General features: G+C 69.9%; 61 protein-coding genes (2 of these 61 running past the window's edge). 20 read left to right on the top strand and 41 right to left on the bottom strand.

The features are described 5' to 3' along the window. Positions 1-1,025: the 5' portion of a glutamate-1-semialdehyde 2,1-aminomutase gene (gene hemL, locus HOV91_RS01160; RefSeq protein WP_438822620.1), read on the bottom strand. It extends 295 nt beyond the left edge of the window; only the first 1,025 of its 1,320 coding nucleotides appear in the window; its start codon is at positions 1,023-1,025; the stop codon falls past the left edge of the window. A gap of 192 nt (positions 1,026-1,217) precedes the next feature. On the opposite strand from hemL, the gene HOV91_RS01155 reads away from it, so the two are divergent. Continuing rightward, positions 1,218-1,604, top strand: coding sequence for a hypothetical protein (locus HOV91_RS01155; protein ID WP_217439164.1), 387 nt, complete (start codon positions 1,218-1,220; stop codon positions 1,602-1,604). 21 nt (positions 1,605-1,625) lie between these two features. Here the strand turns inward: HOV91_RS01155 and HOV91_RS01150 are convergent, their stop codons facing one another. The 6 genes from HOV91_RS01150 to hemB all read right to left on the bottom strand — a co-directional run bounded on the left by HOV91_RS01150 (position 1,626) and on the right by hemB (position 4,857). Continuing rightward, positions 1,626-1,847, bottom strand: coding sequence for a hypothetical protein (locus HOV91_RS01150; RefSeq protein ID WP_174183490.1), 222 nt, complete (start codon positions 1,845-1,847; stop codon positions 1,626-1,628). 169 nt (positions 1,848-2,016) lie between these two features. Continuing rightward, the gene (locus HOV91_RS01145; RefSeq protein WP_174183489.1) at positions 2,017-2,247 is read right to left on the bottom strand and encodes a hypothetical protein; all 231 of its coding nucleotides are present in this window, start codon (positions 2,245-2,247) and stop codon (positions 2,017-2,019) included. A gap of 57 nt (positions 2,248-2,304) precedes the next feature. Next, positions 2,305-2,565 (bottom strand): hypothetical protein, encoded by a 261-nt coding sequence (locus HOV91_RS01140; protein WP_174183488.1) that lies wholly within the window; start codon positions 2,563-2,565, stop codon positions 2,305-2,307. Further along, positions 2,562-3,035 carry a transport-regulating membrane protein Mce1N gene (gene mce1N, locus HOV91_RS01135; RefSeq protein ID WP_174183487.1) on the bottom strand — a complete coding sequence of 158 codons (474 nt, stop codon included), beginning with the start codon at positions 3,033-3,035 and terminating at the stop codon, positions 2,562-2,564. The genes HOV91_RS01140 and mce1N overlap by 4 nt, the downstream gene beginning before the upstream one ends. A gap of 323 nt (positions 3,036-3,358) precedes the next feature. Then, positions 3,359-3,874 carry a hypothetical protein gene (locus HOV91_RS01130; RefSeq protein ID WP_174183548.1) on the bottom strand — a complete coding sequence of 172 codons (516 nt, stop codon included), beginning with the start codon at positions 3,872-3,874 and terminating at the stop codon, positions 3,359-3,361. A gap of 5 nt (positions 3,875-3,879) precedes the next feature. Then, positions 3,880-4,857: a porphobilinogen synthase gene (gene hemB / locus HOV91_RS01125; protein WP_174183486.1), complete on the bottom strand. Its 978-nt coding sequence runs from the start codon at positions 4,855-4,857 to the stop codon at positions 3,880-3,882. Between the two features lie 205 nt (positions 4,858-5,062). Between hemB and HOV91_RS01120 the strand changes: the two genes are divergently transcribed. The 3 genes from HOV91_RS01120 (at position 5,063) to HOV91_RS01110 (ending at position 7,098) form a co-directional block, all read left to right on the top strand. Beyond that, complete coding sequence (locus tag HOV91_RS01120; protein WP_174183485.1) at positions 5,063-5,848, top strand: hypothetical protein; 786 nt, start codon at positions 5,063-5,065, stop codon at positions 5,846-5,848. Between the two features lie 45 nt (positions 5,849-5,893). Beyond that, a complete protein-coding gene (locus HOV91_RS01115; RefSeq protein ID WP_174183484.1) occupies positions 5,894-6,703 on the top strand; it encodes a tetratricopeptide repeat protein in 810 nt (269 codons plus the stop codon). A 122-nt stretch (positions 6,704-6,825) separates the two neighbouring features. Then, entirely contained in the window at positions 6,826-7,098 is a 273-nt protein-coding gene (locus HOV91_RS01110; protein WP_043733208.1) for a hypothetical protein, read from the top strand. 7 nt (positions 7,099-7,105) lie between these two features. Here the strand turns inward: HOV91_RS01110 and HOV91_RS01105 are convergent, their stop codons facing one another. From HOV91_RS01105 to HOV91_RS01085, 5 genes are all read right to left on the bottom strand, one after another. Next, on the bottom strand, positions 7,106-8,665 hold the full coding sequence (locus tag HOV91_RS01105; protein WP_174183483.1) for a bifunctional uroporphyrinogen-III C-methyltransferase/uroporphyrinogen-III synthase: 1,560 nt from the start codon (positions 8,663-8,665) through the stop codon (positions 7,106-7,108). Positions 8,666-8,726: 61 nt separating this feature from the next. Beyond that, positions 8,727-9,782: a hydroxymethylbilane synthase gene (gene hemC, locus HOV91_RS01100; RefSeq protein ID WP_246349640.1), complete on the bottom strand. Its 1,056-nt coding sequence runs from the start codon at positions 9,780-9,782 to the stop codon at positions 8,727-8,729. Beyond that, positions 9,779-11,221, bottom strand: a complete 1,443-nt coding sequence (locus HOV91_RS01095; RefSeq protein WP_174183482.1) for a glutamyl-tRNA reductase — start codon at positions 11,219-11,221, stop codon at positions 9,779-9,781. The genes hemC and HOV91_RS01095 overlap by 4 nt, the downstream gene beginning before the upstream one ends. Then, the gene (locus HOV91_RS01090; RefSeq protein WP_312884417.1) at positions 11,218-12,048 is read right to left on the bottom strand and encodes a redox-sensing transcriptional repressor Rex; all 831 of its coding nucleotides are present in this window, start codon (positions 12,046-12,048) and stop codon (positions 11,218-11,220) included. The genes HOV91_RS01095 and HOV91_RS01090 overlap by 4 nt, the downstream gene beginning before the upstream one ends. A 240-nt stretch (positions 12,049-12,288) precedes the next feature. Next, complete coding sequence (locus HOV91_RS01085; protein ID WP_174183480.1) at positions 12,289-12,549, bottom strand: glutaredoxin family protein; 261 nt, start codon at positions 12,547-12,549, stop codon at positions 12,289-12,291. Between the two features lie 222 nt (positions 12,550-12,771). Here HOV91_RS01085 and HOV91_RS01080 point away from each other — a divergent pair, with 222 nt between their 5' ends. After that, positions 12,772-13,719 carry an HAD family hydrolase gene (locus tag HOV91_RS01080; RefSeq protein WP_246349669.1) on the top strand — a complete coding sequence of 316 codons (948 nt, stop codon included), beginning with the start codon at positions 12,772-12,774 and terminating at the stop codon, positions 13,717-13,719. Positions 13,720-13,726: 7 nt separating this feature from the next. On the opposite strand, the gene HOV91_RS01075 is transcribed toward HOV91_RS01080, so the two are convergent. From HOV91_RS01075 to HOV91_RS01035, 9 genes are all read right to left on the bottom strand, one after another. Next, positions 13,727-14,734, bottom strand: coding sequence for a lysophospholipid acyltransferase family protein (locus HOV91_RS01075; RefSeq protein ID WP_174183478.1), 1,008 nt, complete (start codon positions 14,732-14,734; stop codon positions 13,727-13,729). Continuing rightward, a complete protein-coding gene (locus HOV91_RS01070) occupies positions 14,731-15,804 on the bottom strand; it encodes an NAD-dependent epimerase/dehydratase family protein (protein ID WP_438822619.1) in 1,074 nt (357 codons plus the stop codon). The genes HOV91_RS01075 and HOV91_RS01070 overlap by 4 nt, the downstream gene beginning before the upstream one ends. Before the next feature lie 211 nt (positions 15,805-16,015). Then, positions 16,016-16,117, bottom strand: coding sequence for a 30S ribosomal protein bS22 (locus HOV91_RS01065; RefSeq protein ID WP_003402602.1), 102 nt, complete (start codon positions 16,115-16,117; stop codon positions 16,016-16,018). A 228-nt stretch (positions 16,118-16,345) separates the two neighbouring features. Further along, a complete protein-coding gene (locus HOV91_RS39655; RefSeq protein ID WP_425297819.1) occupies positions 16,346-16,648 on the bottom strand; it encodes a helix-turn-helix domain-containing protein in 303 nt (100 codons plus the stop codon). A gap of 145 nt (positions 16,649-16,793) precedes the next feature. Next, the gene (proC, locus tag HOV91_RS01055; protein WP_174183476.1) at positions 16,794-17,612 is read right to left on the bottom strand and encodes a pyrroline-5-carboxylate reductase; all 819 of its coding nucleotides are present in this window, start codon (positions 17,610-17,612) and stop codon (positions 16,794-16,796) included. 32 nt (positions 17,613-17,644) lie between these two features. Further along, positions 17,645-18,529: a thioesterase family protein gene (locus tag HOV91_RS01050; protein ID WP_174183475.1), complete on the bottom strand. Its 885-nt coding sequence runs from the start codon at positions 18,527-18,529 to the stop codon at positions 17,645-17,647. Positions 18,530-18,668: 139 nt separating this feature from the next. Next, positions 18,669-19,553, bottom strand: coding sequence for a sugar phosphate isomerase/epimerase family protein (locus HOV91_RS01045; RefSeq protein ID WP_312884420.1), 885 nt, complete (start codon positions 19,551-19,553; stop codon positions 18,669-18,671). A 127-nt stretch (positions 19,554-19,680) separates the two neighbouring features. Beyond that, on the bottom strand, positions 19,681-21,264 hold the full coding sequence (locus HOV91_RS01040) for an Rv0497 family membrane protein (protein ID WP_174183303.1): 1,584 nt from the start codon (positions 21,262-21,264) through the stop codon (positions 19,681-19,683). Next, entirely contained in the window at positions 21,261-22,295 is a 1,035-nt protein-coding gene (locus HOV91_RS01035; protein WP_174183474.1) for a Ppx/GppA family phosphatase, read from the bottom strand. The genes HOV91_RS01040 and HOV91_RS01035 overlap by 4 nt, the downstream gene beginning before the upstream one ends. Before the next feature lie 65 nt (positions 22,296-22,360). Here HOV91_RS01035 and HOV91_RS01030 point away from each other — a divergent pair, with 65 nt between their 5' ends. Next, positions 22,361-23,233, top strand: a complete 873-nt coding sequence (locus HOV91_RS01030) for a DUF3109 family protein (protein ID WP_312884416.1) — start codon at positions 22,361-22,363, stop codon at positions 23,231-23,233. A gap of 109 nt (positions 23,234-23,342) precedes the next feature. Continuing rightward, the gene (locus tag HOV91_RS01025) at positions 23,343-23,672 is read left to right on the top strand and encodes a hypothetical protein (protein ID WP_174183473.1); all 330 of its coding nucleotides are present in this window, start codon (positions 23,343-23,345) and stop codon (positions 23,670-23,672) included. Between the two features lie 72 nt (positions 23,673-23,744). On the opposite strand, the gene HOV91_RS01020 is transcribed toward HOV91_RS01025, so the two are convergent. The 3 genes from HOV91_RS01020 to HOV91_RS01010 all read right to left on the bottom strand — a co-directional run bounded on the left by HOV91_RS01020 (position 23,745) and on the right by HOV91_RS01010 (position 26,215). Continuing rightward, positions 23,745-24,434 carry a winged helix-turn-helix domain-containing protein gene (locus HOV91_RS01020; RefSeq protein WP_174183472.1) on the bottom strand — a complete coding sequence of 230 codons (690 nt, stop codon included), beginning with the start codon at positions 24,432-24,434 and terminating at the stop codon, positions 23,745-23,747. Then, positions 24,431-25,666, bottom strand: a complete 1,236-nt coding sequence (locus tag HOV91_RS01015; RefSeq protein ID WP_174183471.1) for a sensor histidine kinase — start codon at positions 25,664-25,666, stop codon at positions 24,431-24,433. Before HOV91_RS01015 ends, HOV91_RS01020 begins: the two co-directional genes overlap by 4 nt. A gap of 141 nt (positions 25,667-25,807) precedes the next feature. Next, on the bottom strand, positions 25,808-26,215 hold the full coding sequence (locus tag HOV91_RS01010) for a winged helix-turn-helix transcriptional regulator (protein WP_174183470.1): 408 nt from the start codon (positions 26,213-26,215) through the stop codon (positions 25,808-25,810). Positions 26,216-26,306: 91 nt separating this feature from the next. Here HOV91_RS01010 and HOV91_RS01005 point away from each other — a divergent pair, with 91 nt between their 5' ends. Next, positions 26,307-26,966 carry an NADPH-dependent F420 reductase gene (locus tag HOV91_RS01005; protein ID WP_174183469.1) on the top strand — a complete coding sequence of 220 codons (660 nt, stop codon included), beginning with the start codon at positions 26,307-26,309 and terminating at the stop codon, positions 26,964-26,966. A 10-nt stretch (positions 26,967-26,976) separates the two neighbouring features. Here HOV91_RS01005 and HOV91_RS01000 read toward each other — a convergent pair whose 3' ends face one another. The 8 genes from HOV91_RS01000 to HOV91_RS00965 all read right to left on the bottom strand — a co-directional run bounded on the left by HOV91_RS01000 (position 26,977) and on the right by HOV91_RS00965 (position 35,915). Continuing rightward, positions 26,977-28,266 carry an RNA polymerase sigma factor gene (locus HOV91_RS01000; protein ID WP_174183468.1) on the bottom strand — a complete coding sequence of 430 codons (1,290 nt, stop codon included), beginning with the start codon at positions 28,264-28,266 and terminating at the stop codon, positions 26,977-26,979. Positions 28,267-28,281: 15 nt separating this feature from the next. After that, a complete protein-coding gene (locus HOV91_RS00995) occupies positions 28,282-28,701 on the bottom strand; it encodes a YciI family protein (protein WP_174183467.1) in 420 nt (139 codons plus the stop codon). 188 nt (positions 28,702-28,889) lie between these two features. After that, entirely contained in the window at positions 28,890-30,947 is a 2,058-nt protein-coding gene (locus HOV91_RS00990; RefSeq protein ID WP_174183466.1) for a CocE/NonD family hydrolase, read from the bottom strand. Positions 30,948-31,279: 332 nt separating this feature from the next. Then, a complete protein-coding gene (locus tag HOV91_RS00985; protein WP_174183465.1) occupies positions 31,280-32,017 on the bottom strand; it encodes a phosphoglyceromutase in 738 nt (245 codons plus the stop codon). A gap of 82 nt (positions 32,018-32,099) precedes the next feature. Beyond that, entirely contained in the window at positions 32,100-33,002 is a 903-nt protein-coding gene (locus tag HOV91_RS00980; RefSeq protein WP_174183464.1) for an ROK family protein, read from the bottom strand. A 68-nt stretch (positions 33,003-33,070) separates the two neighbouring features. After that, positions 33,071-33,565 carry a type III secretion system chaperone family protein gene (locus HOV91_RS00975; protein ID WP_174183544.1) on the bottom strand — a complete coding sequence of 165 codons (495 nt, stop codon included), beginning with the start codon at positions 33,563-33,565 and terminating at the stop codon, positions 33,071-33,073. Positions 33,566-33,570: 5 nt separating this feature from the next. Beyond that, the gene (gene mshA, locus HOV91_RS00970) at positions 33,571-35,016 is read right to left on the bottom strand and encodes a D-inositol-3-phosphate glycosyltransferase (protein ID WP_174183463.1); all 1,446 of its coding nucleotides are present in this window, start codon (positions 35,014-35,016) and stop codon (positions 33,571-33,573) included. A 77-nt stretch (positions 35,017-35,093) separates the two neighbouring features. Beyond that, positions 35,094-35,915 carry an alpha/beta fold hydrolase gene (locus HOV91_RS00965; protein ID WP_174183462.1) on the bottom strand — a complete coding sequence of 274 codons (822 nt, stop codon included), beginning with the start codon at positions 35,913-35,915 and terminating at the stop codon, positions 35,094-35,096. A 73-nt stretch (positions 35,916-35,988) separates the two neighbouring features. Between HOV91_RS00965 and HOV91_RS00960 the strand changes: the two genes are divergently transcribed. Beyond that, positions 35,989-36,723: an SDR family NAD(P)-dependent oxidoreductase gene (locus tag HOV91_RS00960; RefSeq protein ID WP_174183461.1), complete on the top strand. Its 735-nt coding sequence runs from the start codon at positions 35,989-35,991 to the stop codon at positions 36,721-36,723. Between the two features lie 137 nt (positions 36,724-36,860). Then, positions 36,861-37,319 carry a large conductance mechanosensitive channel protein MscL gene (gene mscL / locus HOV91_RS00955; RefSeq protein WP_174183543.1) on the top strand — a complete coding sequence of 153 codons (459 nt, stop codon included), beginning with the start codon at positions 36,861-36,863 and terminating at the stop codon, positions 37,317-37,319. 6 nt (positions 37,320-37,325) lie between these two features. Here mscL and HOV91_RS00950 read toward each other — a convergent pair whose 3' ends face one another. Together HOV91_RS00950 and HOV91_RS00945 are read right to left on the bottom strand one after the other, a co-directional pair. Continuing rightward, positions 37,326-38,549 carry a L,D-transpeptidase gene (locus HOV91_RS00950; protein WP_174183542.1) on the bottom strand — a complete coding sequence of 408 codons (1,224 nt, stop codon included), beginning with the start codon at positions 38,547-38,549 and terminating at the stop codon, positions 37,326-37,328. Positions 38,550-38,632: 83 nt separating this feature from the next. Further along, positions 38,633-39,727, bottom strand: coding sequence for a UDP-N-acetylmuramate dehydrogenase (locus tag HOV91_RS00945; protein WP_438822618.1), 1,095 nt, complete (start codon positions 39,725-39,727; stop codon positions 38,633-38,635). Positions 39,728-39,924: 197 nt separating this feature from the next. Here HOV91_RS00945 and HOV91_RS00940 point away from each other — a divergent pair, with 197 nt between their 5' ends. The 3 genes from HOV91_RS00940 to HOV91_RS00930 all read left to right on the top strand — a co-directional run bounded on the left by HOV91_RS00940 (position 39,925) and on the right by HOV91_RS00930 (position 41,829). Further along, positions 39,925-40,410 carry a DUF2505 domain-containing protein gene (locus tag HOV91_RS00940; RefSeq protein ID WP_174183460.1) on the top strand — a complete coding sequence of 162 codons (486 nt, stop codon included), beginning with the start codon at positions 39,925-39,927 and terminating at the stop codon, positions 40,408-40,410. Between the two features lie 121 nt (positions 40,411-40,531). Beyond that, the gene (locus HOV91_RS00935) at positions 40,532-41,053 is read left to right on the top strand and encodes a DUF2505 domain-containing protein (RefSeq protein WP_174183459.1); all 522 of its coding nucleotides are present in this window, start codon (positions 40,532-40,534) and stop codon (positions 41,051-41,053) included. Continuing rightward, positions 41,023-41,829, top strand: a complete 807-nt coding sequence (locus tag HOV91_RS00930) for a class I SAM-dependent methyltransferase (protein WP_312884415.1) — start codon at positions 41,023-41,025, stop codon at positions 41,827-41,829. Before HOV91_RS00935 ends, HOV91_RS00930 begins: the two co-directional genes overlap by 31 nt. 27 nt (positions 41,830-41,856) lie before the next feature. Here the strand turns inward: HOV91_RS00930 and HOV91_RS00925 are convergent, their stop codons facing one another. Next, entirely contained in the window at positions 41,857-42,465 is a 609-nt protein-coding gene (locus tag HOV91_RS00925; RefSeq protein WP_174183458.1) for a type IV toxin-antitoxin system AbiEi family antitoxin domain-containing protein, read from the bottom strand. A gap of 99 nt (positions 42,466-42,564) precedes the next feature. On the opposite strand from HOV91_RS00925, the gene HOV91_RS00920 reads away from it, so the two are divergent. Next, complete coding sequence (locus HOV91_RS00920) at positions 42,565-43,287, top strand: LmeA family phospholipid-binding protein (RefSeq protein WP_174183457.1); 723 nt, start codon at positions 42,565-42,567, stop codon at positions 43,285-43,287. Between the two features lie 85 nt (positions 43,288-43,372). Here the strand turns inward: HOV91_RS00920 and deoC are convergent, their stop codons facing one another. Further along, on the bottom strand, positions 43,373-44,041 hold the full coding sequence (gene deoC / locus HOV91_RS00915) for a deoxyribose-phosphate aldolase (RefSeq protein ID WP_174183456.1): 669 nt from the start codon (positions 44,039-44,041) through the stop codon (positions 43,373-43,375). A gap of 159 nt (positions 44,042-44,200) precedes the next feature. On the opposite strand from deoC, the gene HOV91_RS00910 reads away from it, so the two are divergent. Together HOV91_RS00910 and purU are read left to right on the top strand one after the other, a co-directional pair. Continuing rightward, complete coding sequence (locus tag HOV91_RS00910; RefSeq protein ID WP_174183455.1) at positions 44,201-44,761, top strand: GNAT family N-acetyltransferase; 561 nt, start codon at positions 44,201-44,203, stop codon at positions 44,759-44,761. Between the two features lie 227 nt (positions 44,762-44,988). After that, the gene (purU, locus tag HOV91_RS00905; protein WP_174183454.1) at positions 44,989-45,879 is read left to right on the top strand and encodes a formyltetrahydrofolate deformylase; all 891 of its coding nucleotides are present in this window, start codon (positions 44,989-44,991) and stop codon (positions 45,877-45,879) included. A gap of 27 nt (positions 45,880-45,906) precedes the next feature. Here the strand turns inward: purU and HOV91_RS00900 are convergent, their stop codons facing one another. The 5 genes from HOV91_RS00900 to HOV91_RS00880 all read right to left on the bottom strand — a co-directional run bounded on the left by HOV91_RS00900 (position 45,907) and on the right by HOV91_RS00880 (position 50,045). Further along, positions 45,907-46,950 (bottom strand): alpha/beta fold hydrolase, encoded by a 1,044-nt coding sequence (locus tag HOV91_RS00900; protein ID WP_174183453.1) that lies wholly within the window; start codon positions 46,948-46,950, stop codon positions 45,907-45,909. A 92-nt stretch (positions 46,951-47,042) separates the two neighbouring features. Next, complete coding sequence (locus HOV91_RS00895) at positions 47,043-47,333, bottom strand: DUF2516 family protein (protein WP_280474403.1); 291 nt, start codon at positions 47,331-47,333, stop codon at positions 47,043-47,045. Between the two features lie 79 nt (positions 47,334-47,412). Next, positions 47,413-48,102: a heparin-binding hemagglutinin gene (locus HOV91_RS00890; protein WP_174183451.1), complete on the bottom strand. Its 690-nt coding sequence runs from the start codon at positions 48,100-48,102 to the stop codon at positions 47,413-47,415. Continuing rightward, positions 48,099-48,605, bottom strand: a complete 507-nt coding sequence (locus HOV91_RS00885; protein ID WP_174183450.1) for a helix-turn-helix domain-containing protein — start codon at positions 48,603-48,605, stop codon at positions 48,099-48,101. Before HOV91_RS00885 ends, HOV91_RS00890 begins: the two co-directional genes overlap by 4 nt. Positions 48,606-48,710: 105 nt before the next feature. Continuing rightward, complete coding sequence (locus HOV91_RS00880; RefSeq protein ID WP_174183449.1) at positions 48,711-50,045, bottom strand: DUF445 domain-containing protein; 1,335 nt, start codon at positions 50,043-50,045, stop codon at positions 48,711-48,713. 219 nt (positions 50,046-50,264) lie between these two features. Here HOV91_RS00880 and HOV91_RS00875 point away from each other — a divergent pair, with 219 nt between their 5' ends. The 4 genes from HOV91_RS00875 to HOV91_RS00860 all read left to right on the top strand — a co-directional run. Continuing rightward, positions 50,265-50,948 carry a TetR/AcrR family transcriptional regulator gene (locus HOV91_RS00875; protein ID WP_174183539.1) on the top strand — a complete coding sequence of 228 codons (684 nt, stop codon included), beginning with the start codon at positions 50,265-50,267 and terminating at the stop codon, positions 50,946-50,948. A 221-nt stretch (positions 50,949-51,169) separates the two neighbouring features. Continuing rightward, on the top strand, positions 51,170-52,582 hold the full coding sequence (locus HOV91_RS00870) for an ABC1 kinase family protein (RefSeq protein ID WP_174183448.1): 1,413 nt from the start codon (positions 51,170-51,172) through the stop codon (positions 52,580-52,582). A 36-nt stretch (positions 52,583-52,618) separates the two neighbouring features. Next, positions 52,619-53,869 carry a saccharopine dehydrogenase family protein gene (locus HOV91_RS00865; RefSeq protein WP_174183447.1) on the top strand — a complete coding sequence of 417 codons (1,251 nt, stop codon included), beginning with the start codon at positions 52,619-52,621 and terminating at the stop codon, positions 53,867-53,869. An 8-nt stretch (positions 53,870-53,877) separates the two neighbouring features. After that, positions 53,878-54,477: the 5' portion of a class I SAM-dependent methyltransferase gene (locus HOV91_RS00860; RefSeq protein WP_217439161.1), read on the top strand. It continues 54 nt past the right edge of the window; 600 of the gene's 654 nt are visible here — the first part of the coding sequence; it begins with the start codon at positions 53,878-53,880; its stop codon lies beyond the right edge, outside the window.

The following is a 54,477-nucleotide window of genomic DNA, read 5'->3' as shown; positions in this document are numbered from 1 at the left end:
GCCGAGGAGAACAGATCCCCGAGCCGCTGCGCGTTGCGGTCGAGGGCGGCATAGACCGCGTCGTCGGCCGCGCGCAGCGTGGCCAGCCCCGCGGCCACCGCCACCGGGTTACCGGACAGCGTGCCCGCCTGGTAGACCGGCCCGAGCGGCGCGAGGTGGTTCATGATCTCGGCGCGTCCGCCGAACGCGGCGGCGGGCAGGCCGCCGCTCATCACTTTGCCGAAGGTGTAGAGATCGCCCGCGACGCCTTCGCGGCCGAACCAGCCCGCACCGCTGACCCGGAAGCCGGTCATCACCTCGTCCATGACGAGCAGCGCGCCGTGTTCGGCGGTGAGCGCGCGCAGGCCCGCGTTGAATCCGGGCAGCGGCGCGACCGCGCCCATGTTGCCCGCGGCCGCCTCGGTGATCACGCAGGCGATCGCGCCGGGATTCGCGGCGAACGCGGCGGCGACGGCGTCGAGGTCGTTGTAGGGCAGCACGATGGTGTCGGCCGCCTGCGCGCCCGTCACGCCGGGCGAGGTGGGCAGTCCGAGCGTGGCGACGCCGGAGCCCGCGTCGGCCAGCAGGGCGTCGACGTGACCGTGATAGCACCCGGCGAACTTGATGATCTTGGTGCGGCCGGTGTAGCCGCGGGCCAGCCGGACCGCGCTCATCGTGGCCTCGGTGCCGGAGTTCACCAGCCGTACCCGCTCCACCGGCGCGACCCGCCGCACGATCGCCTCGGCGAGCTCGATCTCGGCCTCGGTCGGCGCGCCGAAGGACAGACCGTCGCCCGCCGCGCGGCGCACCGCCTCGACAACCGCGGGGTGCGCGTGACCGAGGATCATCGGGCCCCAGGAGCAAACCAGGTCGACGTACTCGTTGCCGTCGGCGTCCACGAGCGTGCAGCCGTCGGCCGAGGCGATGAATCTCGGTGTGCCGCCGACGGATCGGAAAGCCCGCACCGGGGAGTTGACGCCACCCGGAATCACCGAACTCGCCCGGTCGAAGAGTCGAGCGGAAACCGGCACAGCGGCACTGGTCACGCGCGGAGAAGAACTCACGCGTTCCAGTCTCTCAGCACCGGAAAATCGGTTCGACGACAGGGTGTAGTGCAGTGATGCAGGCCGCAGCCGCCCGGCAACACGCCGAGGTGAGCTTCGCGCGAATTTCGATCGCTGAATGGTTGCCGGTGCGTAGTCTCAGCTCACATTCGTCCATCGTTCGGGAGGGTCTGCATGCGGATTGCCATCGTCAGCGTGGGTGTGCTCACCGTCGTCGCGGGGGCCACCGTCGCCCTCGGCGCCGGGTCGGCCGCCGCGCAGCCGTTCGATCAACTCGATCAGGCGCGGCTGGCCATCCCGCTGGACCACTCCGCGACCACCGCGCTCGCTGGCGGACCGATTCCCGCCCTGGTCACCATGGTCGTCCCGCCCAACCGGATCGGCGCCGGGCTGAAGAGCGACTCCGCGATCTACCGCGACGAGCGCGGACAGGTGCACGCCACGCTGCGCCAAGTGGTGCTGGAGGCGGCCAGCCGTCCGGACGGGACGGTCACCGTCTATCTGAATGCGCCCGGCGCCCGCAACGGCCGCGTGCTGGACATCTATCAGCACTGGAACTGAGCGGGCGCCGCGCCGCCGCCGTCAGGCGTACATGCAGGGGACCTGCGCCGACATGGTGTGCAGGAAGCACATGAACCCGTTGTAGGGGCCCGCGGAACCGGAATCCGGCACGAGGATCGGCGCGTCGACGGGGCTGGCGTCCTCCAGCGGCAGGCCCGGGCTCGCGCCGGCGGGTGCGGCCCCGATCCCGAGGGCGGCGGCCACGGCAAACGCGGCACAGATCTTCACGGCGAACCGGTTCATCAAACACTTTCCTTCATCGACACGCGTTTCAACTACGGCCGAAATACTAACGGCCACAGGGCCATTCCAGCCAAAGCGCGCGGTCGACGGACATCGGCCGCCGGACGGCGCGCGGTTGCACGGTAACTGGTCGGCGCGCCGTACGCAGGGGTTCGCAGGCAATCCGTGGCTACGTGATGCCCAGGCAAAATTTGGCGAACCCGGTGGTGACCAGGCACGCCAGCGGCGTGGGCAGCGCGTGCAGCAACGGCGCGGGCGGCGTGGCGGCGAATACCGGTGTCGCCGGAACGGAATCTGCCGCAACGGCTTCGGCGGACGCGGTGGCGGGCGCGAGCGCGGCCGCGCCGACCACACCGGCCGCCACCGCGCCGAAAAGTGTTCGCTGGACAGTTGGTTTCATGCGATCGGCGTTCCCGCGATTCGCCGGATCAAACGGCTCCGAGCGGGCTCGCGCCGTTCAGCCTTCGGCCCGTGCGCCACGGAGACCGCGCACGAGCCGGGCCGAGGCGTCGATGGCCAGCACCCCGCCCACCGCGACGAGCACCGCGGCCAGCAGCCACCAAGGCGCCACGTAGCGAGTGGCGGTGAAACCCGGGGCGTCGCCCATCGGCGGGAAATCGGTCGCGCGCACACCGGCGCTCGCGCTGAGCACGGCCCCCACGAGCGCGAGAACGAACAGGTCCACTTCCACGAGCACCGCGACTATCCAGCGTCTCAACGGTCCACTCCGTCCGCACTGCGCTCGACGGCCTCGGTCAACGCCGTGCGCAGCGCCCGATGGTCTCTGGCCCATGCCTGCACCAGGCTGCCGTCGGCCAGCCGCAGCCCGATGCCGGTGCGGCGGCGCGGTACGCCGGTCAGCTCACCGAGCGCCCGCGCCGACTCCCAGTCTTCGTCGTCCCAGGAGTCCTCGTCGCGTTCGGGAAGGACCTCGGCGATCGAGCTCAGCGGCAGCGACTCGGTGCCCGAACGCAGCGTCTCCGTCGTCAGCTCGACGCTGACGTGCCGCTTGCCGGCGAGCACCTGCAGCGCGACGAAACCCGCGATCAGCGCGGAGCAGAACAGCAGGGCGAACCAGTGCACGGCGCCACCGGTGACGAGTTCGAGAACGAGAACGGCCGAGCACAGGATCGGTCCGTAGGCGACCGTGCGCCAGCGGGCGCCCGGTTCGGTGAACAGGACGGTCACGCCGGCCCCCTGGCGAGAGCGGGCGGCAACACGACGAGAAGCGAGATCAGCGAGTCAAGCCGGGCAGCAACAGCACGGCGACGGTCAGCACGGCGAACAGAATCAGCAGGCTCAAGACGGCCAGATCCCGCCGAATGCTGTGCGGCTGCTGGATCACCACTCGCATCGATGCCTCCGATCCTCCGGACCCATTCGCCGAGTTCCCGCACGTAAAGCGCGACAACGCACGACGAACGACTACCGGTTCCCACGTCCACTGTGACAACCCTCACCATACATGCCGGACTGTCTCGGACAAACTGGGAACGTGTTCCATCCGCGGCTCAGCGCCTGCCCGGCTGGAAGTATGTGGTGGCCTCCGGCCGATGGGACAGGTAGATGGCGCCGACCGCGAGGACGGCCTGCACGATCGAGGCGCCCCCCGCGATCAGCGAAGCCGTTCCGGTCACCGCGTCGATGGCGAACAGCGCCCCGACGCCGAGCACCAGTACCCACGCGCCGAGCACCGTGAGCACGGTGCGCGCCCACGGTTTGCCGCGCCCGAACTGGTACACCACGACCAGCGCGAGCGCCGCCACACCCAGCCCGATCAGCACGACGACCACATAGACCAGCGAGACCATCAGCTCCGCACTGGCCATGGTGACCTTCGGGTCCTGCACTCTGGCCTGCTCGAACACCTCTTCGGCGAAGGCGCGCCGCCGATCCAGCGCGGCGACGATCGAGGCGATCAACTGCACGACGCCGAATCCGACCACACCCCACCACAGCTGCCGCGCGGTACCGACGTCCTCCGGCATCGGAGGACGAACCGGGCCCGCGGCGAACGGTCCCGCCATCTTCGTCACGACAGCCAGTGCGCGGCCTCGGTGGCCCAGTAGGTGAGCACGATGTCCGCGCCGGCCCGGCGGATACCCAGCAGCGACTCGAGAATGGCGCCGCGGCGATCGATCCAGCCGCGCTCGGCGGCGGCGGTGATCATCGCGTACTCACCGGAGATCTGGTAGGCCGCGACCGGGACCGTCGAACGATCGGCGACCTCGCGCAGGATATCCAGGTACGACATGGCCGGCTTGACCATCACGATGTCCGCGCCCTCGGCCAGGTCCAGCTCCAGCTCGCGGATCGCCTCCCGGCGATTGGCCGGGTCCTGCTGGTAGGTGCGCCGGTCGCCTTCCAGCGAGGAACCGACGGCCTCCCGGAACGGCCCGTAGAACGCCGAGGCGTACTTCGCGGAGTAGGCCAGGATGCCGGTGTCGATGCGACCGGCCGCGTCCAGGCCCTGCCGGATCGCGCCGACCTGGCCGTCCATCATGCCGCTGGTGCCGAGCAGGTCGGCGCCCGCCTCGGCCTGCGCCAGCGCCATCTCGACATAGCGCCGCAGCGTCGCGTCGTTGTCGACCGCGCCGTCGGCGGCGAGCACACCGCAGTGGCCGTGGTCGGTGAACTCGTCCAGGCAGGTGTCGGCCATGACCACGGTCGAGTCACCGACCTCTTCGGCGAGCGCCCGCAGGCCGCGGTTGAGGATGCCCTGCGGATCGCTCGCGGCGCTGCCGACGGCGTCTTTGTCCTGCGGACGCGGCACGCCGAACAGCATGATGCCGCCGACGCCCGCCGTGACCGCTTCGACAGCCGCCTTGCGCAGCGAGTCCAGCGAGTGCTGCGCAACCCCTGGCATCGAGCTGATGGGGCGCGGCTCCGCCACGCCGTCGGCCACGAACATGGGCAGCACCAATTGCCGTGGTTCCAGTGTGGTTTCGGCCACGAGACGACGCAAAGCCGGGGTACGGCGCAACCGCCGCGGGCGGTCCATTCCGGTCATGAATCGCACGATACGCCCGGTGCGGACGGCTGTCGCGAGCGCCCGGGGGTGCGGCGGAGCCCTCGCCCCGGCCCTCTGGGACAGCTACCGCCCGCAACCCCCGATCGGACATGTCATCCGACTGATAACGGTGTGTGAAATCACACGTGGCACCCCGCGGGAAGGCGCATACTCCGACTAGGGGCGAGACCCGCTGGGGGACAGCATGACCGATCCACACGTCGATATCTCGCTGGCCAGAGCCGCCGACTTCGAGTCGTGGGTGGCGGTACTGCTGGCCGACTGGTGGCCGGCACTGACCGGCGGCACGCTCCCGCCCGCGACCGCGCTACGCGCCTGGCGCGCCGCCGACGCCACCGGGCGGAATTTCAGCGTGGAGTTCGTCGCGCGGCAATCGGCCGAACCCGAGGTGATGCCGATCGCGCACGTCGCCTTCGCCACGCTCGGCATCCGCCCCGACGAGCCCGAATGGCTGCGCAGCCGAGGGACGCACCTGGTCGGCGGCACCGAGGACGCCATCGTGCAACTGCGGTTCTCCGACACCGCCCGCACCGTCCTCGTCCGCCTGCAGAGCAGGCCGTGCCAGGTGAACGAAGAGGCGGGCAGACACCTGCGCGCCTGGGCCGACGTCAGCGTGCCGTTCCCGAACACCACCTCGGGGCCGCTGGACGTGCGGGTGGCCCGCAACAGCGCACGGCATCTGCTCGCCGCGCACAGCGCACGGCATGCCACCCCGGCCGATCCTTTGCAGCTCGGGCCGCCGCAGCGGGTCACCGACATCGGCTGGGCCTTCATCTTCCCGTGGTCCACCACGTCGTGGTATCTCGACGGCTCCGTTCCCACCCTCCCGCCGGGCAGCCGCGGGCCGATCGTGGTCGTCAAGGACACCGGGCACACCTGGCTGCTGGACAGCCTCCGCAACTACGACGCGCAGCTGACCGACTACGCGCACGAGTACGGCTACCGTGCTCCGGTCGAGCAGGCGCGATGATGGGTGGCGTGATTTCCGCGGTGACTCGCGCGGCGGGGTGCTGACATGACCGAGCCGCCGAGCGAGGTCGAACTGCTCGCCATGCAGCGGCGCGCCGAAGCGCTGTGGGACGCGGGCGACGCGGCGGGCGCCGAGCACTGGTTGCGCCGGGCCGCCGCGGGCGGCAGCGTGCCCGCGATGGGGATGCTCGGGGCGCTGCTGGGGGCCGACGGCCGGATCGGCGAGGGAATCCGCTGGTTGGAGACCGCCGCCGCGCGCGGCAACGAGCCCGCGGCTGTGCAGCTCGGCCTGCTGCACGTGGAGCGCGGAAATCTCGACGAGGCGGAGCGCTGGCTGCGGCCCGCCGCCGAGCAAGGGTTGCCCGAAGCCCTCTGCAACATGGGCGTTCTGGCCAATCGGCGCGGCCGCGACGAGGAGGCCGAGCAGTGGTACGAGCGCGCGGTCCGCGCCGGAAACCCCACGGCCATGCGCAGTCTCGGCCTGCACCTGGCGCGGCGCGGCGCATTCGACCGCGCGATCGAGCTGCTCACCGAGGCCGCGCGCCGCGGAAGAACGGACGCGATGGCGGTGCTCGGCGCGCTGCATCTGGACCGCGGCGAGCAAGCCGAGGGCGAACGGTGGCTGCGCGCGGGCGCCGAAGCCGGCGACCCGGATTCGATGTTCCACCTCGCGCTGCTGCTGCGCGCCACGAACACGCCCTACCTGGCAGGCGATTTTGCCGACCCCGAGGTGCTGCGGACGGCCGCCGCCATCGCGACCGGCCGCACGCCCGCGCAGCGGGAGGCCAGGCAGTGGCTCGAACGGGCCGCCGCGCTGGGGCATCCGCAGTCGCTGCGGCTACTGCACGATCTGTGAGCCGAGGTCGGCGAGGCAGGTGAAAACCTTTGTGGCCAGCCTTATTTGTCGGACCTCCCAGGTAGAATCGAAGATACGTTCGAGGGGGCTCGCCGCCCCCGATCGCCACGGGAGGGATGCCAATGCGCACACCGCAAACCGTTCTCATCGATCGCCCCTACGCCCCGCTGCAGAAGCGTCCGCTGCCCGCGGGCCGTCCACGGGCGTGGTACGTCCTGCACAACCGGCGGCTCAAGGCGATGCGCCTGGCGATCGCACTGCTCGACTCGGGCGTCTACGCACCGAGCTACGCCACGAACAAGCGGATCAGGCACACCGCCGAGGTGATCGGCATCCGGCCGCCCTCCGACGCCACCTGCACCATGGTCCGCACCCTGATGCGCAAGCGGTACTGAGAGCCGATTACCTGCGGCGGCTCTTCTTGCGCGGAGGTGGCAGGAGTCCTTCGGCGCGCAGGCGGGCCGCGTGCTCGGCCAGTGCCTCGACCAGCGGACCGACCTGCGCCACATCGGGCTGCACGTCCACGCGCAGGCCGAATTCGATGGCGGTCTCGGCGGTCTTGGGGCCGATGCAGGCCACGATGGTGCGCGCGTGCGGCTTGCCCGCGATGCCCACCAGGTTGCGCACCGTGGAGGACGAGGTGAACAGGACCGCGTCGAAGCCGCCGGTCTTGATCATCTCGCGGGTCTCCGCGGGCGGCGGCGAGGCACGCACCGTGCGGTAGGCCGTGACGTCGTCGATCTCCCAGCCACGGTCGCGCAGGCCCTCGGCCAGCGTCTCGGTGGCGATGTCGGCACGCGGCAGCAGCACCCGGTTCACCGGGTCGAACACGTCGTCGTAGGGCGGGAAGTCGGCCAGCAGGCCTTCGGAGGACTGCTCACCGCTGGGCACCAGTTCGGGGTTGATGCCGAACGAGCGCACCTTCTCCGCGGTGGCCTCGCCGACGCAGGCGATCTTCACGCCGGAGAACGCCCGCGCGTCCAAGCCGAACTCGGCGAACTTCTCCCACACCGCGCGCACCGCGTTGGTGGAGGTGAACACCACCCACTGGTAACGCCCGTCGACCAGACCCTTGACCGCGCGCTCCATCTGCGCGGGGCTGCGGGGCGGCTCGACCGCGATGGTCGGCACCTCCATCGGGATGGCGCCGTGCGTGACCAGTCGCTCGCTCATCTCGGCGGCCTGGTCCTTGGTGCGCGGCACCAGCACGGTCCAGCCGTACAGCGCGCGCGACTCCCACCAGGACATCTTCGAGCGCTGCGCGACCACCTTGCCGATGGTCACCACCAGCGGGCCGACCAACTCGGAGGCCGCGCTGTTCAGCGTGGCCAGGGTGGCCTCGATGGTGCGCTGCTGACGGGTGGTGCCGCGCACCGTCACCGCGACCGGGGTCTGCGGCGCCATGCCGTGCTCCACCAGGGCGCTCGCGGTCTCGGCGAGATGCCCCGAGGTGGCGTGCAGCACGAGCGGACCGGGCGCCGCGGCCAGCGCGGCCCAGTCGACCTCGCCGCGCACGTCCGCCTCGGTGTGCCCGGAACCCAGCGCGATGCCCGCGTAGCTGGGCACCGCGGAACCGTTGGGCAGACCGGGCAGCACCTCGAAGACCATGTGCGATCGGGTGACGGCGTTGACCTCGGCAATCACCGAGTCGGTGGTCAGCGGGTCGCCCGCGACCACGCGCACCACGTCGTGCCCGGCTCGCGCCTCGGCGATCAGCGTCTTGGCCACCTCGGCGGGCTCGCCGAGCGCGGGCCGCACATCGACGGGGCGTTCGCCGTCGGGTCCCGGCTCGACCGCGGTGCCGATCAGGGCGAGCACGCCCTTGTCGACGTCCGGATCGGTGAATGCCAGCGTCGCCCGGCCGATCACCTCGCGTGCCCGTACGGTGAGCAGCGCCGGGTCACCCGGACCCGATCCGACGAAAAGGACGCGACCGGGGTGCTTCTTCGTGGCTCGGCTCATGCCTGCACCTCGCTTGCGCTCGGCTCCGGCATACCCGAGGGCACGGTGCCTGTGCTTCCGCTCATCGGCTGTTCTCCATTGGGCTGGGGTTGGGCAAGTCTGTGGCGGGCGAACTCACCGCCCGGGTAGGGGAACCGTCGTCCGGTTCGGCGGCGAGCAGATCACGCGCACCCATGTCGAGCAACTCGCGGGCAAGCGCACGACCGAGTCGTTCGGCGTCGGCCGGGGCGCCGACCACCGACGCTCGCAGCACGTCGGATCCGTCGACGGCCGCGGCGCACGCGCGCAGCGACAGCTCGTCCACGATCCGGCCGTCGTCGTCGAGCGATTCGACCACCTCGGCGAGCGCGCCGATCGGCGCGGTGCAGCCCGCCTCCAGTTCGGCCAGCAGCGATCGTTCGGCGAGCACCGACGCGCGAGTGGCCGCGTCGTCCAGGCCGGACAGGATCTCCACCAGCGCGGCGTGATCGCTGCGGCATTCCACGGCGAGCGCGCCCTGGGCGGGAGCCGAGAGCATCTGCACCGGCTCCAGCGACTCGGTGACCGCGTCCAAGCGGCCGATGCGGGCCAAGCCGGCTCTGGCCACCACCACGGCGTCCAGTTCACCCTCGCTGACCTTGCGCAACCGGGTGTCCAGGTTGCCGCGCAACGGGACGACGTCCAAGCCGAGCCCGAGCGCCCGCAACTGGGCGGCGCGACGCGGGGCGGAGGTGCCGACCTTCGAACCCGCGGGCAGTTCGCCGAGCACCAGCCCGTCGCGGGCGACCAGCGCGTCGCGCGGGTCCTCTCTCGGCGGGATGGCGGCGATGGTGAAGCGCGGGTCCTGCGCGGTGGGCAGATCCTTGTAGGAGTGCACGGCGATGTCGATCTCGCCCGCGGCCAGCTCGTCGCGCAGCGCGGAGGTGAACACGCCCACGCCGATCTGCTGCACCGGGTCCGAGGACAGGTCACCGGCGGTCTTGATCACGACCAGCTCGGCAGGCTGCCCGGCCGCGATCAACGTGTCGCGCACCGTGCCCGCCTGGGTGAGCGCGAGCAGGCTCCCCCGGGTGCCGATCCGCCACGGCGCACGAGTGCCGTCCGTGGTCGGGTTGCCTTCTCGATGCACCATGGTCATGCCGTCTGCCCCTGTTCCTCGCCGCGATGACCCGCGGTGAAATCGTCGGCCAGCGCGATCTCCCCGTCGGCCAATGTGATCTCGGCGCGATCGCCCGCGAGCGCGGTGATCTCCATCGGCGCGGCGACCGCTTGGGCCGCGCCGGGCTTGAGTTCGAACAATTCGCGCAGCGCCTCGGCGTAGCTGTCGCCGCCCGGCGTGGACGCGAGCTGCTTGACCCGCACCGTCGGCGCGTGCAGCAGCTTGTCGACCACCCGGCGCACCGTCCGCGCGACCTCGTCGCGTTCCGGGTCGGCCAAGCCGGGCAGCCGGGAATCCAGCCGGAGCAATTCGGCCTCCACCACCTCCGCGGCGCGCTGACGCAGCGCGGCCACCGTCGGGGTGACTTCGGCCATCCGCTGTCCGGCGAGGTATCTGGCGAGTTCGTCGGCGACGATCGTGCGAGCGGCCGCGGTGTCGTCGGCGGCGGCGCCCGCCGCCGGATCCCGCTGCAGCGTCTCGATGTCGATGAGCGTGACGCCGGGCAGCCCGGCCACGGCGTGCTCGACATCGCGCGGCAAGCCGAGATCGCAGAACACCAGCGGCCGTTCCACGGTGGCGAATTCCTCGCCCCGCTCGCGCTCGGTGAGGGCGCGATGGGTGTCGGCGAGTGTCACGACCGCGCCGACCGCGCCGGTACAGGTGACCACCACGTCGGAGGCGGCCATCGCCTCGGTGAGTCGCGACAGCTCCATCGCCTCGGCCTCGACGCCGTGCGTCCGCCCGGTCTCCGCGAGTCGGTACGCCCGTTCGATGGTGCGGTTCACCACGATGATCCGCCCGATCCCGGCGCGCGAGAGATGCGCGACCGCCAGCCCGCCCATCGCGCCTGCGCCGACCACGGCGGCGGTGCGGCCGGCCAGCGGGCCGAGTACGTGCTGCGCGCGATCCAGCGCGACCGACACCACCGACGCGCCCGCGCGGTCGATGCCGGTTTCGGCGTGGACCCGCTTGCCGACCCGCAGCGCGTGCTGCGCCAGTTCGTGCAGGGTCCGTCCGACCGCCTGCTGCGCGTCGGCGGAGGCGTAGGCGCCGCGGATCTGGCTGAGCACCTGCTGCTCGCCGATCACCATCGAATCCAGTCCGCTGGCCACCGCGAACAGATGCTCGGCGGCGGCCTCGGAGTAGCGGACGTAGGCGTGCTTGGTCAGGTCGGGCATCGGCAGGCCGGAGTGCTTGCTGAGCAGGTCACCGATTTCGGCCAGACCGCCGTGGAAGGCGTCCACCACCGCGTAGACCTCCACCCGGTTGCAGGTGGAGACGATCATCGCCTCGGAAACGTGGCTGGAGGCGAGCAGGCGGTCGATCAGCTTGGGCCGGTCGGCGTCGGTGACGGCCACCTTCTCCAGCACCGGGACCGGTGCGCTGCGGTGCGAGATGCCGACGAGGAGAACGCTCATGGTGTGACCACCGATCCCTTGCTGCTTGGCTCCGTTGCCGTATGCGGGGTTGTCGAGTGCTGGAGGGCCGGATGCGCGGGCGCGGTGTGCGGCGTCGGCAGCCGGTGCGCGATGCGGGCGGACCCGGCGTGCGCGACTTCCGGCAGCGGGGCCTGCTCCGCGTTGCGCACCCGCTCGAACGACAGCATCTGCATCTCCACGGCCAGGTCGACACGACGGACCTCGACCGTCGGGGGCGCGACCAGCTCACAGGGGGCGAAACTCAGGATCGACTGGAGCCCGGACGCGACGAGCCGGTCGCAGACGTCCTGGGCCGCGTCGTCGGGAACGGTGATGACCGCGATGGTCGGCTCCAGCTCGGCGACCGCGACCGCCAACTCGGCGACGTCGCGCACCACCAGGCCGGCGACCGGCATGCCGATCACCTCGGGGTGGCTGTCGAAAATGCCGACCACGGTGAAGCCGCGCCGCCGGAACCCGCCGTAGCCGACCAGCGCCCGGCCCAGATTCCCCGCGCCGACCAGCACCACGCGGTGGCCCTGCGACAGGCCGAGCACGTCCTCGATGCGGGAACGGAGCTTGGCCACGTCGTAGCCGACGCCGCGCACGCCGTTGGGGCCGAGGAAGGAGAGGTCCTTGCGCAATTTGGCCGAATTGACACCCGCCGCGACAGCCAGTTCCTCACTCGATACGATGGCAACACCGTCGTCGGCGAATGTGGCGAGGACCCGAAGGTAGGTAGCCAGCCGCGCGACGGTGGCCTGCGGGATGTCCTTCTGCAGAGCCCTGCCGGAGACGCCACCTGGCGCCTCATGCTGCTCTGTCACGTCGTCGGCTCCTCGTCCCGGGCCTCGGGCACCGGTTCGTCGCTCGACCCCTCTGACCCGGGGGCGGTCCGGTGCCATGGTGTCGAAGTTTCGGATTTCGGGGCGGCTCCGCAGCCTCGGCATGCGGGTCGCGTGCCACCACCGTAACTGCTTGTGAAGCCCTGCACAAAGTCGGTGAAATTGGCCTCATTTTCCGCCGCGACCAGCACAGCGGCCGAATCGGACGGAAAACGCCGTACCTCAGCGCGTCAGGTCCGCGCGCAAGCGGGTCTCGTCGACATCGAAATAGCTGTGTTCGCGGCCGTCGAGCAGGACGACGGGAAGCCGGTCACCGTACTCGGCGCGCAGGCCAGGGTCGGTGGCGGCGGCTTCGTCGACGTCGACGGTCCCCGGTTCGATACCGAATTCGGCGCAGATCGAGCGCAGCCGTTCCAGTGCCGTCGCACACAGCCCGCAGCCCGCGCGAGTCAGCAATGTCACCGAATGTGTGGGATTGGTCATGACGATATTTAATCCGGGCCACGAAGATCGCGACGGCTCGGTCCGCGCCACGCGATTGTGTCGCGCGCCGCCTTCTGCCGTGACTGTCACCCGATCCGGCTACTGTTGACATGGTTCGCGCGACGGGCGGAGGTACTGGTGCCGGAACGATCGAGGGTGGCGAGGGCCGGATTCATCGCGGGACGCTTCGGTGAGTTTCCGGCGCGGTGGAATCTGAGCCAGATGGGCCAGGGTCTGCAAGACCAGCTCGCCCGCATCTCGCGCAGCCCTTTCGGCCCGAGTGAAGAGGAATTGCGGGCCAATCTGGCCGGCGAGGCGAGCGCCGATGCCGCGCTGACCCTGCACGACGCCGAACTTGCCGCGGGCGAGGCGGAGCCGGCGGGCCCGGAGGCGCTGCGCGACCTGACCGCGGCGGCGTTCTTCGATGTCGACAACACGATGGTGCAGGGCGCCTCGATCGTGCATTTCGCCCGCGGTCTTGCGGCGCGCAAGTACTTCAAGACCTCCGATCTGGTGGACGTCGCCTGGAAGCAGGTGAAATTCCGGGTCACCGGCAAGGAGAGCAGCACCGATATGGCCAGCGGCAAGGAGAAGGCGCTGGCCTTCATCGCCGGGCGCTCGACCGCCGAGCTGGCCGCGCTCGGCGAGGAGATCTACGACGAGATCATCGCCGACAAGATCTGGCCGGGCACCCGCGCGCTCGCGCAGATGCATCTGGACGCGGGCCAGCAGGTGTGGCTGGTGACCGCCACCCCGGTGGAGCTGGCGCAGGTTATCGCGAAACGACTCGGCCTCACCGGCGCCCTGGGCACCGTGGCCGAGAGCGTGGACGGCACCTTCACCGGCCGGCTGGTCGGCGACATCCTGCACGGGCTCGGCAAAGCGCACGCGGTGCGCACGCTGGCGATCCGTGAGGGCCTGAACCTCAAGCGGTGCACCGCGTACTCCGACAGCCACAACGACGTGCCGATGCTCTCGCTGGTCGGCACCGCCGTGGCGATCAACCCCGACTCGGACCTACGCGAAGTCGCCAAGAACCGCGGCTGGGAGATCCGCGACTTCCGCACCGGCCGCAAAGCCGCCAAGATCGGCGTGCCCACCGCCTTGGCCCTCGGTGCGGCAGGCGGCGCCGTCGCAGCCGCGGTCACCCGCCGCCGCGACGGCGGCTAGCGCTCCCCTACCCCGTGAAGACGTTGCGGCGCTTGGTGAGCAGTTTGTAGAGCGTCTGCTGAATCGTCTCGCGGACCTGGTCGGTGACCTCGAACATGGTCATCGGGTCGTCGGCGGCCTCCGGCTCGTAGGGAGTGGTGGGGATCGGAGTGCCGAACTCGATGTACCACTTGGACGGCAGCGGTACCGCGCCGAGCACGCCCAAGTGCGGGAACAGCGGCGTCACCGGAAAGTACGGGAGGCCGAGCAGCCGGGCCAGCGGCTTGAGATCGGCCAGCTTCGGATAGATCTCCTCGGAACCGACGATGGAGCACGGGATGATCGGCACGCCGGTGCGCACCGCGGCGGCGACGAAACCGCCGCGGCCGAAGCGCTGCAACTTGTAGCGATCGGTGTACTGCTTGCCGATGCCCTTGAAGCCCTCCGGGAACACGCCGGTCAGCTCACCGGAGCGCAGCAGCCGTTCGGCGTCCTCCCGGCAGGCCAGCGTGTGACCGGCCCGGCGAGCGAGCACGCCGAGCACCGGGGTCTCGAAGATCAGATCGGCGGCGAGCAAACGCAACGCGCGCTGTTTCGGATGCCGGTCGTGCACGGCCAGTTGCAGCATCAGCCCGTCCAGCGGCACGGTGCCCGCGTGGTTGGCCACGATCAGCGCGCCGCCGGTCTCCGGGAGGTTCTCCATCCCGTTGGCCTCCACCCGGAACCACAGCTCCGACAGCGGACGAAGGGCGGGCAGGATGACCGACTCGAGCAGGTGCTCGTCGAATCCGAATTCGTCGACCCGGTAGTCGCCGGTGAGCCTGCGGCGGGCGAAATCCGCGGTCTTGGTGATCTGCTTGCCGAGCGCGCCGCGCAGCATTTCCGACAGCGACTGCGGCGGGGCGGGCGCCACCGCCGCGCGCCGCTCCGTCAGCGAGGTCACCGGGCTGGGAGCGGCCAGGCGGCGTGGCAGCGGCCGCTGGCGCGCCTCGATCTGCAGATCGTGGAGTTGGATGACTTTCGCTACGTCGTTCATTGGTGTGCTCCCGTACCGGCCCCGAGCAGGCCGAGCAGTTTGTGTTCTGCGGCGTCGATCCACGCTGGATCGACCACGGGCCGCAACGCTGCGCCCCCTATGAAGTCGTCGAACGCCTGTAACGTCGTCCAGCGCGGTTCGAACCCGAGTTCGGTGCGCATGCGGGTGGTGTCCAGGCCACATCCGAAATGGAAATAGTCGAGCTGTTCGGCGGAGAACTCCCGCATGACCGGGCCCATGAGCAGGCGCCCCGCGGTGCGGAACACCGTGAACGGCACCGGCAACTCGATCCGGCCTGCCCGCCGGACCGCCTGCGACAACGACAGCGCCCCGTCGCCGGCGATGTTGTACGTGCCGGTCGCCGCGGTCCGCGCCGCGTGCGTCAGCGCGGCCACCGCGTCCTCCTCGTGCAGCAACTGCATCCTGGCGTCCCGGCCGAATACGGTCGGGGTTACCGGCGAACGCAGATATTGCACGCCACGCGCGGCCAGCCGGGGGCCGACGATCGGCGCGAATCGCAGAATTGAGGTGGCGATATCGGGGCGTCGCCGGGCGAGCCCTCGAACGTAACCCTCTATATCGTTCATGTCGCGCGCGAAGCCACCACGCGGTGGTGTGCGCGCGCTCATTTCCTCACTGAATTTCGCGGGATCCTTCGCACTGCAACCGTACACCGCCGAGGAGGAGCGCAGCACGACCCGGCGCACCGACGACGCCTTCTGGCACACCGCGAACAGCTGCATCGCGCCGAGGACGTTGTGGTCCTTCATCACGGGGCGGCCGCCGCCCGCCGGGGGACGCGCCAGCACGGCGGTGTGCACCACGGTATCCACCTCGCCACCATCGATCACCTTACGGATCAACGGGTTTCGGATATCCGCTCGCACGAACTCCGCGCGGCCCATGCGCCGCTGCAACTCTCGACCGGGCGTCATCGTGTCGACGGCGAGGATGCGTTCGATCCCGGGCTCGTGGGCGAGCCGGGCGACGACCGTGCCACCGAAGAAGCGGCTGGCCCCGGTGACCAGCACGACCCTCGGTGTGTGACCTTCCCGACCCTCAGAACCCACCGGCACCCGCTTTCCCTTGCCAGCCGCCTTTGTGATTATTCCCAGTGCCCTAGCGTAGCGGGTGCCTACCCGCTCACCGAGAGTATTAACCAGGATCTAACGATGACTTCAGTCACGCGATACAAATGCTGATTTTCAAAAATTACAAATTTCAAACAAAAGGCCCGTCACCTATTGGTGACGGGCCTCCGCAGCCAACCCGCAGCGATGCCTACTTGCCGAGTTTGCGCCGCTGGACACGCGTGCGGCGAAGCAGCTTGCGGTGCTTCTTCTTCGACATGCGCTTGCGGCGCTTCTTGATCACAGAACCCATAGGGTTGTCCTCGCGTTCTCTCTACTCGGCGCGCACGCTGCCCGTGCGCGATTGCCGGACGCCCGTCGGCCGGGGATCCCGGCCCACCGGCCGGGGTCGCTCGGCCGGCCTCACGTCCCGTGTTCGCGCCGCCGGATACCACGGGGCAACCAACAACGATGCCACCGGCGGGCGAACACGAACCGAGGATCTATCGTACCGGCACGACCCCGCGGTCCCGAAACCGCCTCATCCAGCGTCGAAATAGGACGTTTCCAGATAGTCGTGCACCGCCTTGGCGTGTACCCGGAACGATCGGCCGACGCGCACCGCGGGCAGTTCGCCCGAGTGCACCAGCCGGTAGACCGTCATCTTGGACACCCGCATCAGACTCGCCACTTCGGCGACGGTGAGAAACTGGGTCCCGCCGCCGAGCACAGGTTGCCCCTGTGTCGCGGCCTCGCGCTGTACCCGGGAATTCCCCCGATTACCTGCGGGACCGGAGCCGCCGGACGCTCCGGAATTCGCAGACATCTTGTTCGAAGACATCATTGCACCATTGACCTCCGGCACGTCCGCGCCGCCGGCTTCCCCACCGGCGGAACAGACACGCACGTGCTCCTTGAAGCTTAGCGGGACCAGTGGTGTTACTGCGACGGGAGTGAGAAATCGGGTTTTCCGATTTTAAACAGACCGGTCACTCCGCTGACGCGCCCTGTTCGGCGGACCGTTGCTTCGCCGCGAAGAGACCCTCCCAGAACGCCGAGCGTAGTCCTCCGCGCTCCAGCTCGCGGATCGCCGCCGCGGTGGTGCCCGCGGGCGAGGTGACCGCCGCGCGCAGTTCCGCGGGGGTCTGACTGGAGCCGTCCAGCAGGGCAGCCGAGCCGATCATGGTCTGCACGACGAGCCGGGTGGCCACGTCCCTGGTGAGCCCCAGCCCGACGCCCGCGTCCACCATGGCCTCGACGACCAGGAAGAAGTAGGCCGGTCCCGACCCGGACACCGCGGTGACGGCGTCCATCTGGCTCTCCGCGACGGTGACCACCTTGCCGACCGAGTCGAGCACCTCGGTCACCAGTTCCAGATGGTGCTGGCGCGCGTAGCGGCCCGGCGCGATGACGCTCATCCCCTGCCCCACCAGCATCGGCGTATTCGGCATCACCCGGACCACCGGGAATCCGGCGGGCAACTTGCCCTCCAGCCGCGCGGTCGGCACACCGGCCGCCAGCGAGACCAGCACCTGATCGCGATCGCTGCCGATCTCCGCCTTGCCCAGCGGGGCGAGCACGGCGTCCACATCACCCGGCTTCACCGCGATCACCAGCAGATCCGCGCCCACCGCCGCGTCCGCCAGGTCGTCGGTGACCCGGATGCCGAAGCGATCGGCGATCTGATGGGCCCGTTCCCGATGGGTCTCCACGACGACCAAGTCCTTGGTCAGCCGCCCGGACTCCAGCAACCCGGCGACCAACGCCTCACCGATGCGCCCGCCACCGATCACCGCAATTCTCGTCATGGGGCTCAAGGCTAGACGGCGCGCGCCGGAACTCAGCGCTGGGGAACGAGCGCCAGCTGACGACTCTGCGCGACGACCGCGCCGGTCGAGTCGAGCACCAACTGGTCCTCGTCGAACATCCGCCCGCCCACCTCGTGGGTGGTCGCGATGACCCGCAGCCAGCCCGGCGCGGGCCTGCGGCGCAAGTAGGTGGTCATCTGCACGGTCGGGGCCCAGCCGAAGTGGCCGAGGTTCATCGGCACCGGCGGGCTCATGTCGGCGCTCATCATGGCGAAGTACATGGCGACGTCGGGGTCCTGCTCGTCACCCGGGCGCGGACGGATCCACAGCCGCAGGCGCGGTTCGCCCTTCGCCCCCTCCAGGAAGCGGGCCCACTCGCGGTCGAGAGAGATCTCGGCGCCGCGGCCCACGTGCACGATGTCGCCCATCGGGGAGCCGGGCTCGTAGCCGATCGCGTCGGCGGGCGGCTGCGCGGGCATGTCGGAATGCTGCGGCGCGTAGCTCGGGTCGGCGTCGTCCAGGCGGCTGAAGGTCAGCGCCGTGCGCACCAGGACGCGGCCGTCCTGGACGAGATCGGTGTCGACCAGGCAGATCTGGCGGCCGATCTTGCGGACGCGCACCTCGTATTCGACCGCGCCGGGGTCGGGGGCACCGAGGAAATCGGAGCTCGCCGCGATCGGGGCCATGCCGACCAGGGACGGATCGGAGGCACGCAGCCAATTCGTCGCCGCCGCGGCGCTGGCCGCCACCATCGTCCCGCCGTGCACCTTCGGGCCGATGGTCCAGATGTCGTCGATGACGCCCAGGTAGCGGCCGGTTCCCTGGGTCGAGGGCCGCGCTTCGGTCAGCGCGCAGACCTGGCTGAACGGCGCGTCCGTCGTGGCAGCCCGGCCGAGGTCGGTCAACTCCGTCGTCATCCTCACTCCTGTCCTTCGTCGGCCGCACCTGATGGCGTCGTTCGCGGCGATGGGGCGCACGTCGCCGGGCGGCGTTCGTACAGCGTACAACGCACCGCCCGCCCTACCGCATCTCACGGTGGCGCAGGAGCGACCGGTGTCACATCGGCGACTCGGGTGAACCGTGGCGCGCGCCGCTGGGCGTCGGCGCGGCAGCGACGGCCAGATGCCTGCGGGCGAAGGCCAGCGTGCGATGCAGCATGGCGGCCCGGTCCTTGGTGGTGCGCGCGTTCTGCGTGTTGATCTCGGCGACGGCTTGGCCGGAGAAGCCGGAGCCGACCAACTCGGCGCACACTTCCACGCACGGCTGGGTGCCCTCGCCGGGAACGAGATGCTCGTCGTGCGCGGCGCCCCGGCCGTCGGCCAGGTGCAGATGGGCCAGACCCGTGCCCATCCGGGCCGCCAGGGCCAGCGGATCGGTGCCAGCGGTCGCGGTGTGCGACAGATCCAGGGTGTAGTGCCGGAACCCCGTCTCGGTCGGGTCGTAGGACGGGCTGAACGCCGTGAGCGCCGGACCGGGCCCACCGCGCCGCTCCAGCCGCTTCACCGCGCCTTCGCGCCGGCCGAACAGCGTGTCCGCCCGCATCGGGAACATGTTCTCCACCGCGACCACCACGGAGCTGTGTTCTTCCAGCTCGGCCACCTGCGCGGCGAACCCCGCCGCGTAGCGGCGCTGCCAGCGGAACGGCGGATGCACGACCACCGTAGTCGCGCCGAACGCCTCGGCGGTGCGCACACTGCGCTCGAGTTTGGCCACCGGGTCCGAACCCCATACCCGCTGCGAGATCAACAGGCACGGCGCGTGCACGGCGAGCACCGGGACATCGTATTTGCGGGAGTAGGCCTGCACGGTGGCGATGCTCTGACTGGCCGGCTCGGCCCAGACCATCAGCTCGATGCCGTCGTAGCCCAGCTCGGCGGCGTAGCGGAACGCGGCCTCGGTGTTCTGCGGGTATACCGAGGCCGTCGAGAGGCCGACTCGAATGGGTTTCGGATCGGGCGTGACCTCGGGGTCGCCGGGCGAACCCGCGCCCGTGCGCGACCCCGCCTCCGGCGTGTGCCGCACTCCGGTGTCGTTCGCCTGCCCGATGTTCCCCACAGCCGCTCCCTACTCAGTTCGTACTGAGAAGAAAGGCTAGTGGCCCCAGCGTGACGAAGATGCCCACGACGACGGCGATCACAGTGCTGAGGATGTCGTCGGTCCTGCGCAGAATCCGCACGAGGGCCACCAAGCCCAGAATCACGATCATCGCCAGCGCCAGCGCCACCCAGGGCAGCATCTCCCACATGCGCTCGAAGCCCTTGAACAGCAACATGCCCGCGACGGCGGCGCCGGTGCTCTGCCCGCCGAGGATCATCCACTGGCGACGGTTGGCGTCGTACTCCGCCTTCTCGGCCGCCCGCGACCGGCGCGGCGCGGCGGTCTTTGTCGCGGCGCGCGGCTCGTCGGCGAGGTCGTCATCGTCGTCCTCGTCCAGCGTGATCGGCTCGTAGACGTCGGTGACGCCGTCCAGCTCCGCGAGATCGGCGGCAGCCCGCCCGCCGCGCCGCGCCGCGCTGCGCTCGGCGCGGTCGACGCCGTCGCGCAGCAGGTCGCCCGCGACCGTCTGGCCGGAGAGCAACTGCTGGTCCTGGCTGGCCAGCGACCACGCGGCGGTCGGGATGGCGCCGGATTCGGGCGCCGGATCGGCCGGTGTCTTGTGCCGCCGGGCCGACCAGGCCGGCAGACCGTTCTCGCCCGCACCGCCGCGCCGGGCCGGTCTGCGGTGCGAGTCCGGCTGCGGCTCCGGCGGAACGGGTCTGCCGGGCTTCGGTCGCGGATCGGGCGGCGGCGGCAGCGGCAACGGTTCCGACTCCGGGGCGAAGCCGCCGGTGGCCGGTGACCAGGCCGCGGTGGACGGGCCGAGATCCTCGGCCGCTTCCGCGGCCTCCGCCGCCCTGCGCCTGGCCGCGCGCCCACCTCGGGCGCTGTTGCGCTCGGGGAGGGGCGAGCGGCCGAAGCCGGGCTCGTCGAATTCCGCGTGGCCGCCGCGGCCCGGTTCGGGAGCCGCCCTGCGGTCGGACAGCGCGTCGCGTCCGAACGGCTCTGGCTGGACCTCGTGCCAGGACCGTACCTCGGTGGCCTCCTCCTCGGGCTCCTCCCGCCTGCGCCTGCGTCCCGAACGCGGGGGTGTCTCCGCGACGCCGCCACCGAGCGGGTCCGGCACATACGGACCGGGCGCGGCCGAGAACAAATCGGACACCGGGGTATCCGGCGAGAGCGGATCGTAAGTGCTGTGCCGCGCGGACGGCATCTCCCGGCCGGGCATGACACGGCTCGATCGCCCGGGCGGCGGATCGGCCTGCGGCGGCTCGGGCTGCGCGTAACCGGCCAGCGGGTCGTACATCGAAATCGGACCCGACATGGGCGAATACGACGACGGGTCGGGCTGCGGCTCCGGCGCGTAGGAAACCGGCTCGGGGGCCGGAGGATCGTACGAGGGCGGCGCGTAGGCCTGCTCCTCCGGGCCGGAATCCGGCGCGGCGTGCGCGGAATGACTGCCGCCCTCCCGGATGACCGGCAGGTCGCCGGTCAGCTCGGCGACGGAGATGCCTCGGCCACCGCGGCGCCGCCTGCCGCCACCGGAGGAGGCGCTCTGCTGGCCGTTACGGGCCAGCAGCTCCGCGACCGACAGCTGCTTGGAGTCCTCACTCATGACGACACCGTCCCGATCGAGCCGGGCAGCGTCGCGCCGCCGCCGGGCGCCGGGCGGCCGTCTCCGGCCACCGCGCCCGCTGAGTACGTTGCTTCGGGTCCACCATTCATATCGGTATCCAGTTTGCGCAGGATGAGCCCTTCACGCAGCGCCCACGGACAAATCTCCAAGGAATCCAGCGAAAGTGCCCGCATACTCGCCTCCGCGACCAATGCGCCGGCCACCAATTGCTGTGACCGATCGGAACTTACGCCTTCCAATTCTGCACGGTCCGACGCCGTCATCCGCGAGATGAACGCAATCAGTTGGCGCAGACCCGAGCTCGTGAGTGTACGACGCACCCGCGGACCGGCCCCCGATGGCGCGGCTCCGGTCAGCCGGGCCAAGGATCGGAATGTCTTGGATGTGCCGACGGCCAGATCGGGCCTGCCCGGCTCGAGCAGCTTCTTCGCCGGGACCACCAGTTCGGCGTCGAGCCAGTCGCGCAGCACGGCGACCCGGCGCTTGCCCGGCGGGTCCTCGCGCAGCCACTCCCTGGTCAACCGGCCGGCGCCCAACCGAAGGGACAGCGCGACGTCGGGCTCCTCGTCGCCGCCGTTGGTCATCTCCAGCGATCCGCCGCCGATGTCCAGGTTGAGGATGCGTCCCGCGCTCCAGCCGTACCAGCGGCGCACCGCGAGAAAGGTCAACCGCGCCTCGTCGACGCCGGACAGTACCTGCAGCTCGACGCCGGTCGAGGCGCGCACGCGGGCGAGGACCTCGTCGGAATTGGCCGCCTCGCGCAGCGCCGAGGTGGCGAACGGCATCAGCTCGACGCACTTGGAGGTCTCGGCGATGCTGGCGAATTCGGCGACGGTATCGATCAGCTTCTGCGCGCCCGCCTCGGTGATGCAACCCGCGTCATCGATGTTCTCCGCCAGGCGCAAGGTGGCCTTGGTCGAGCTCATCGGCAGGGGGTGACCGCCGCGATGCGCGTCCACCACGAGCAGGTGAACGGTATTGCTTCCGACATCGAGTACCCCAAGCCGCACATGAACACGGTACTGGGTGATGCGGCACTTCAGCCCAGGCGACTGAACTGTTAGCGTCCTATTTCGTGACGGTAGGCGCATCCCCGAGCAGCCCGACCCGGCCTCGACCAGCGGGGAAGATCGATCCGGCCCCCGAGGTGGATCCCGATTTTCCCCGTGAGTGGATCGAGTTCGTCGATCCGGCAAACGACGAGCATCTGATCGTCGCGGATCTGACCTGGCTGCTGTCCCGATGGACGTGCGTGTTCGGCACACCCGCCTGTCAAGGCATCCTGTCCGACCGGCCGGACGACGGCTGCTGCTCGCACGGCGCGTTCCTCTCCGACGAGGACGACCGCAAACGACTGGGCCGCGCTGTGAAGATGCTCACACCGCAGGACTGGCAGCTGCGCGGCGAGGCCGTCAACGCGCAGGGCAAGCTCACCAAGAGCGGCTACCTGGAACTCGACGAGCTCGACGACGAGCCCGCACTGCGCACGCGCCGGTTCGAGGGCGCGTGCATCTTCCTCAACCGTCCCGGTTTCGCCGGTGGCGTCGGCTGCGCCCTGCACACCATGGCCCTGCGGCGCGGCATCGAGCCGCTGGAGGTCAAGCCGGACGTGTGCTGGCAGCTGCCGATCCGCCGCACCCAGGATTGGGTGGACCGGCCCGACGGCGTGCAGATCCTGCGCACCGTGATCACCGAGTACGACCGCCGCGGTTGGGGGCCGGGCGGAGCCGACCTCGACTGGTACTGCTCCGGTTCGCCCGACGCCCACGTCGGCAGCAGGCCGGTCTGGCAGTCCTACGGCCCCGAGCTGACCGAGCTGATCGGCGCGCCCGCCTACGCGGAGCTGGCCCGGCACTGCAAACGCCGCGAGGGCCTCGGCCTGATCGCCGTGCACCCCGCGACGGTGCACGCCGACCGGATGCGCGACGGCGCCGATCCCGTCGCCTGATCGTTTGCCGGTCGAGCGCCCGGTAGGGTCGCCGCTCGCGGTCCGGTCTCGCGGGGGGTTCACCCCGTCGCCATGCGAGCTTCACCCGGATAGGGTTTGATGTGCCGTTATGTCCAAGAAAGTTCTCGCCGCGGCGACCCTCGCACTGGGCGCGGCCCTCTCGCTGACCGGAGTAGCCCACGCCGAGCCGAACGGCGATCCGCACAAGTTCTACGACTTCACCACGGAGTTCGTCTCGGCCACCGACCCGGCCGCGGTCAACGCCAAGGCCGCGGGCAAGCTGCTGATCGCGAGCCCGTACGGCACCTCGCACACGATCGCCTGCCGTGGCACCAACACCGCGGACCTCTACGACTGCATGCAGGAAGACGATCTGGGCTGGATCACCCTGCAGAAGACCGAGACCCCGCTGGGCACCACCTGGATCTACTTCCCCTGATGGACGCCGACAGAACGGCCGAGCGCACCGCGGTGCGCTCGGCCGTTCGTGTCCTCCGCGGTGCGCGGGCGGTCACGCCTCCAGTTTGTAGCCCAGGCCGCGCACGGTGACCAGGTGTTCCGGCTTGGCCGGGTCCGCCTCGATCTTCGAGCGCAGTCGCTTGACGTGCACGTCGAGCGTCTTGGTGTCGCCGACGTAATCGGCGCCCCACACCCGGTCGATCAGCTGCCCCCGGGTGAGCACCCGCCCGGAATTGCGCAGCAGGTATTCGAGCAGGTCGAACTCCTTGAGCGGCAAGGTAACCGGCTTGCCGTTCACCATCACGGTGTGCCGGTCGACATCCATCCGGACCGGACCGGCTTCCAGCACGCCGCTCTCGTTGGAGCCGTCCAGCTCGTCGCCCGCGCCGCGGCGCAGCACGGCGCGGATGCGCGCGATGAGCTCGCGAGCGGAATACGGCTTGGTGACGTAGTCGTCGGCGCCCAGTTCCAGCCCCACCACCTTGTCGATCTCGCTGTCGCGCGCGGTGACCATGATCACCGGAACGCCGCTGCGGGTGCGCAACTGCTTGCACACGTCCGTGCCGCTCATGCCGGGTAGCATGAGGTCGAGCAGGACGATGTCCGCACCGGACCGGTCGAACTCGGCGAGCGCGGACGGCCCGTCACCGACCACGGTGACCTCGAAACCCTCCTTGCGCAGCAGGAACGCGAGCGGATCGGCCAGCGACTCCTCATCCTCGACGATCAGAACACTCGTCATCTGCGTGCCTCCACACCATTCGGTCGGCCCGGTCCGGTAGGACGCGGGCTTGTTTCTTTCGTGCTCACCACGGCGCCGTCGTGGTCGTCGTCGGCGCCTGCTTCGTGGTGGGCGGGTATGCGCAAGGTGAACGTCGATCCGGTGCCCAACTTGCTCCACAGGGTGATCTCCCCGTTGTGGTTGGCGGCCACGTGTTTGACGATAGCCAGGCCCAGTCCGGTGCCGCCCGTGGAGCGCGAACGCGCCTTGTCGGACCGGAAGAATCGCTCGAACACCCGCTCCTGGTCCTCCTTGGCGATGCCGATGCCGCGGTCGGTGACCGCCATCGCCACGTGATCGCCGCGCAGCGAGCGGCTCACCGACACGTGCGAACCGGCCGGCGAGTAGGCGATCGCGTTCTCGACCAGGTTCGACAGTGCCGTAACCAGCAGGGTCTCGTCGCCGAGCACCTCGAGCCCGCTCGGGCGGTCGGTGCTCACCGTGATCCCGGCGGCTTCGGCGGCGGTGCGGGAGCGATCGACGGCCTGCATCACCACGGTGTCCACGTCCACCACCTCGAGTTCGGGCAGTTTCTCCGCGCCCTGCAGGCGGGAGAGCGCGATGAGCTCGGTGACCATCTTGCCGAGGCGGCGCGATTCACCGAGCACGCGCTGACCGAAGTGTCGCACGGCCTCCGGATCCTCGGCGGATTCCAGCAGAGCTTCGGCGAGCAAACTCATCGCGCCGACCGGTGTCTTGAGCTCGTGGCTGACGTTCGCGACGAAGTCGCGGCGGGTGGCCTCCATGCGGGCCTGCTCGGAATCGTCGTCGGCGAACAGCACGGTGAAGGTGGTCTCCTCCCGCGACAGTTGCCTGGCGACACCGCGCACCGCGATGCGGCCGCGGCCGGGGACCGGATTCTTGGCGGTGAGGTCGAACTCGGCGGATTCCCCGGTGGCCAGCACTTTCTCCACCGCGGCCCAGGCACGCTCGTCGAGCAGGCGATTGCGGACCAGCCCCAGTTCCTCCGCGCGCGGATTGACCAGCACTACGTCGCGGTACTCGTCCACCACCGCGATGCCGCTCTCGGAGGCGAGCACGATCAGGTCGAGAACCTGGGACATGGTGAGACCGGACTCGGCCTGCCTGCGCGCGGCCTGCCTGGCATTCACATACGGGATCAATAGCCCGCCGACTGCCAGGCCGACGACAGCCGCCAAGATGGCCAGCAGCACGGCCTGGGGAACACTCACACTTGAATCGTACGGTCGCCGACGGGGTGGCCAACGCCGGGTACGCGAAGTTTCGCGCAGGTCACAGGCCCTTCCGGCCCCGTTAGCCGCATGTTTACGCACTGTTCGACATGGCGTACTCGCAGCGTATTCACCGGGCGGTCAGTCTGCTTCGTCGTCGGCTCCGGCAAGCGCCCCGCTCACCGCGTGGCCGTGTCTGTCGACCCACTCGCCGAGGGCGTAGATCGGGATCAGCAGGTCCACGCCCGCGGCGGTCAGCTCGTATTCGACCCGCGGCGGCGCCTCGGCGTAGCGACGACGGCGCACCAGCGTCATCCGTTCCATCCGGCGCAACGTCTGCGTCAGCATCTTCTGGCTGATCCCGCCGATGGCCGTGCGCAGCTCGCCGGGACGCATGGGTCCTTCGCGCAGCATGTACACGATCACCGGCAACCAGGAGTTGCCGAAGATGTCCACACCCATCCGGGCGGGGCAGTCGGATTCGAAGTCGCCGTAGGGCGCGAAATCCACCCGTTCGGCGGTGGCCGGTTCGATCGGTGCCGCGCTCATCGTTCCAGCTTGCCAGCGCTGTAGCGCACCCCGGAGTGCCCATCGGAATTCCTAGCGTCGTGGGGCGAACACTTTCGAGTCAGGAGTTGGAATGCGAATCGGAATCATCGGTGCGGGTGCGATGGCGCGGGCGCTCGGCGGCGGCTGGAGCGCGGCGGGTCACGAGGTGCTCGTCGGCGCCCGGTCCGCCGGCGCCGCGGGGGAACTGGCCGCCGCGATCGGCGCGCGAGCCGGAACAATCACCGAAGCCGCGGGTTTCGGCGATGTCGTCGTGCTGGCGTTGCCGGTCCCGGCATTGCGGGAGGTGCTGCACGCCGTCGGGGATCTGCTGGTCGGCCGCACGATCATCGACTGCACGAACGCCTTCGCCCCGGACACGGCGGCGCCGGAGGGGGTCACCGCGTTCGTGCTCGCCGAGGACGCTGTCGCGGAACGGGTCTCGGCGCAGGCACCCGGGGCGCACGTGGTGAAGGCGTTCAACCTGTGTGCCGCCGAGGTGTGGGAGGCGAAAGCGCGCGTCTTCGACGGCCGCCGCTTGGCGGTGCCGCTGTGCGGTGACGACGAGACCGCGGTGCGAGCGGTCGCGGCGCTGGCCGAAGACCTCGGGCTGCAACCGATTTCGGCGGGCGGGCTGCACCGGGCGCGCTACCTGGAGGCCATGTCGGTGTTCACCGTCGGTCTCTGGTTCGCCGGACACGATGCCCGCGCGATGTTCCCGCCCCTGGCGGCCGCGTTCGCCGTCGCCGACTGACGGCGGCGGATCAGGCCGAGCCGAGGTCGGCGAGCTTGCGCTCCAGTACCGCCCGCTCGCGCTGGTTGCCGCACAGGCCGATGGCGCGCTCCAGTTCGGTGCGCGCCTCATGCGGGCGGCCCAGCCGGACCAGCAGTTCCCCGCGAACGCTCGGCAACAGGTGCGAAGTCGCCAGCGGCCCGGCGACCAGCTGATCCACGATCGGCAACGCCGCGGCCGGTCCCTGTGCCATGGCGACCGCCACCGCGCGGTTGAGGTCGACCACCGGCGACGGCGCGAGCCGGCCGAGCGCCTCGTAGATCAGCACGACGCGCTCCCAGTTCGTCGCCTCGACCGACGGCGCGACGGCATGGCATTCGGCGATGGCCGCCTGCAACCCGTAGGCGCCCAGGCCCCGGCCCGCCTGCTCGGCACGGGCCAAGGCGGCTTGCCCCCGGCGGATCGCGGCGCGGTCCCATCGGCGGCGGTCCTGGTGCTCCAGCAGCACCGGCTCGCCGTCCGGCCCGGTGCGGGCGGGAAAGCGCGCCGCGGTCAGTTCGAGCAGCGCGAGCAGGCCGTGCGCCTCGGGCTCGTCCGGCACCAGCCTGGTCAGCACCCGCGCCAGACGCAGCGCTCCGCTGGCGAGGTCGAGCCGGATCAGATCTGCCCCGGAACTGGCCGAGGACCCTTCGGTGAAGATCAGGTAGATCACGCTGAGCACCGAACCGAGGCGCTTGGTCCGCTCCTGGGCCGGTGGCGCCTCGAACGGCACGCGGGCCGCCGCGAGGGTCTTCTTCGCCCGCGTGATCCGAGCCTGCACGGTAGCGGCCGGAACGAGGAACGCCTTGGCGATCTCGTCGCTGGTGAGACCGCCGACCACGCGCAAGGTGAGTGCCACTCGCGCCTCCCGCGACAGCACGGGATGGCAGGAGATGAACATCAACGCGAGCAGATCGTCATCGATCCGGTCCGGGTCCCACAGCACGTCCTCGGCGTCCCTGGCCGGATCGGCCGGTGCGCCGCCCGAGACGGCGCCGCCCTCGCCCAGGTCCCGGGCGAGCGCGGCGTACCTCTCGTCGAGGGCGGAGCGCCTGCGGAACGCGTCGATCGCGCGACGGCGGCCGACGGTGAGCAACCACCCGGCGGGATTGCGCGGCACGCCCTCTCGCGGCCAGGTCACCAGCGCCTCGGCCAGCGCCTCCTGCGCCAGGTCCTCGGCCAGCGAGAAGTCGCCGGTATACCGCGCGAGCGCGCCTACGATCCGGGCGGACTCGATCCGCCAGACCGCCGCGACGGCTTCACGGCCGGTGTGGTCGCCCATCGCCCCTCGATCCGTTCAGAGCTGACCGGTGGCCTCGCGCCACGCCCGCTCTTTCTGGATCCACAGGTTGTCCTGCGGGAACTCGTCGATCGTCGGAACCCGTCGGATCTCGGTCTTGAACCCGGGGCCGGTCATCGGCATCCGCTTGGCCCACTCGATCGCTTCTTCCTTCGACGCGACGTTGAGGATGTAGAACCCGCCGAACAGTTCCTTCGTCTCGCCGTACGGGCCGTCGGTGACGACGGGAGTCTCGGAGGAGTAGTCGACCACCACGCCCTCGGCGGCGTCCTCCAAGCCCTCCGCCGCGACCAGCACGCCCGCCCGGATCAGTTCGTCGTTGTACCTACCCATGGTCTCGAGCATCTGGTCGAAGTCGATGTTCGCCATCCCCGCGAACGCCTCGTCGGTGGCCCGCATGATGAGCATGTACTTCATGGTTGTCTCCCTGGCTGTTCGGATCCCTCTCTGGACCCTCTCACCCATAGGTCGAACGGGGCATCCGGAAGATCGACACACGCCCAGAAATTTTTTTTCGACCGATTTCACAGCCGCCGATCGGAGCGTGCACCCGCACCCATACCCCGCGGCGTCGACCATGACGCGCGACGGGTGCACGCTCGGCGCTACCAGCCCGGATTACCCCGGACCGGGATATTGACGAAGCTCGGGCGAGCGGGATCCAGCTCCAGATGCTGCGGCCGCAAGCCGGTGTCGATCAGCATGGGCAGGATGGGCAGGCCCTTGGGGAAGTTGCCCGCGTACACGTCGACGCGCAGCCGGTGGCCGGGTTGCAGGAGCGCCTCGGTGGCGGGCAACGCGATGTCCAGCGTGGTCACCTCGCCAGGGACCGTCGGCTGGCGCTGCTCCAGCGAGGTGAACGGCCGCGGGTCGGTGTAGTCGCCGTTGGCCGACTTGCTGCTGTTCGCCTCGTCGATCGCCCGCAGCGAGGCCATGAGCTGTCCCGAGGACAACACGCTGGACTGCCCGTCCGGCGCGACGTCGTTCACGGTGACCACCCAGTAGCCGTCGGCGGCGTCCTGCACCGTGTTCAGTCGCACCGCGATCCGCCCCGAGATCGAGGTCGGCTCGGCGACCGGGGCGCTGGTGAAGGTCAGCCCGTTCAACTCCTGGATGCGGGAGTCCTTCGCGCAGCCGTCGATGACCGACAGCACACCGGCGGTGCCCTGGGCGGCGTCGTTGGAGCACAGGCTGGTCAGGCCGGGCGCGACGGTCAGGCGCGCGGGCTCGCCGCTGTCCTCCGGGCTGAGCGAACCGTCGTAGAGGCTGTCGGCGGTGCCGCTGGGCGCCGCGGACAGGTACATCCTGCGGTGCACCGCCTGCTGCGCGTCCGCCTGGACGGTCGGCGCGGCGAAGGAGTCGGTGGTGATCCAGCCGCCGCCCTGCTGACGCAAGGTGACCGGGCCGTACCGGTCGATGCCGTTGTCGATGTCCTTGAGCCACTTGTCGAACCACGCGCGCTGCAGCACGTCCAGCCGCGGCGGCAGACCCGGCTTGCCGTACTCGTTACCCGAGTTGAGGTGATAGGTGTTGCCCATCAGCAATTGCTTCTGGCCGGGCGGCAGCGGGATCTCGTTGTAGATCTTGGATTCGGAGTAGGCGAACAGGTCGTGCCAGCCGCCGGTGACGAAGGTCGGCGTCCGGATCCCGCTCGGGTCACCGAGCCAGTCCTGCCGCGGCGCGGAACCGTCGGTCAGCAGTTCCTTGGCACGCGGGTCGAGATCCTCGATGCGCGCGGTGGTGTAGACGTTGAGCAGAACGTCCATGAAGGTCAATGGATCTCGGGCGCGGTCGGCCAGCCACCTGGTGTCCAGTTGCCCGTTGAGCACCGAGGCCAGGTCGGGGATCAGCTTGAGGCCGTTGATCGCGGTCAGCCACAGCGGGATGAAGTTGAAGCCGAAGCCGCCGCCGGGCGCGAGCACGTCGTTGACCAGGTCGCTGCCCGGCACGACCGGGAAGATCGCCCGCAAGGCGGGCGGGCGCTGCTCGGCGGCCTGCACCTGGTTGATCCCGGAGTAGGAGATGCCGTTCATGCCGATTCGTCCGGTGGACCACGGCTGCCGGGACGCCCAGTCGATCACCTCGAGCGTGTCCTGCTGTTCGCGTCCGCGCAGCATGTCCCAGACGCCCTGGGAGAAACCGGTGCCGCGCACGTCGACGACCACCTGCGTGTAGCCGCTCTTGATCAGCTGCCGGTCGACGGTGAAGTTGCGCAGTTCGCCGCCGCCGAACGCCTTGGTCAGGTCGGTGACGCCGGACAGCGGGGTGCCGCTCATGTCGATCTGCCGGAACAGCTCGATCAGCGCGTCGGACAGGCCGGGGATGGACTGCGCGTGATCGGCCAGGTTCGAGACCAGCTTGGTGTACGGCGTGAGGTTGACGATCGTCGGCGTGGGGGCGTCGATGGGCCGCCCGGAGACATCCGCAGGGCGGTAGACGTTGCCCTTCAAGACGGTGCCGTCACTCATCGTGATGGGGACGTCCCAGGTGATGTGGATGTTCGGGTACTGCTGCGCAGCGTCCTGGGTGGCCGTCCACTCCACTCCCGCTGCCCCACCGTCGGGGCCGCTCGGCAACGGCGCGGCACCCGCGCCGCTCGTGAGGAAGGGGGCGAGCACCGCGGCGGCGACGACCGCCACTGACACCCGAAACGCGTACTTCATCGGACGTGTTCCACCTCTCGTACCGGCCGAACGACCGAGCATTACTTTCCTACCCGTCGGTAGGAACAAGGGGTAACATACACCGGAGCGCGAAACAACGGTTCACATACGCCGATCGAGCAGCGGATCTCGCGACGTTTGCGCTGGCCAGACCAGTCTGGACCCATTTACCTGCATCGGAAGCATGGCTCACGGCCGAAGGTGGACCCGCGTACCGCCATCCGGCGTGTCGCACACGTCCGCCCAGAGCGCGGCACAGGATGAGCACGGCCGAACGCGACGACGCGCTGCCACCCGAAGATGACAGCGCGTCGGAATGCGTGTCCGGAGGGTTACTTCCCGCCCTGGCCCGCGACGGCGGCGGCGCCCGCGGCGGCCGCCTCCGGGTCGAGGTACTCGCGCGGACGCACCGGGCGCAGATCCTCGTCGAGGTGGTAGACCAGCGGAATGCCGGTGGGGATGTTCAGGCCCGCGATGTCCTCGTCCGAGATCTGGTCGAGGTGCTTGACCAGCGCCCGCAGCGAGTTGCCGTGCGCGGCCACCAGCACGGTCTTACCGGACAGCAGGTCCTTGGAGATGGTCGACTCCCAGTACGGGACCATCCGGTTGACCACGTCGAGCAGGCACTCGGTCTTCGGGACCTCGATGCCCGCGTAGCGCGCGTCGCCCTCCTGGCTGTACTCGTTGGCCGGGTCGATCGGCGGGGGCGGGGTGTCGTAGCTGCGGCGCCACAGCATGAACTGCTCGTCGCCGTACTTGTCCCGGATCTGCGCCTTGTTCTTGCCCTGCAATTCGCCGTAGTGCCGCTCGTTGAGCCGCCAGTCGCGGATCACCGGAATCCAGTGCCGATCGGCGGCGTCCAGCGCGATGTTCGCGGTGGAGATCGCCCGGCGCAGCAGCGAGGTGTAGACGACGTCCGGCAGGATGCCGTGCTCGGCCAGCAGTTCCCCGGCACGTTTGCCCTCGGCGATGCCCTTGTCGGTCAGATGCACGTCCACCCAGCCGGTGAACAGGTTCAAGGCGTTCCATTCGCTTTCGCCGTGGCGCAGCAGCACGAGGGAGTACGTCATGCGGTCATCCTCCCATGCGCGCTCGACCGGGTCGCATCGGTTCCCGCCCCGCCGCCACCGTCGGCATAGCGAAAGCGCGAAGTCAGACCGGTTCGCCCGCGGGATGCTCGGCAGCGAGCACACCCGCGCCCGCGAGTGTGGCGCCGTGGGTGATCGCGGAGAGTTCCACGCGCAGTCCGCGCAGGAACTTCAGCCCGGCGTGCTCCTCCACCGCGGCGCGCAGCGGATCCCACAGCGGCGCACCGGATTGCGCGAATCCGCCGCCGATCACCACCCGGTCGACGTCCAGCAGGGCGGCGGCCGAGGCGATCGCCGCGCCGAGAGCGGTACCCGCCCGGTGCAGCGCGGCGACGGCGATCGCCTCGCCCGCGTGCGCGTCCGCGGCCAGCCGCGCACCCGTGCCGCCGGACCAGCCTTGCTCGCGCGCCCAGCGCACCGACGACATGCCGCTGGCGACCGCCTCGACGCAGCCGCGGCCCCCGCAGCCGCACGGGGTGTCCCAGCCCGGCACGACGATGTGCCCCACGTGCCCGGCATTGCCGGTGCGCCCGAGCAGCACCTTGCCGCCCGCCACGATCCCGCCGCCGATCCCCGACGACACGGTCATCGCCAGCGCGTCGGGCACGCCGCGCAGCGCGCCGAGGCGGTGTTCGGCCAGTGCGAGGCAGGCGCCGTCGATGGCGAACCGGATCGCGGCGCCGGGAAACAGCTCCTGCACCGCCGCGACGACCGGGAATCCCGCTTTCCATTCGGGGATGTTCAACGGACCGGTGACGCCGGTTCGCACGTCCACCGGCCCGGCCGCACCGATGCCCACGGCGCTGACCGATGCGCGCCCCGCCACCTCGAGCAGCAGTCCACGGCAGGCGTCCCACACGCCCGCGTCCGGCACCTCCACCCGGCGTACCTCGCGCACCTCCGGACCGGGGTGCACCACTCCGGCGGCGAACTTCGTCGCGCCGATGTCCAGAGCGAGAATCGCCAACGCCGTGTCTCCTTCGCCGATCCGGGCCCCCCGCGATTGTCACCCGGCGGGCCGGTTACAGCGACCGGCTAGGGCTTGTCGGCGGAATCGACCAGATGCTCGAACGCGCGCAGATTCTGCAACGACTCGCCTCGCGAGACGCGCCACTTCCATTCCCGTCGAATGGATTCGGCGAAGCCGAGCTCCAGCAGCACGTTGAAGTCGGCCTCCACGGCCTCGAGGATCTGCCCGAACACCCGGTCCAGTTCGTCCGGGGTGACGGCGTGCGCGGACATCCGGCCCACCAGGTAGATGTCGCCGACCCGGTCGAGGGTGTAGGCGACGGCGTAGAGCCTGCGGTTGCGGCGCAGCAGGAACTTGTAGACGCCTTCGAAGTTCTCGTCCGGCTTGCGGCAGACGAACGCTTCGACGCGGACCCCGTGCTTGCCCACCGTGAGCATGACCGTGGTCTTGAGCTTGCGCTCGCCGGGCAGGACGACCACGAAGGTCTCCTCGCCCGGCCGGGTGTACTCGATCTCCCTGTCGCGCAGCGTCTCGTCGATGAGCTGCGCGGTCGCTTGCACCTCGTTCACCGGCGTACTCCCATCCGGCGCCGCCACAGCGCCCGCGATCTGGCCTGGCTGCTCTCGGCGAGCAATGCCGCCGTCCGTTCTCCGGCCAGGGTAGTGCGGTCGGCGTCGGCCCGGTCGTAAGCGTTGTCACGGACGACGCTGTGCGCGAGTCCGCGCCCGCCGAGGCCCGAGCGATCGGCGCGGAAACCGGCCAGGGCCGCCGCGTAGCTGGCGAGCAGCCCGTCGGCCGTGTGCGCCCAGGAGAAATTGGCGGCGTGCGCGACGGCTCGCTCGCCCATCGCGTGCAGCCGAACGGGGTCGTCCAGCAGGCGCCGCAGCGCGTTCGCCCAGTCGGCGGTGCGGTGCCCCGGGACGAGCAGACCGGATTCGTCGTGCCGCACGGCCGTGCCGAGCCCGCCGACATCGGCGGCCAGTACGGGGGTGCCGCTGGCCTGCGCCTCGATCGCGACCAGGCCGAAGGACTCGTTGTAGCTGGGCACCGCGACCAGGTCGGCGGCGCGATAGACCTGCACCAGCCGCTGCGGTGGCTGCGGGGGCAGAAAGCTGACCCGCGCGGCGATGCCCAGTTCGGCGGCCAACTCGATCAGCGCGTCGGGCCGGTCCAGGCCGCTGCCGGACGGCCCGCCGACGATCAGCACGCGCAGCGGGCGCCGGGGGTCGGCGCGCAACACCTCGGCGGCGGCCCGCACCAGCACATCGGGCGCCTTCAGCGGCTGGATCCGGCCGACGAACGCGACGATCTGCTCGTCGGCGGCCAAGCCGAGCGCCGCGCGGGCGGCGGCCTTGTCACCGGGGCGGTAGCGGGTGAGGTCGGCGCCGGGCGGTACGACATCGATCCGCTCGGCGTCGGCGCCGTAGAGCTCGACCAGCTGCCGGGCCTCCTCGGCGGTATTGGCGACGAGCCGATCGGACTCGGCGATCACCTGCTTCTCGCCGATCTCGCGGGTCGCCGGTTCGGGGCAGTCGCCCTCGGCCAGCGCGGCGTTCTTCACCGCGGCCAGCGTGTGCGCGGTATGCACCAGCGGCACCCGCCACCGGTCCCTGGCCAACCAGCCGACCTGGCCGGAGAGCCAGTAATGCGAGTGCACCAGATCGTAGTAGCCGGGCAGATGCCGAGCCTCCTGCCGCAGCACTTCCGCGGTGAAGGGGCACAGCTGCGTGGGGAGATCGTGTTTGTCCAGCCCCTCGAACGGGCCTGCCACCACGTTGCGCACCAGCACGCCGGGCGCCGCCTCCTGCACGGGCGGGAGGTTCGACGCGGTGGCCCGGGTGAAGATCTCCACCTCGGTGCCGCGCCGGGCCAGCTCGACGGCCGTTTGCAGGACATAGACGTTCATGCCGCCCGCGTCGCCGGTCCCCGGCTGAGCGAGTGGTGAGGTGTGCACCGATAACACGGCGATACGGTTCGGCCGTAGGTCCAGGCGCTGACTCACACTATCCATAGTGCACGTTGTGTTGCCCGGCCCAGACACGCTATCCGCGGCAAGTGAGAGCTATCACAGGGCAGACATGACCGCGATCACAGCCCATCGAGGAACGCGCTCACCTCGGCGACGAACCGCGCACTGTCCTCGATGAACAGGCCGTGCTGGGCGTCTTCCCAGAACGACGCGCGCGCGTTCGGAACGGTGTCGGCGATCCAGCGCCCGTTCTCGATCGGGACGACCCGATCAGCGGTCCCGTGCAGGACGAGCACCGGAACGTCCAGCGCGCGCAGCGTCCCTGTGTTGTCGACGGTGCGGTAGAACAGCGCCTTGCGCACCGCGGGGAGGGTCGCGAGACTGGCTCCGAACAGGCGCTGCGCGTCGGGCCCCTTGTCCGCGCCCGGTCCGGTGTTGGCATTGCCGAACGCACCGAAAGCGCGCACGGCCCGCCCCGCGCTCTCCTCGAAGACGCCCGGAATCGCCTCCTGCATCATGCTGCCGGTCGCCGCGCCCGGCACGCCGGGGCCGATGTTCGCCATCGAGCCGGTGTAGACCACACCCGCGACGGCGCCGGTGCCGTAGACGGTCAGGTAGTCCGACAGGACGATCCCGCCGTAGGACCAACCGAGCAGCACCGCGCCGGAGTCGATGCCCTCGGCGGCGAGCACCGCCGCGACGTCGGCCGCCCAGTTCTTCGGATCGTCGTAGCCCGTCGCGGGCGCGTCGGAGTAGCCGTGGCCGCGCAGGTCGAGGGCGATCACCCGGAAACGCGCGGCGAGGTGGTCGGCGGCTGCGCCCCAGCAGCGCAGATTCGCCGACCAGCCGTGCAGCAGCACCAGCGGGCGAGCCTGCGCCGGACCGCTCACCCGGTAGACGATGTTCGTTCCGTCCGCGCTCACCACGTCCCGAATAGCCATGTCACTCAGGCTAACGGTGCCGCAGGTAACCGCACCGACCCCGGCGAACCCCGCGCACCTAGGATCTACCGGCATGAGCACTCGCACCGCCGTCGTCACCGGAGCCAGCTCGGGAATCGGCGAGGCCACCGCCCGGGAGCTGGCGAAGCAGGGCTTCCACGTCTACGTCGGCGCCCGCAGGCTGGATCGCCTGCACCGCCTCGCCGACGAGATCGGCGGCACCGCGGTGGAACTCGACGTCACCTCCGACGAGTCGGTGCGCTCGTTCACCGAGGCGGTCGAGCGGGTCGACGTGCTGGTCAACAACGCGGGCGGCGCCAAGGGCCTCGCCCCCGTCATCGAGGCCGACCTGGACGACTGGCGCTGGATGTGGGAGACGAACGTGCTCGGCACACTGCGCGTCACCAAAGCCTTGCTGCCCAAGCTGATCGCTTCCGGCGACGGGTTGATCGTCACCGTCACGTCGGTGGCCGCGTTCACCGCCTACGACAACGGCTCCGGCTACACCTCGGCCAAGCACGCGCAGGCCGTCCTGCACCGCACCCTGCGCGGTGAGCTGCTCGGGCAGCCGGTGCGGCTGACCGAGATCGCGCCCGGCGCGGTGGAAACCGAGTTCTCGCTGGTTCGCTTCGGCGGTGACGCGGACCGGGCGGCGAAGGTGTACGAGGGCATCGATCCGCTGGTCGCCCAGGACATCGCGGAGGTCATCGGCTTCGTCGCGTCGCGGCCTGCGCACGTCAACCTGGACCAGATCGTCATCAAGCCGAGGGACCAGGCGGACGCGGGCCGGTTCGCCCGCCGCAGCTGAGCATTTCATAGCAGAAGCGAATCGCTCGGCTTCCGTTGCCGGTTCGGCGGCGAATCGCCGAGGCTTCGCTGCTGTTCGTATCGAGCCGTTAGCATCCGGTCGACCACAAGCAACATCGAATGGGAGTGAGTCGGCTCATGTTCAAGGGCTTCAAAGAGTTCGTGATGCGCGGGAACGTCATCGACCTCGCGGTCGCCGTCGTGATGGGCACCGCGTTCACCGCGGTGGTGACCTCGGTGACCAAAGGCGTCGTCAATCCGCTGCTCGCGGTCTTCGGCAGCACCCACGAACTGGGCCTTGGCGTGCAGCTGATCTCCTCCAAACCCGCCACCTTCATCGCCATCGGCCCGATCATCACGGCCGTCATCGATTTCATGATGGTCGCCGCGGTGCTGTACTTCGCGCTGATGCTGCCGATGAAGACGATCAAGAACCGCTTCGGCACCCCCAAGGCCGCCGAGCCCACCGAAATCGAGCTGCTGACCGAGATCCGCGACCTGCTCGCCGAGCGGCACGAGACGGTCCGTGCCCAACGCGCCGCCGACCGCGAGGTCGAGGAGCGCGCGGCCGAAGAGCAGGACGCGAAGGCCCGCTAGCACCGTTCAGCGCGCACCGGCCGGCTGCGGGGGCAGTGGCGTGGCGGAGACCACGGCCGACGGCGCACCCTGCAACGCGGACATGGTTTTCCAGGTGTTCCAGTCGATGGTCCAGTCGTAGAGATCGCCGTCGGCGGCCGAGAGCGGGATCGAGGTTCCGGTCACCTCGACCGGATCGCCGTACAGCGCCGTGGGGAAGTACGCCTGCGCGTCGCCGGGCGACAGGTTGATGCACCCGTTGGTGACGTTCGCCGAGCCTTGCGCCGACAGTGATTCCGGGTTGGCGTGGATGAATTCGCCGTTGTTGGAGATGCGTACCGCCCAGCGTTCGCGGACGTTGATGTAATACGGCGGATTCGACATCATGAAGTCCTCGTACTTCTCGGTGACCACGTGGATGCCGGACCGGGTGACGTTGCGGGGCTCGTTGCCCTCGCCGTAGCTGACCGCGAAATCGAACACCGTCCGTCCGTCGCGGACCACCTGCATGCGGTGGCTCGGGGCGTTCGCCTTGACGATCTGGCTGCGGCCGATGCGGAAATCCGTGGTCAGATCGGAATCGCCGTAATTGCCGCCGCCCAGGTCGAGTCCGTAGAGCCGCGCCGAGACGTGCACGCTCGTGCCCGGCGTCCAGTAGTTCTTCGGACGCCAGTGCAGCCGCGAGCCGTTGTCGTCCGGGAACCAGGCCCACGCGCCTTCGGTCGGCGGGTCGGTGGTGACGGTGAGCGCCTTCTCCACCGCCGCCTTGTTCGCGACGGCGGACTTGAACTGCAAGATGATCGGCGCCGCGATGCCGACCTCCTGGTTGTCGCCGATGTTCACAGTCGCGGGGACGGTGGCCTTGGGGGCGAGCGTGTGGAACGAGCCGTCGATCGGTATCGGCTTGCCGTCCGTGCCGACCGCGGTGCCCGACCAGGTGTAGGTGGCGTCGTAGCCGAGCGGCTCGGTGATGGTGTAGCCGCGCTTGTCCGGCGCGAGCTCGCCACGGACCTGCTTGCCCGCGGCGTTGGTCAGCGCGACCTGGTCGATCACGCCGTCGCTGATCGTGACGGAGACCTCAGCGGTGGGGTTGACGTTCGTGTCGTCGTCGCCGGGCGTCAACGTCACCTCGGCGATCGGACCGGCATCGGAGCCCGACCGGCCCGCGTCGCGGTCTATCGTGCAGCCGGCCGCCAGGGCGACGACCACCAGCAGGACAGCCGACACCACGGCAACCGATCGGCGGAGCATCGGGCGGTGGTTCACTTCGTCGAATCTACGCGCGGCGCGCGGTCCGAGCCGTCGCCGCAGCGTGTGGTGTCGACCTCAGCGCCTCAGAGCGTGATTCCGACGGTGACCGGTTCCGGCTCCAGCGTGATCCCGAAGCGCTCGGCTACGCCGTCGCGCACCGTTCTGGCCAGCGCCACCAAGTCGGCCGCGGTGGCGGCGCCGCGATTGGTCAGCGCCAGTGTGTGTTTCGTCGACAGCCGGGCGGGCGCCTCGGCGCCGGGGAAGCCCTTCGCGAAACCCGCCCGCTCGATGAGCCAGCCCGCGGAGAACTTCACCCCGTCCGGAGCCGGGTAGGTCGGCACCGTGGTCTCGCCCACATGGGCGGCGATCGCGGCGCGCACCCGCGCCACTCGCTCCGGGGCGACCACCGGGTTGGTGAAGAACGAGCCCGCGCTCCAGGTGTCGTGGTCGGCGGGGTCGAGCACCATGCCCTTGCCCGCCCGCAACCGCAGCACCGCGTCCCTGACCTGCGCGGCAGGCCGGGACTCCCCGTCGGCCGCGCCGACCGCAGCGGCCAGTTCGCCGTAGCGCAGCGGCACGCTGGAGCCGTCGGCGCGCAGCGCGAAGTCGACCGCGAGCACGACTGCGTCGTCGCGGTGCTTGAGCACGCTGGTGCGGTAGCCGAACCCGAGTTCGCCGGGCTCGACCCAGCGGGTCTCCCCGCTGGCCCGGTCCAGCAGGCGCACCCGGCGCAGCAGGGTCGCCACCTCGGCGCCGTAGGCGCCCACGTTCTGCACCGGCGTCGCGCCCGCGGAGCCGGGAATGCCGGACAGGCACTCCAATCCGCCCAGGCCCGCGGCTACCGTCGCACGCACCACGGCATCCCAGTTCGCGCCCGCCTCGGCGACCACGCCGCCGTCGCGCAGCTCGACGCCGGTGGTGGCGATCCGGACCACCACGCCGTCGAAGCCGTCGTCGCCGACGAGCAGATTGGAGCCGCCCGCGAGCAGCAGCACGGGGACGCCCGCCGCGTCCAGCGCGCGCACCGAGGCGACCAGGGCCTCGGTCGTCGCGCATTCGGCGACCAGAGCGGGCCCGCCGACCCGCAGTGTGGTCAGTTCCGCCAGCCGCACGTCGGCGCGCAGCCGCGCACCGGTGCCGGCGAGGATGTCCGACGGCACCACTCGTGAAGTTCGCACGCCACACGGTAGCGTGCGCGCGAGTGGCGACCTGCTGCCGTATTCACTCGCCGGGGGATCAGATGGCGCCCCTCGGGTAGCGCGAGCGCGACCCGGAAGCGTACGCGCTTACGGCCACCGTCGGCATTGTTCAGCCCGCGAGCGATCGGACGCCGCCACTCGTGTGGCACGACCGCTGCACGGTAACGTGTGCACTCATGGCTACACCGCTGGCGTACACGGCCCGCTACTCTCATCCGCCCGCCGCGGTGCGCGCGGCGTTCGCGAACGATCAGTACTGGAAGGACCGCATCGCGCAGGTCGGCGGTCCCAACGCTCGGATCGAGTCGGTCACGATCAGCGGTGACCAGGTGCGTGTCGAAATGGTGCAGGCCATCGCGGCCGAGCAGTTGCCCCCCGCCATCACCGCGGTGCGCCCCGGCGATCTGATCATCCCGCGCGTCGAGGACTGGAGCGGGGATCGGGCCACCTTCGAAGCCCGCGTCGAGGGCGCACCCGCCGAGGTCCGCGGGACCATCACGCTGAGCGCCGACGGCTCCGGCTCCGTCGCCACCACCGACGGCACCATCGAGGTGAAGATCCCGCTGTTCGGCGGCAAGATCGAGAAGGCGATCGCCGAGCACCTCACCGAGCTGCTGAAGAACGAGGCGGAATTCACCGGCGACTGGCTCGCTGCGCACTGACCCCGGCCGGGCGGACCCGCGCTGTGCCACGTCACACCGTGCGGTCCGCGCGTTCGTGTCCCGTCCGCACTCCACCCGCCCGTCGTGGTCGGCGCCATCGGACCCAGTAACGTGTGAGCCCATGGCACGCCGATTGGACTATTCCGCCCGCTATCCGCTGCACACCACAAAAGAGCTGTACGCGGCGCTGTCGAACCGCGATTACTGGAACGCGCGGATGGAAGAGATGCGGAAATACTCCCCCGGCAACGAGGTGGTCCGGCTGGAGGCGGGCGACGGCGGCATCGACGTCGAACTGCACCACATCCTGCCCCGCGACATGCTGCCGGAGATCGCCCAGACGGTCATGCGCAAGGACATGGTGATCACCCGCAAGGAGACCTACAGCCCGTTCGCCCCGGACGAGATCACCGGCAAGTACTCGGCGTCCATTCCCGCGGGGCCGGGCAGCCTCGGCGGCACCATCCGCCTGTTCCCCACCGAGACCGGTTGCACCATGCGCTTCTCCTCGGAGGCGAAGGTGTTCATTCCCATGGTCGGACCACGCCTGGAACAGCTGATGCTGGTGAACCTGGTCGACCTGTTCCGCGGCGAGGCCGAGTTCACGGTCAAGTGGTTGGAAGAACAGCACCCCACTCGCTGACCGGACCGGTCGGCAACATCACCCGTGGCACCACCGCCGTCAACCGCCTCCGCCGCAGCGACCGCTGGCTGATCAACGACGAACTCGTCGCCGAGCGGCTGAGCGGCGCGCCCGATCCGCTCGTGGTCGACCTCGGGTACGGCGCGAGCCCGTGGACCACGTTCGAGCTGGCCGCGCGGCTGCGCACGGTGCGCGCGGACGTGCGGGTGGTCGGACTCGAGATCGACCCGCAGCGCGTGGTGCCCGGACGGGACGGCGTCACCTTCGCACGCGGCGGATTCGAACTGGCCGGGCTGCGGCCGGTGCTGGTGCGCGCCTTCAACGTGCTGCGGCAGTATCCCGAATCGGCGGTCCCGCAGGCGTGGTCGACCGTCCTTGCGGGGCTGGCGCCGGACGGGCTGCTTGTCGAGGGCACCTGTGACGAATTGGGCAGACGCTGCGCGTGGGTGCTGCTCGACCGGAACGGACCCCGCTCGCTCACGCTGGCCTGGGACCCGTTCACCGTCGAGCGCCCCTCCGACCTCGCCGAACGCTTGCCGAAGGCGCTGATCCACCGCAATGTTCCCGGTGAACCGATCCACGCGCTACTCACCGCCGCCGATCGCGCCTGGGCCCACGCCGCGCCGATGGCGCCTTTCGGTCCGCGAGTCCGCTGGCGCGCGGCGGCGCAGGCACTGCGCGCGGCAGGTTTCCCGATCCGCCACTACCGTCGCCGCCTGCGCGACAACGTGCTCTCGGTGCCATGGCCTGCCGTCGCGCCGCTCGGTACGAGCTGACCAGCCCCGCCATGTCCCGGAGATTCGTCACGCTACGGCAAGCGCCCGGTACACCCGGCGCGCGGCGCGCGGCGACAAGCGCGCCCCCGCGTCGGTGATCTCCGCGCCCGCACACCGGTCGATGGCGACCGCGTCGGCGACCACCTCGTCCAGCGCGGCCTGCCCGATATCGCCCTCGGCCAGGTCGAGCACCGTACGCACCGGTGTCGTCACCAGGAACGGGCCCGCCGACTCCACCTCGGCGCCGGTCAGCGCGCGGCGCACGACCACCAGCCGGGGCGTCACCGGCGGACGTCCCGCGCGCACCGACAGGTGCAGGAACCGCGGGCGCAGGCTGCCGAGCCCGTGCAGCTCCGCCGCGCTGTGGTGGGAGACGACCGAAGCGCCGTCGAACCAGGCCGCCCACATCGCGTATTCGTCGAGCGGCCCCTCCGGCCACTCGGCCAATCGCAGCATGCCGACCCCGGCCCTGGTCACCGAGCCGTCGGCGAGCCCTGCCCGCACGCGTGCCCCGCAACCCGTGCGCAGCACCTGCCGAGTCGTGAAGAAACCGGCGTGCCGACCGGCCCAGCGGCGCAGAACACGCCATCCTTGTTCCGCGGATCCGATCGCGCGGCTTGCCACATCGCCAGCCATGGGCATCAGGCTACGCTCGGTTTTTGTGCCTCATGTCACATTCGAACCCCTCACTGCCTCCACAGAGACGGCACAGAAAGGTCGGGAAGAATTTTCGCCATGAGTACGAACGCAACCTCCACCTCGACGATCAACCGGCGAGCCCTGCTGATCGCCCTGACCGTGGTAGCGCTTCTGCTCGCCACGGTCCTGGTCGGCGGCGAGGCATACGCCAGGCACCGGGTGTCGAGCTGCATCAGCTCGCAGTTCGAGAAAGAGATGGGGTCGAAGATCGACGTGAGCTTCGGTCCCAAGCCGATGCTGATCACGTGGATCGATGGCAAGGTGCCCTCGGTGCGGGTGGACAGCGCCGACACCAAGTTCGGCCCCGCCGTCGGCATGGTGGTGCACTCCGTCTTCCGCGACGTCGACGTGCACGACCCGAACGGGGCCGTGATCGACAGCTCTTCCGCCGACGTCACGTGGAGCAACGAGGGCATCAAAGAGACCCTCGGCGGGATGGTCAGCGGTGTGACCTCCTCGGCGAGCACGGGCATGCTCACCCTTTCGGTGCTCGGCGGTCTCGCCGAACTCCAGCTGAAGCCGCAGCTGGTGAACGGCGCGGTGCAGGTGGAGACGATGTCGGCGGAGTTGCTCGGCATCGGCCTGCCCGCCGATCTGGTGCAGAGCATCGTGGACATCTTCACCGAGAGCCTGCAGAGCTACCCGCTCGGCCTGACGGCGACTGAGGTGAAGGTCACCGACTCCGGCGTCGAGGTGCGACTGGCCGGTGGGCGGACCCAGCTCGAGCCGGCGGGTAACAGCTCCGACGCGCGCTGCTGAAGGTCGTGCCGCCGCAACACTTTCGAGGGGTCAAGCGGGCGCTCCGGGGCGAACCGACTGCCCGCCCGAGGTTTCCGGCGGCCGGTCAGGGTGCGAAGCCGTCGAGTACCTCGCGGGATTTCGACAGCCCGAGCCGGGTCGCGCCCGCGGCGATCAGCTCCGCCGCGGCCTCGGCGGTCCGGATGCCGCCGCTGGCCTTGACCCCGAGCCTGCCACCGACCGTCTCGGCCATCAGTCGCACCGCGTGCGCGCTCGCTCCGCCAGCGGGATGAAAACCGGTGGAGGTCTTCACGAAATCGGCTCCCGCGCGTTCGGCGACCTGGCACACATGCACGATCGCGTCGTCCGGCAGCGCGGCCGATTCGATGATCACTTTCAGCAACGCCCGATCGCCGATCGCTTCGCGCACCGTGACGATGTCGGCCAGCACCGCGGTGAAATCGCCTGCCCGCGCCGCGCCGACGTCGATGACCATGTCCACCTCGGCGGCGCCCTGGTCCACCGCGAGCCGCGCCTCGGCGCCCTTGACCAGCGAATGATGTTTGCCCGAGGGGAATCCGGCGACCGTCGCGACCACGAGCCCGGGCGCGCGCACCGGCAACATGGACGGCGACACACAGATCGCGAGCACGCCCATCGCCCGCGCGTCCTCGATCAGCGCGTCGACATCGGCGGGAGACGCCTCCGGGGCGAGCAAGGTGTGATCGATCATGGCGGCCACTTCGGCCCTGGTCAGCGACGTGGAACTTGCCATGGGGTGAGAGTCTGGCACACCGGACGCGAATTCCGTTGCGCGCCCGGCGGCACTTCCCGCACACTCGTAGCTGATGGCGCATCGGAGAACGTTTCGCCACGGTCGACCGACCGACCAGTGTGTGCGGATGGGCCCTACTTCGTTCGGGAGGAGACGACCGTGCTGATCCGTCGCGAACGCGCCGACGACGCCGCTGCGATCGCGGCGGTGCATCGCAGCGCATTCGCACCGCACTATGCCCGTGCCGAGCACCCTGACGGCGTCGGCGTGCCCGGCGACCACGGCAGCGCCGATCCGCCGGAGGTGGGGCTCGTCGCGCGGTTACGCAGTGACGAGGGCTGGATCCCGACGCTCTCGCTGGTGGCGATCGAGCACGACAGCGTGGTCGGCCACCTGTGCCTGACCCGGGCGGCGGTCGGCCCCTTTCCCGTGCTGGCGCTCGGCCCGATCGGCGTCCTCGCCGACCACCAGGGTGCCGGAGTGGGGTCGGCTCTCATGCACGCGGCCCTCGGGGCCGCCGACGCGCTCGACGAACCGCTGATCGGCCTGCTCGGCAGCCTGGAGTACTACCCGCGCTTCGGTTTCGTCCCCGCCGCCCGCCTCGGCATCACCCCGGACGATCCCGCGTGGATCAGCCACTTCCAGGTCCGCACCCTGTCCGCCTACGACTCTCAGATCGTCGGCGAATTCCATTACGCGGAGCCGTTCTACGAGCTCTGACCAGGCTCCGACACGAATCGCCTACCAGCTGATATTCGGAGCGCCGACCCGGTGCAATCGACGCAGCCCCGAGCGCGCCGCGCTGTGAGCACTACGCCCAGGGGTCGATAACGGACACTCCGGCCGCTCGGACTTCGCATGTACGTCGGCGAGTTCCGCTTGGCGTCTCTCGCCCGGTCAGCGAAGGTGGGGCGAATGCCGTGCGGCATACCTGGGAGGATGGACTCATGAGTTCCGCTCCACCCGTTCAGGACGATCGCCGTTACGTGCTGACGCTCGGCTGCCCGGACCGTCCCGGCATCATCGCCGGGATCACGTCGTTCATCGCCGAGTTCGGCGGCTCGATCGTGGAGGCGGGGTATCACTCGGACCCGGATACCGGCTGGTTCTTCACTCGCCAGGCGATCAAGGCGGGCACGGTGCCGTTCGAGCTCGCGGAACTGCGCGACCGGTTCGCGGGGGTGGCGGCCGGCCTCGGTCCGGAGACCGAATGGCAGCTGCTCGACTCCGGTGCGCGCCGCCGCGCGGTCCTGCTGGTCAGCAAGGACGGTCACTGCCTGCACGACTTGCTCGGACGCGCCGCCAGCGGTGAGCTGCCCGCCACCATCGAGGCGGTGATCGGCAATCACCCGGATCTGGCCGCGATGACCGAGGCGCACGGGGTGAAGTTCCATCACGTGCCGTTCCCGAAGGACCCGGCCGAGCGCGGTCCCGCCTTCGAAGAGGTCCGCGCCCTGGTGGACGCGCACGACCCGGACGCCGTGGTGCTGGCGCGGTTCATGCAGGTGCTGCCCGCCGAACTGTGCGAGCACTGGGCCGGGAAGGCGATCAATATCCACCACAGCTTCCTGCCCTCGTTCGTCGGCGCTCGCCCGTATCACCAGGCGTTCGCCCGCGGCGTGAAACTGATCGGCGCCACCTGCCACTACGTCACCGCGGAACTGGACGCGGGCCCGATCATCGAGCAGGACGTCATCCGCATCGATCACGCGGACGAAGTGCGCGACATGGTCCGCCAAGGCCGCGACATCGAGCGGGTGGTGTTGGCGCGCGGACTGCGCTGGCACCTGGAGGGCCGCGTGCTGGTGCACGGCCGCCGGACGGTCGTCTTCTCCTGACCGGCGACCGAACCCGGCCTCGGCGGGTCAGCCCGCGAGGTCGGCGCGGGCACGTTCGCCCACGACGGCGAGCAGGCGCCGGAGTTCCTCGTTGAACCGCTCGTAGGCCTCGACATTGCCGAGATGGCCGGTCGGCAGCACCTGGTAGCGCATCAGGCTGCCGGTCTGCCGCAGCATGTCGACGATCCGCTCGGAGTGGACCGGCGGGGTCATGTCGTCGTATTGGCCGGAGAGCACCGTCGTGGGGACCACCAGCTCGCGCGCCGACTCCCCCACGTCCATCGTGGCGAGCAGGTAGCCGAACCTGGAACGCACCCAGGCCGGGCACGACCGCACGATGGCCATGCTGAAGTCCAGCAACTCGCCTTCGGCCGCGGTACTGAGGATCTGGCGCGCGAACAGCCAGCGCACCGGCGCGATGGGCGGGAAGACGATCGGTGCGCCGAGCCCCAGCCTGCCGAACAGGAACGGCAGCGGCACCTTCAACTGCAGCAGCCGCCACGGCCGGTTCAGCAGCGGTACCACCGTGGTCTCCAGGATCAGCCGGTCGGCCGCGGTATTGGTGAGCAGCACCCCGAGCGCCTGCCGCGCGACCCGCTCGGGATAGCGTCCGGCCCACGCCTGCAGCGTCATGCCGCCGAGACTGTGGCCGACCAGCACGGCCCGCTGTCCGGGCGCGAGCGCGGCGTCGAGTACCGCGGCCAGGTCGTCGGCCAGCAGGTCCATGGTCAACTCGCGCGAGCCGTATTCGCTCTCGCCGTGGCCGCGCTGATCGTAGGCGATCACCCGGTAGTCGCCGGCGAACGCGTTGATCTGCGGGTTCCAATATTCCAGGCAGCAGGTCCAGCCGTGGACGAGCACGATGACCGGGCGATCGGACGGTCCATAGGCGTGTACGCGCAGCAGGGCTCCGTCCCCGGTACGGACCGGGATCACCTCGCGGGGCGCGTTCGGGGGGTTGAACGCCGCGGTCCGGTAGGTACGGGAACGCAGGTCGGCGCTGTGCGCGTCGCGCAAGCTCCGGAGCAGACCCGGGAAGCTCGTCAACGCGGTCGGCAGCAGGGCACGCATCGGACACTCCTTTGTGTTACTGATAGATACAGTAACCCCGATTCGCACCGCTTGCTAGTGCAAGCACTCTTACCAGTCGACGAAGTGCGCCCTCACCAGCGCGGACCCCGCTGCACCTCGTCCACCTTCGGCCGGACATCGGCCAGATAGATGCCCGTCGCGATGATGGCCGCGAAGGAGAGCAGGCCCAGACCCGCGGGGAAGAGGACCAGCACGAGCACAGCCGCCCCGAGAATTCCCAGCCAGATCGGCTTGGTCAGCTTGTCCACCGCAGTGAACGCGTCCGGACGCTGACGAACGGCGTGGATCAGCGCGAAAATCGTCGCACCGAGCGCCGCCAGCCACAGCACCAGCAGGATCATCCCGGTCAGTCCGTGCACCATGTTCACCCCACCCATCATAGAAGCAACGCCCCCGCACACCAGGGGTGTACGGGGGCGCCGGGCAGCGTCAGCGGGCGGTTCAGGCCTTGGGGGGAGCGGCCTTCTTCGCCGGAGCCTTCTTGGCGGCCGTCGGAGCGGCCTTCTTGGCCGGAGCCTTCTTCGCCGCGCCGTTCGCGACGGGAGCCGGGGCGGACTCGGTGGTCACCTCGACAACCTCGGCCTCGACCACCGGCGCGGGGACGACGTCCGCCGCGGTCTCGGTCCGGGTCTCGGCCTCCACCTTGGCCGGGCGGCCCAGCAGCCCGTTGACGCGCTCGAGCACGTCCTCGGCGCGGCTGACCGCGTCGCCGTAGATGGTCTCGACCTTGCCGATCCGGTCCTCGACGAGGTGGTTGGCGCGCAGCCGCTCGATGGTCTCCTCACCGCGCACGGCGAGGTCGGCGTAGATGTCGAGCGCCTGGCGGTAGTACTTCTCGGCCAGCGTGCGCAGCTCCTCGGCGGTGAACTTCTCGCGCAGCTCGGCGAGGTCGTCCGGAAGCTCCGACGGCAGCCCGGACAGCCGCTCGCGCAGCGACTCGAACTGGGCCTGCACATCGGCGGGCACGTTGGCGAAGCGCTCGCGCGCCTCCTCCACCCTGGTCTGCACCTCGGTCGCGACGGTGCGCTCGCGCACCTGCGCGACGACGTCGTTGACGGCGGCGTAGAGGGCGTCACCCGCGCCGACGGTGGCGAGCAAGGGCTTGGTGACGGTGGCGTTCTTCTCTGTCATGGTGTTTCGTTCTCCTGGCGTGGCGGAGTTTCGGTTGTCGTGCGCGGAACGTCGCTGTCCCATACGTCCCCCCCTGCCTCGTTTCCTCCGTTTTCCCGGCGAAACGATTCATAGATGTCCAGCAGCACCTGCTTCTGCCGTTCACTGATCGACGTGTCGGCAAGCAGGGCGTCCCGGACCGGACTGTGCGGCCGCTGCTCGAGATAGCCAGCCCGTACGTACAAGACCTCCGAGGAGACCCGCAGCGCTTTCGCGATCTGCGTGAGCACTTCGGCGGACGGATTGCGCAGTCCGCGCTCGATCTGACTGAGGTACGGATTACTCACCCCCGCCAGCTGGGCGAGCTGACGCAACGAGACCTGCGCGGCTTCTCGCTGCGCCCGGATGAAGCCTCCGATGTCGTGCGCCGCACTGACGACGCGCCCTCCTCGTTCCCCGACCTCGGACGAGTGCTCGTTCGATCTGTCGGCGTACTCGGCGGAAACCTCGGGCTGGTCTGCCATCACTCACCTTCTGGCGGTTGTACGGGTTCGATTCTAGGGCAGGGTGCTAACTCTTGCAAGCAGTCTGCTAGCAGTGTTTCGGCAAACGTTCCGCGTGCCAGGGGATCAGCCGCCGAACATCAGATGGGAAATCGTGTAGATCGCCAGTCCGGCAAGCGAACCGACGACGGTTCCGTTGATCCGGATGAATTGCAGATCGCGGCCCACTTGCAATTCGATCTTCTTGCTTGCTTCCTCGGCATCCCAGCGGGCAACCGTGTCGGTGACCAGCGTGCTGATCTCACCCGCGTAGTTTTCCACCAGGTACCGAGCGCCGCGGTCGATCCAGCTGTCGACGTTGGCGCGCATGTCCGCGTCGTCGCGCAAGCGCTCGCCGAGCTGCTGGACGTTCTCGGCGACCTTGCGCCGCAGCGTGCTGTTCGGGTCGTCGGCGGATTCCAGGATCAGCCGCTTCGCCGCGCGCCAGGTGGCCGAGGCCAGTCCGGTGATCTCCTCGCGCCCCATGATCTGCGCTTTGATGCGCTCGGCCTTCTTGATCATGGCGTCGTCGAATTGCAGGTCCTCGGCGAATTCCTCCAGGAACCGATTCGCGGCGAGCCGGACCTCGTGCTCCGGGTTGGAGCGGACTTTCCAGGTGAACTCGACCAGTTCCCGGTAGATCCGCTCGGAAAGCAGAATGTTGACGAATTTCGGCGCCCACTGCGGGGCGTCGCGCAGCACGATCCGATCGATGGTCTCCTGCGAGCCGAGCGCCCACTGGTGCGCGCGCTCGGCCAGCAGGTCCAGCAGCGCCAGCTGGCGGTTGTCGGCGAGCAGTTCCGCGAGCACCCGCCCGATCGGCGGGCCCCACAGCGGCTCGGCGATCCGCTTGACGATGGTGTTGTCGATGACCTGCTCGACGTCCTCGTCGCGCAGCACACCGACGACGGCCCGCAGGATCGTCGAACTCTCCTGCGCCACCCGCGCGGCATGACCGGGATCGGCCATCCACCGACCGACCCGCCAGGACACCTGCGCGGAATTCACCTTGGCCGACACCACTTCCGGCGCGAGGAAGTTCGTGCCGACGAAGGTGCCGAGACTGGCGCCGAGCTGGTCCTTCTTGCGGCGGATGATCGCCGTGTGCGGAATCGGCAGGCCGAGCGGGTGGCGGAACAGGGCGGTCACCGCGAACCAGTCCGCCAGCGCGCCGACCATGCCCGCCTCGGAGGCGGCACGCAGGTAGCCGACCCAGTCGCCGCCCGCGCCCCTGGACTCGGTCCAGCGACAGAACAGGTAGATCGCGGTGGCGAGGCCGAGCATGCCGGTGGCGAACGCCTTCATCCGCCAGAGGTCACGACGCTTGGCCGCCTCGTCGAGCACGGCGGCCAAGCCGAAGGGCGCGGCGGCAGGCGCGGCGGGGGCGTCGATCACCGCGGTGTTGCCGGGAGCTTTCTCCATACCTCCCATTCTGCTGTGCTCGGCGCAGGGGCGAGCGGACGAGTGGAGATGCACACATCCGACGCGCCCGGCGCTGTGGTTCCTACCGCATCCGGGCCCAAACGCGCATATCACGGGTATCGGGGACCTAAGCTGGTAGCCACCGGAGAAAACACACGAACGAGGGAGCCCACGCTGTCCACCGAAGACCTTGTCGATATCGGCGAGCGACCGTCGGCGGTGCGCGGCGGCCGGATGGACGGCCGCAAGCGCCGGTGGCGGCAACACAAGATCGATCGGCGCGAAGAACTCGTCGACGGCACCTTGGCCGCGGTGCGCGCCAGGGGCAGCAACGCGGGCATGGACGAGATCGCCGCGGAGATCGGCGTGTCCAAGACGGTGCTCTATCGCTACTTCTCCGACAAGAACGACCTGGTCCACGCGACGATGCAGCGGTTCATCGAGACCACGCTGATGCCGCGGGTGTACGGCGCGATCAGCCTGGACGCCGACGAGTACCAGCTGGTCCGCTCGGCGCTGGCCGAGTACGTCGGCACGGTGGACGAGGACCCGGAGGTCTACCGGTTCATCATGGGCAACGGCTCGGCGGACCAGTCCTCGCTGGCGGAGTTCGAGAAACTCTTCGCCGAGGTGGTGTGCGCGGTGATCACCGAGCGCGCCAAGGAGCGGGGCGTCGAGACCGAGGGCGCGGCGCTGGCGTCGTACGTGCTGGTCGGCGGCATCCAACTGGCGACGCACTGGTGGACGACGAACAAGTCGATGTCGCGCGAAACCGTGATCGACTACCTCACCATGCTCGCCTGGAGCGCCATCGAGGGCATGGCCCGCGCGGGCGGCTCCCCCGCGGCATTCAACGCGCAGCCGCACGTGCTGCCCGACCCCGAGACGCCCGCGCAGACCTGATCCGGGGTAGAGCCCAGGTGCTAGCTGGACTGCTTGCTGAAGTTCCCACGCGCTCTCGACTTTGCCGAAACGTTGGTTAGTCTGAACCCGAGCGGTGCGCCGAGTGCGCTGCGTCACCGCCCGGCGCCGTACGCGACGGCGGTCCGCGCGGATCCTCCCGGTCCCGCAGGCCACCGCCGCGCGTCCGTCGCACCGACCGCGGCACCAACGGAGGTACCTCGATGGCGAAGCAAGTACCGACCTCTCGGCTTGCTCGTGGCACCAAGCTGGGTGCGGTAGCAGCCAGTTCGGTGCTTCGCACCCAGCGCACGCGGTTGACCATGCGGGGCAGATCCGAGGCCGTCCGGGCGAAGATGGCCGAGGAATCCATGATTCGCACCACCGAGCAGGTGGTCATGGTGCTGGGCACCATGAAGGGCGTCGCCATGAAGCTCGGCCAGATGATGTCGGTGCTCGATCTGGACCTGGTCCCCGAGGACCACCGGGAACGTTTCCAGAAACGGCTGGCCGTGCTGCGCAACGCGGCGCCGACGGTCTCCTTCGCGGCCATGCGCCAGGTGATCGAGGAGGACTTCGGCAAGCCGCTGGAGGCGATCTTCGCCGAATTCGACGCCGAGCCGGTCGCCGCCGCCTCGATCGGCCAGGTCTATCGAGCGCGCCTGCACGACGGCCGCCAGGTCGCGGTGAAGGTGCAGTACCCCGGCATCGACATCGCCGTGCGCGCGGACCTGAAGAACCTCGCCATGTTCCGGCGCGTGCTGCAGTCCGCGATGCCGTGGGTGACGCCGGCGGTGCTGGACGAACTGCGACTGAACATGGAGGCCGAGCTCGACTACCGGGCCGAGGCGGCCACCCAATTGCAGATCGCCGCGATCTACGCCGAGCACCCGTTCGTCATCGTGCCGCGCTCGCTGCCGGAGTTGTCCACCACGCGGGTGCTGGTGACCGAGTACGTGGAGGGCAAGGGGTTCGAGGAGATCCGGCAGCTGCCCCAGGCGCAGCGCGACCGGATCGGCGAGATCATCTACCGGTTCTACGTGGGGTCGCTGTTCACCTTCAACGAGTTCTGCGGCGACCCGCATCCCGGCAACGTGCTGCTGGCGGCGGACGGCCGGGTGGGCTTCCTGGACTTCGGTTTGTTCAACCGGATGGACCCCGAGCACGTGCAGTTCGAGCTGGTCTGCCTGCGCGCCGCCGCCGAAGAGCGCGCGGAGGACCTGCGCGAGCTGATGGTCCAGCGCGGCGTCATCGATTCGCCGCAGGAGATCGGCGCCGAGGAGTGCCTGGAGTACGTGCTGGCCGCCTCGGAATGGTGTCTGGTCGACGAGGAACTGACCATCACCCCCGAGCTGGCCAGCGGCGCGTTCCTGCTCGCGGTGGACCCGAGGGCCAGCGAGTTCACCGGCATGAAGCAGCAGAATCTGCCGCCCGAGCACCTCTTCTCCCGCCGCGCCGACTTCCTGACCTTCGGCATGCTCGGCCAGCTCGGGTGCACCGCGAATTGGCATCGCATCGCCCGGGAATGGCTCTACGACGAACCACCGGTCACCGAGCTCGGCCGCGCCCATCACGCCTGGCTCGCCGACCGCCCGCACGCCGCGCCGCGACGGCCACGCAAGAAGACCACGAAGTAGCCGCCGACCGGCGACACGACCGCAGAACGGAAGACCATGGCAGACACTCGGGAATTCGACCTAGTCCTCTTCGGCGCGACCGGCTTCGTCGGCAAGCTGACCGCGCAGTATCTCGCCGATGCCGCACCGGAATCGGCGCGCGTCGCGCTGGCCGGCCGGTCGCTGGACAAGCTGACCGCCGTGCGTGCGGGGCTCGGGCCGAAAGCCGCGGACTGGGGCCTGGTGGTGGCCGATTCGAACGACCGGACCGCACTGGACGAGCTGGCCGCGCGCACCAAGGTCGTCGTCACCACCGTCGGCCCGTACCTGCGCTACGGGATGCCGCTGGTGGCGGCCTGCGCCGCGAACGGAACCCACTACGCCGACCTCACCGGTGAGCCGCTGTTCATCCGGGACGCCATCGACGCCCATCACGAACAGGCCGTCGCCAGCGGTGCGAAGATCGTGAATTCGTGCGGCTACGACTCGATTCCGTCCGATCTGAGCGTCTACCAGCTCTACCGCCGCACAGTCGAGGACAACACCGGCGAGCTCGTCGACACCACTCTGGTGGCTTCGCTCAAGGGCGGCGTCAGCGGCGGCACGATCGATTCCGGCCGCGCCATGATGGAGGCGATCGCCGCCGACCCGGCCAAGGGCAAGGTGCTGTCGCACCCGTATTCGCTGAGCCCGGACAAGTCGATGGATCCCGACGTCGGCCGCCAGACCGACCAGGCGCTGTCGCGGGCCAGCGCCATCGACCCGAGCCTGGACGGGTGGGTGAGCACGTTCGTCATGGCCGCGCACAACACCAAGATCGTGCGCCGCACCAACGGGCTGCTCGGCTGGGTGTACGGCAAGAACTTCCGCTACCGCGAAGTGATGAGCGCGGGACGCTCGCGGGTGGCGCCGCTCGTCGCAGCCGGCATGGCGGGCGGCATCGTGGCGGGCATGACCGCGGGCGCGCTGCTGTCACGGGCCTCCGCGGGCCGCAAGCTGCTGGACCGCGTGCTGCCCAAGCCCGGTACCGGGCCCAGCGAAAAGGCCCGCACCAGCGGTTGGTTCAGCATGAAGACCTTCGCCCACACCACCTCGGGGGCGAAATACGTGGCCACCTTCGCCGGTAAGGGCGACCCGGGATACCAGGCCACCGCCGTGCTGCTCGGCGAGAGCGGCCTGTGCCTGGCATTCGACACCGACAAGCAACCCGACCTCGCGGGCGTGCTCACGCCCGCCGCGGCGATGGGCGACGCGCTCACCGAGCGGCTGCGCGCGGCGGGCATGACCATCACGGTGGATCGCGCCTGAGGAACGCGATGCCGGTGAACCTCGCACGAAAGACGATGAACGCCCCGGCGCTGGCCGCGGTGTACGAACGAGCCTGGCGGCCGACGCTGTTCTATCTCGCCAGCGGCCGCACCACCGCGGCGGACCGGCGCGACGCCGTCGCCGCCCTGCGGCTCGGCGGCGCGCAGAAGGTGCTCGACATCGCCTGCGGACCGGGCAATTTCACCCGATACCTCAGCGAGGCGCTGTCCGGCGACGGCTACGCGATCGGCCTGGACTACTCCGAGCCGATGCTGGCGCGCGCCGTCGCCGACAACGCCGGGCCTCGCGTCGGATATCTGCGCGGCGACGCGCGCACCCTCCCGTTCGCGGACGGGACCTTCGACGCGGTCTGCTGTTTCGGCGCGCTCTACCTCATCCCCGACCCGCTCGTCGCGGCCCGCGAGATGATCCGCGTGCTCGCCCCAGGTGGCCGCATCGCCATCACCACCAGCCATCGGGCCGCCAACCCGTTGGGCGACGTGAGCCGCGTGGTGGGCAGTTGGAGCGGGTTGCGGGTGTTCGGCACCCGGACGTTCCCTGCGCTGTTCGCCGAGCACGGATTGGTGGAGATCGACCAGCGGGTCCAT

This window comes from Nocardia barduliensis (assembly GCF_013315795.1).
GTDB classification, from domain to species: Bacteria; Actinomycetota; Actinomycetes; order Mycobacteriales; family Mycobacteriaceae; genus Nocardia; species Nocardia barduliensis.
Note: the sequence above shows the minus strand (reverse complement) of the source record. Positions and strands in the feature narration are given on the sequence as shown.

Excerpts from the sequence above, each read along its gene's own strand:
- HOV91_RS01155 (WP_217439164.1), top strand. The coding sequence starts at position 1,218 with ATGCGGATTGCCATCGTCAGCGTGGGTGTGCTCACCGTCGTCGCGGGG.
- HOV91_RS01150 (WP_174183490.1), bottom strand. The coding sequence starts at position 1,847 with ATGAACCGGTTCGCCGTGAAGATCTGTGCCGCGTTTGCCGTGGCCGCC.
- HOV91_RS01145 (WP_174183489.1), bottom strand. The coding sequence starts at position 2,247 with ATGAAACCAACTGTCCAGCGAACACTTTTCGGCGCGGTGGCGGCCGGT.
- HOV91_RS01130 (WP_174183548.1), bottom strand. The coding sequence starts at position 3,874 with ATGGCGGGACCGTTCGCCGCGGGCCCGGTTCGTCCTCCGATGCCGGAG.
- hemB (WP_174183486.1), bottom strand. The coding sequence starts at position 4,857 with ATGACCGGAATGGACCGCCCGCGGCGGTTGCGCCGTACCCCGGCTTTG.
- HOV91_RS01120 (WP_174183485.1), top strand. The coding sequence starts at position 5,063 with ATGACCGATCCACACGTCGATATCTCGCTGGCCAGAGCCGCCGACTTC.
- HOV91_RS01115 (WP_174183484.1), top strand. The coding sequence starts at position 5,894 with ATGACCGAGCCGCCGAGCGAGGTCGAACTGCTCGCCATGCAGCGGCGC.
- HOV91_RS01110 (WP_043733208.1), top strand. The coding sequence starts at position 6,826 with ATGCGCACACCGCAAACCGTTCTCATCGATCGCCCCTACGCCCCGCTG.
- HOV91_RS01105 (WP_174183483.1), bottom strand. The coding sequence starts at position 8,665 with ATGAGCCGAGCCACGAAGAAGCACCCCGGTCGCGTCCTTTTCGTCGGA.
- hemC (WP_246349640.1), bottom strand. The coding sequence starts at position 9,782 with ATGACCATGGTGCATCGAGAAGGCAACCCGACCACGGACGGCACTCGT.
- HOV91_RS01095 (WP_174183482.1), bottom strand. The coding sequence starts at position 11,221 with ATGAGCGTTCTCCTCGTCGGCATCTCGCACCGCAGCGCACCGGTCCCG.
- HOV91_RS01085 (WP_174183480.1), bottom strand. The coding sequence starts at position 12,549 with ATGACCAATCCCACACATTCGGTGACATTGCTGACTCGCGCGGGCTGC.
- HOV91_RS01080 (WP_246349669.1), top strand. The coding sequence starts at position 12,772 with ATGGGCCAGGGTCTGCAAGACCAGCTCGCCCGCATCTCGCGCAGCCCT.
- HOV91_RS01075 (WP_174183478.1), bottom strand. The coding sequence starts at position 14,734 with ATGAACGACGTAGCGAAAGTCATCCAACTCCACGATCTGCAGATCGAG.
- HOV91_RS01065 (WP_003402602.1), bottom strand. The coding sequence starts at position 16,117 with ATGGGTTCTGTGATCAAGAAGCGCCGCAAGCGCATGTCGAAGAAGAAG.
- HOV91_RS39655 (WP_425297819.1), bottom strand. The coding sequence starts at position 16,648 with ATGATGTCTTCGAACAAGATGTCTGCGAATTCCGGAGCGTCCGGCGGC.
- proC (WP_174183476.1), bottom strand. The coding sequence starts at position 17,612 with ATGACGAGAATTGCGGTGATCGGTGGCGGGCGCATCGGTGAGGCGTTG.
- HOV91_RS01050 (WP_174183475.1), bottom strand. The coding sequence starts at position 18,529 with ATGACGACGGAGTTGACCGACCTCGGCCGGGCTGCCACGACGGACGCG.
- HOV91_RS01040 (WP_174183303.1), bottom strand. The coding sequence starts at position 21,264 with ATGAGTGAGGACTCCAAGCAGCTGTCGGTCGCGGAGCTGCTGGCCCGT.
- HOV91_RS01025 (WP_174183473.1), top strand. The coding sequence starts at position 23,343 with ATGTCCAAGAAAGTTCTCGCCGCGGCGACCCTCGCACTGGGCGCGGCC.
- HOV91_RS01020 (WP_174183472.1), bottom strand. The coding sequence starts at position 24,434 with ATGACGAGTGTTCTGATCGTCGAGGATGAGGAGTCGCTGGCCGATCCG.
- HOV91_RS01010 (WP_174183470.1), bottom strand. The coding sequence starts at position 26,215 with ATGAGCGCGGCACCGATCGAACCGGCCACCGCCGAACGGGTGGATTTC.
- HOV91_RS01005 (WP_174183469.1), top strand. The coding sequence starts at position 26,307 with ATGCGAATCGGAATCATCGGTGCGGGTGCGATGGCGCGGGCGCTCGGC.
- HOV91_RS01000 (WP_174183468.1), bottom strand. The coding sequence starts at position 28,266 with ATGGGCGACCACACCGGCCGTGAAGCCGTCGCGGCGGTCTGGCGGATC.
- HOV91_RS00995 (WP_174183467.1), bottom strand. The coding sequence starts at position 28,701 with ATGAAGTACATGCTCATCATGCGGGCCACCGACGAGGCGTTCGCGGGG.
- HOV91_RS00990 (WP_174183466.1), bottom strand. The coding sequence starts at position 30,947 with ATGAAGTACGCGTTTCGGGTGTCAGTGGCGGTCGTCGCCGCCGCGGTG.
- HOV91_RS00985 (WP_174183465.1), bottom strand. The coding sequence starts at position 32,017 with ATGACGTACTCCCTCGTGCTGCTGCGCCACGGCGAAAGCGAATGGAAC.
- mshA (WP_174183463.1), bottom strand. The coding sequence starts at position 35,016 with ATGGATAGTGTGAGTCAGCGCCTGGACCTACGGCCGAACCGTATCGCC.
- HOV91_RS00965 (WP_174183462.1), bottom strand. The coding sequence starts at position 35,915 with ATGGCTATTCGGGACGTGGTGAGCGCGGACGGAACGAACATCGTCTAC.
- HOV91_RS00960 (WP_174183461.1), top strand. The coding sequence starts at position 35,989 with ATGAGCACTCGCACCGCCGTCGTCACCGGAGCCAGCTCGGGAATCGGC.
- mscL (WP_174183543.1), top strand. The coding sequence starts at position 36,861 with ATGTTCAAGGGCTTCAAAGAGTTCGTGATGCGCGGGAACGTCATCGAC.
- HOV91_RS00950 (WP_174183542.1), bottom strand. The coding sequence starts at position 38,549 with ATGCTCCGCCGATCGGTTGCCGTGGTGTCGGCTGTCCTGCTGGTGGTC.
- HOV91_RS00940 (WP_174183460.1), top strand. The coding sequence starts at position 39,925 with ATGGCTACACCGCTGGCGTACACGGCCCGCTACTCTCATCCGCCCGCC.
- HOV91_RS00935 (WP_174183459.1), top strand. The coding sequence starts at position 40,532 with ATGGCACGCCGATTGGACTATTCCGCCCGCTATCCGCTGCACACCACA.
- HOV91_RS00925 (WP_174183458.1), bottom strand. The coding sequence starts at position 42,465 with ATGGCTGGCGATGTGGCAAGCCGCGCGATCGGATCCGCGGAACAAGGA.
- HOV91_RS00920 (WP_174183457.1), top strand. The coding sequence starts at position 42,565 with ATGAGTACGAACGCAACCTCCACCTCGACGATCAACCGGCGAGCCCTG.
- deoC (WP_174183456.1), bottom strand. The coding sequence starts at position 44,041 with ATGGCAAGTTCCACGTCGCTGACCAGGGCCGAAGTGGCCGCCATGATC.
- purU (WP_174183454.1), top strand. The coding sequence starts at position 44,989 with ATGAGTTCCGCTCCACCCGTTCAGGACGATCGCCGTTACGTGCTGACG.
- HOV91_RS00900 (WP_174183453.1), bottom strand. The coding sequence starts at position 46,950 with ATGCGTGCCCTGCTGCCGACCGCGTTGACGAGCTTCCCGGGTCTGCTC.
- HOV91_RS00895 (WP_280474403.1), bottom strand. The coding sequence starts at position 47,333 with ATGGTGCACGGACTGACCGGGATGATCCTGCTGGTGCTGTGGCTGGCG.
- HOV91_RS00890 (WP_174183451.1), bottom strand. The coding sequence starts at position 48,102 with ATGACAGAGAAGAACGCCACCGTCACCAAGCCCTTGCTCGCCACCGTC.
- HOV91_RS00885 (WP_174183450.1), bottom strand. The coding sequence starts at position 48,605 with ATGGCAGACCAGCCCGAGGTTTCCGCCGAGTACGCCGACAGATCGAAC.
- HOV91_RS00880 (WP_174183449.1), bottom strand. The coding sequence starts at position 50,045 with ATGGAGAAAGCTCCCGGCAACACCGCGGTGATCGACGCCCCCGCCGCG.
- HOV91_RS00870 (WP_174183448.1), top strand. The coding sequence starts at position 51,170 with ATGGCGAAGCAAGTACCGACCTCTCGGCTTGCTCGTGGCACCAAGCTG.
- HOV91_RS00865 (WP_174183447.1), top strand. The coding sequence starts at position 52,619 with ATGGCAGACACTCGGGAATTCGACCTAGTCCTCTTCGGCGCGACCGGC.